The following is a 52092-nucleotide window of genomic DNA, read 5'->3' on the forward strand; positions in this document are numbered from 1 at the left end:
CCATGTAAGCTCGGTCGCCGCTTGCTCGTGTGCGCTGTCCTGCGCACACGGCAAGACCGGGGTTGGGCGTCCTGCCCAACCCGCCCGAGGCATGCCTCGGGCCCATGCGGCTCACGCCCCCGCAACCGGACCCACCCCGCCTTCGACAGATTTCCACGATCTGTCGGGCCCTGTTTTCTGTAGAGCCGAGCCATGCTCGGCTCAGATCTCCCGGATATCGAGATGTTCGATTTAGATGGAGATTCATCCACGCATGGCGTGGATCTACGTGTCGACCAAGGTCGACACCTACCAACAGCAGCAGGAATCTATCAGAGGTGGGGCGGTGTCGGAGGGCGGGGTGTCAGCCGCATGGATGCGGCTGCCAAGCTTACAGGGACGTACTTGCAGCGTCCCCGCACTCCGACACCGCCCCGCCATCCTACGGAAAGCCCGCTGTTGCTGTTGAGGTTGCCGGCCAGCGGCCGGCACTACCACGGGTGCAGGGCGCAGCCCTGCCGCCCCCTCCTCAGTGGCGGCGGCGCTTGCGATCCACGTACAGGGTCCTGGCAATGCTCAGCACAATGCCGACACCGATACCCACCACGCAGCCCAGCAGCAGGTTGTCGGCCCCAAGGCCCACACCCACGCCGACCACGGTGGCGATGACCATTTCAGCGGTGTGGGAAATAGGTTCGGGCTTCGGGGCGGACATGCGGGCTCCAGCGTCAGATCGGATCTTCGGGATGGGCCAGTGGCCCGGAAACGACGAGGCCGGGTTGCCCCGGCCTCGTCTGGTGCACCTGCAGGGGACCGTCAGTGCGATTCGGCCGGGCCCGCGATCGGCGGCAGCGGACGGGCGTCGCCGCCCTTGTCGTTGCCACCGTCCTTGTTCGACTTGCTCCAGCCCGCCGGCGGCGGCGGATCACGACCTTCCATGATCGCGTCGATCTGCGGCGCATCGATGGTCTCGTACTGCAGCAGCAGCTGGGACATCGCGTGCAGCTTGTCGATGTTCTCGGTCAGCAGCTGGGTAGTACGGGCGTAGGCCTTGTCGAGGATATTGCGCACTTCCTCGTCGATACGGCGCGCCGTGTCGTTGGACACGCTCTTGTGCTGGGTAACCGACCGGCCCAGGAACACCTCATCGTCCTCTTCGCCATAGGCGATCGGACCGAGCTGCTCGGACAGGCCCCACTTGGTGACCATGTTGCGGGCCATCTTGGTGGCACGCTCGATGTCGTTGGAGGCACCGGTGGTGACCTTGTCCTCGCCGAAAATCAGCTCTTCGGCGACGCGGCCGCCGTACAGCGAGCACAGCTGCGACTGGATCGCGACGCGGTTCATCGAGTACTTGTCGCCTTCCGGCAGGTACATGGTCACACCCAGCGCACGGCCACGCGGAATGATCGTGACCTTGTAGACCGGATCATGCTCGGGTACCAGACGGCCGACAATGGCGTGACCGGCTTCGTGGTAGGCGGTGAGGGTCTTCTCCTCTTCGCTCATGGCCATCGAGCGGCGCTCGGCGCCCATCAGGATCTTGTCGCGGGCACGGTCGAAGTGGTCCATGCGGACTTCCTTCTCGTTGCCACGCGCAGCGAACAAGGCGGCCTCGTTGCAGAGGTTGGCCAGGTCGGCGCCGGAGAAGCCCGGGGTACCGCGCGCGATCACCATCGGCTCGACGTCGTCGGCCAGCGGCAGCTTGCGCATGTGGACCTTCAGGATGTGCTCGCGGCCCTTCACGTCCGGCAGGCCGACCACGACCTGGCGGTCGAAACGGCCCGGGCGCAGCAGCGCCGGGTCCAGCACGTCCGGACGGTTGGTCGCGGCGATCACGATCACGCCTTCGCCGCCTTCAAAACCGTCCATCTCGACCAGCAGCTGGTTCAGGGTCTGCTCGCGCTCGTCGTGGCCGCCGCCCAGGCCGGCGCCACGGTGGCGGCCGACAGCGTCGATTTCATCGATGAAGATGATGCACGGGGCATGCTTCTTGGCCTGCTCGAACATGTCGCGCACGCGGCTGGCGCCGACGCCGACGAACATTTCCACGAAGTCCGAACCGGAGATCGAGAAGAACGGCACCTTGGCTTCGCCGGCAATGGCCTTGGCCAGCAGCGTCTTGCCGGTACCCGGCGGGCCCACCATCAGCACGCCGCGCGGAATCTTGCCGCCCAGCTTGGTGAACTTGGACGGGTCGCGCAGGAAGTCGACCAGCTCGCCCACTTCTTCCTTGGCCTCGTCGCAGCCGGCGACGTCGGCGAAGGTGACCTTGATCTGGTCCTCGCCCTGCAGCTTGGCGCGCGACTTGCCGAAGGACATCGCGCCCTTGGCACCGCCACCGCCGCCCTGCATCTGGCGCATGATGAACAACCAGAAGCCGATGATCAGGATGACCGGCAGGAAATTCATCAGGATCGCGCCGAGGGAAATGCCGCTGGACGGCTCCTCCTGCACGATCTCCACGTTCTTGGTGCGCAGCACGTTGATCAGGTCGCGATCGAACGGTGCGGTGATGGTGGATGTCTGCCCGCCGCGGGTGGTGTAGGTCAGCTGGCTGGTGCCGCCGCGCATGTCGCCGCCGAAGGCGACCTTCTGCACGTTGCCGCTGTCCACCTGGTCCAGGAACTGCGAGTACGACGCGCCCTGCGCGCCGGCTCCGGAGGACTTCGGCGAGAAGCTCTGGAAGACCACCATCAGCACGACGGCGACGACCACCCATAGCAGGAGGTTCTTGGTCAAGTCGTTCATCCTCATTGGCTCCGGTGTTCCTCTCAGTGCTGGCGTTGCGTGGGGGTCGAACTTGCGTACATTGCGAGCTTACTTCATGTGGGCGCGTTTTCCCTGACCCAAGGCATACACCTCGGGAGAGCGCTTGCGCGAGGCTTCCGGCTTGCGGATGGAGACCTTGTCGTACCGGCGGCGCATGTCGCGCACGTAGTCGTCAAAGCCTTCACCCTGGAACAGCTTGATCAGGAACGCCCCACCGGTCTTGAGGTGGTTGTCGGCAAAATCCAGGGCCAGCTCCGCCAGGTGCATCATCCGCGGCTGGTCGACCGCACCCACACCACTCTTATTGGGGGCCATGTCCGACAGCACAAGGTCTACCGGCTGATCCCCGAGCATGGCTTCAAACTGCGATAGGACGGCTTCTTCCCTGAAGTCACCATGAAGGAACTCCACGCCGGCCAGCGGCGGCATGTCCAGGATATCCAGGGCCAGCACCCGGCCGGTATCGCCGATCTGTCTCCGCACCTGTTGAGACCAGCCGCCCGGGGCCGCGCCGAGGTCGACCACCACCATGTGCGGCTTCAGCAACCGGTCACGTTCCAGCAGCTCTTCGAGCTTGTAGGCGGCACGCGAGCGCATGCCTTCGGCCTGGGCCTTCTTCACGAAGGGGTCGGAGAAGTGTTCCTTGAGCCAGCGCTGGCTGCTTTTGCTGCGGGTAGCCATTGAAAATAGGGGCTGATGGGGTCCTCATGATACCCTGATCGCCCCATTCAACCGTCTTTTCCTGCATGTCCATCGCCCTGACCGCCTCCCAGACCCGTTTCCTGCGCGGCCAAGCCCACGACCTGAAGGCCCTGCTGCAGACCGGCGGCAAGGGTGTGACCCCGGCCTTCATTGCGGAGCTGAACGAAGTGCTGGAGCGCCACGAGCTGGTCAAGGTGAAGGTCGCTGCCGAAGACCGCGAGGCCCGTGACGTGATGATCGGCGAGATCGTCGAAGCCACCGAAAGCGCGCTGGTGCAGCGCATCGGCCACGTCGCCGTGCTGTACCGCCCGAGCAGGGAACAGCGCCAGATCGTGCTGCCGCGCGGCTGATCGGCCTACTGCCATGCAGCTGAACCACGAACCGCCGGACTACGCCTACAGCCTGCGCGCCGCCGACGGCCGCTCGGCCAAGGTCAATGACCAGGTGCTGGGCAGCAGTTTCTTCCTGACCCCGGACCAGCTGGTCACGCAATGGCCGGCGGTGAGCGCCACTGCGCTGCAGCTGGCTGACCTGGAGCCGATCCTGGCGCTGAACCCGGCGCTGATCGTGCTCGGCACGGGTGACCGTCAGGTGTTCCCGCCGGCGGCGGTGATGGCCGCCTGCCTGTCACGCGGCATCGGCCTGGAAGTGATGAACAATCCAGCCGCCGCGCGTACGTTCAACATCCTGGCCGGCGAAGGCCGCAAGGTCGCGGCTGCTTTCATTCTGGAAGGCTGAGTTCTCGAGTCACCGGTGCCTCCGGCCCCTAGCGGCCTGAAGGCGCGCAGCGGAATGCCGAGAACTCCTGGAGCCGGCCGATCAGGTGGCCGCCCTGCCCCCAGCGGATATCCATGACCTTCCAGTCCCGGTCCTGCCGCTGCAGCAGGACCCGGTCGGTCCATCGATAGTCGCCCACTGCCATGTCGACGCGGATCCAGGTCGCGTCACCCCTCGATTCGGGCATTCCCACCGCGACCGTGTCCGGTCGGTCCGGCGCCAGCAGATACAGGCTCTGGTCGAGCATGTGTGGCTTCTCGTCGTGCGCGGCCAGCGCGGTGCAGGCCCGCTCGTAAGCATGCTGCGCATCGACCGCCGAGCGCAGGGCATCGCCCAGCGACGGCGGGATGGCCGCTTCATCTGAAGCCGGCGCCTGGACTACGGCGTAAAGACGGGTGACCACGTCGCGCGGATCGCTGGCCGCGGTGACCAGCGGCGCGGCGATCAGCAAGGCGAGAACGGAAGCAGGACGCAGCATGGGGTACCGGGTCGACTGGGACCGCTCAAGAATGCCGGGTATCCGGTCCGCCGTGAAGGTGAGCCAGCGGCACACAGGATCGCAAACGACCGCTCCGCAGTCGCTGAGTCGAGCACGGCTCTACAGGTCAGGAACGCCAGGCATGGCCCGGCACTCCCTGTTCCAACCGCGTCAACGTGCCGGCAGGTACTGCTGCGGATCGACCGGCTTGCCGTTGTAGCGAATCTCGAAGTGGACCATGTCGCGGTTCGCACCGGTGCGGCCCATTTCGGCGATCTGCTCGCCAGCCTTCACGCTCTGCCCTTCATTGACCAGGCGCTTGCGGTTGTGGCCATAGGCCGACAGCCACTGGTCGCTGTGCTTGATGATGATCAGCTCGCCGTAGCCGACCAGGCCGGCACCGGAATACACCACCACGCCATTGGCGGCGGCCTTTACCGGCTGGCCGCTGGTACCGGCGATGTCGACGCCCTGCTTGGTCGCGTCACCGGCCACGTAGCGGCCGACGATCGCGCCATCGGCTGGCCAGCGCCAGGCGATGTTGCTCTTCACCGGCCCGACCGGCGCCGGGGCCGGCGCGGTGCTGCCGCCACTGCTGCCAGCCGAACGCGGCGGGGTGACCACCGTGGTCGGCGCACGGCCGCTGGTGGCCCCCTGCGGATACAGGCGGATCACCTGGCCGGGGTAGATGGTCGACGGGTTGTCCAGACGATTCCAGGCAATCAGGTCGGCCGGGGTGATGTCATGGATGCGGGCCAGCGCATAGATGGTGTCGCCCTTGCGCACCACCACGGTCTGCCCGGGCTTGGGTACCGAGGTCTTCGGCGTGGTCACGCCGCCAGCGTTGCCGCCGCCCGGGCGGACCACGGTGGCGGTACCGCAGGCGGCCAGTGTGGAAACCAGCAACGCCAGCGCGCCGATGCGCACTCCCTTGCTCAGACGATCAGGATTCATGCGAACTTCGACCTCCATACAAGCCAGGCGATCAGCACCACCACCAGCACGGTGGCGATCCAGCCCAGCGGTTCAATCCAGCGACGCAGTGCGGCTTCGGCACGCGCACCACCGATACGGATGACCGCGGCCAGCACGAACACGCGCTTGCCGCGACCGATCAGCATGCTCAGCAGGTACTGCGGCATGGGTACGCCGACGATACCCGATGCCCACGTGAAGACCTTCATCGGGATGGGCATGAATCCGCCCAGCACCAGGAAGGTGAACACCGCCCAGGGCGACTCGGCCATCTTCGCCTGCACGGTGGTGATGCCCTGCTCGATCGCCGGCAGCATGCCCAGCGCTTCGAACAGCGGCTTGATCGCCTCGAAGGCGTAGTGACCCAGTGCATAGCCAACCAGCGCGCCGAGCATCGAGCCGGCCAGGCTGAGGGTGGCGAACCACCAGCCGCGCTTGGGCTGGGCCACGCACATCGGCGCCAGCATCACCTCCGGCATCACCGGGAAAATGATCGCTTCGAAGAAACTCAACACCGTCAGGTAGGTCGGCGCGCGTTCGTGCGCCGCCCACTTCATCGCCCGCTCGTACAGCGGCCCGAAAATCTTCATGCAACCCTGCTCCGTGGATTAGTCGAGCATGCCAGACAGCAGCGGCACGAAGGTGACCGGCGCCAGCACGTGTTGTTCGATGCTGCCGTCGGCCTTGCGGTCCAGCTGCACCAGCGACTGCGCCCCGGGACCACCGACCGGCGCCACCAGCCGGCCGCCCTCGGCCAGCTGCTCGATCAGCGCGTCGACCAGTGCCGGCGCCGCCGCAGTGACCACGATGGCATCGAAGGGACCGTGCTCGGCCCAGCCGACGCGACCGTCGTCATGCTTGGTGCGGATGTTCATGCCCAGCGCACGGAAGCGCTTGCGCGCCTGGCGCAGCAGGTCGCCGATGCGCTCCACGGTGTAGACCTCCAGGCCCAGCGCACCGAGGATGGCGGCCTGGTACCCGGAACCGGTGCCGACTTCCAGCACGCGCTTGGGCGCGACCTGGAGGACCGCTTCGGTCATCCGCGCTACCACCCAGGGTTGAGAGATGGTCTGGCCGTGGCCGATGGGCAGCGCGGTATCCTCGTAGGCACGCGAGGCCAGCGCTTCGTCGATGAACAGATGGCGCGGCACCACCCGGATCGCGTTCAAGGTCGGCTCGTCGACGATGCCGGCTTCGCGCAGGCGGTCGACCAGACGGTCACGCACGCGCTGCGAGGTCATGCCGATACCCACAGCTTCCGGTTGCAGGCGCAGGCGTGGGCTCATGCCGGCTGGTCCAGGGCTGCGCTGAGGCCGCCGACCCAGCTGGCCACCTTCTCCAGCGCCTGGTAGCGGGTGAGGTCGACCTGGATCGGCGTGATCGAGATGTGGCCGGTGCGCACGGCGTGGAAATCGGTACCCGGGCCGGAGTCCTGCTCGCGGCCGGCCGGGCCGATCCAGTACACCTCGTTGCCGCGTGGATCCTTCTGCGCGATGCAGCCTTCGGCACGATGGCGGTTGCCGAGGCGCGTGACCTCGAAGCCCTTGACCTCGCTCCACGGCAGGTCCGGCACGTTGACGTTGAGGATGGTGTCGGCCGGCAGCGGGTCGGCCTTGAGCCGTGCAACGATCTCGACCGCGGCGCGCGCAGCGGTTTCGTAGTGCTTCGGATCGTGGTTGCGGCTGACCAGCGACACCGCCACGGCGGGCAGGCCCAGGAAGCGACCTTCCATCGCCGCCGAAACAGTGCCGGAATAGATCACGTCATCACCGAGGTTGGCGACGTTGTTGATGCCGGACACGACAATGTCGGGCTCGAATTCAAGCAGGCCGGTCAGCGCCAGGTGCACGCAGTCGGTCGGGGTGCCGGCCACCGAGACGGTGTAATGGTCGATGCGCTTGAGCCGTATCGGCAGATCCAGCGTCAGCGAGTTGCTGGCGCCGGAGCGATCGCGGTCGGGTGCGACCACCGTAACCTCGTGCCCAGCCTCGCGCAGGACCGAGGCAAGCATCCGGATGCCTGCAGCGTCGACACCATCGTCATTGCTGACCAGGATTCGCATCTTCGATTTAACCGCTTGATTTTCCAAGAATTCGATTCCGTCACCGTGCAGTGTAAGCGGGACCGCCGCGCTCCCCTGCGGAAGCCGTCGACCCTGCAAGCGCATCGTCTATTGTGCCGCATGCGAGCCGCCGGTCCTACCCTGCCGGCGGTCACGGCCGACATCGAACCGTCATAGGCAGACCTGCGCCGGCGGTTTACCCTGTGCGCATGTCGCACCCTGAAGACGAAGATCCCGCCGCGCTGTTCCGTGCGGCCATCGGCGAAGTGACGCCGCTGCGCAAGGATGCCGAGCCGGCACCTGCCGCGCCGCGACCGAAGCCGCGTGCGCGGATGGCCGAACGTGACGAGGCCGACGCCGCCGGCGAGTTCGCCCGGCTGCTGCGCGACAGCACCCCGCTGGAAGCCGGCGATGTGGCCAGCTATCGACGCGACAACCTGCCACCACGCCTGTTCCAGCGCCTCAAGCGTGGCCAGTACTCGGTGCAGGACGAGCTGGACCTGCACGGCGCCACCGCCGCGCAGGCGGAGACGCTGCTGCGCCAGTTCCTGCTGGAAGCGCATGCACACGAATATGGCTGCGTGCGCATCATCCACGGCAAGGGCCTGCAAGCCGATGGCGGTGCGCCGGTGCTGAAGAACCTGGTTGACCGCCTGCTGCGGCTGCGCAACGACGTGCTGGCGTTCCATTCAGCGCCGACCGGGCAAGGCGGGACCGGCGCGGTACTGGTGCTGCTGGCGCGGCGCTGAAAAAAGGGGGCGCCATGAGTCCAGGTAGAGTCGACTGTCAGTCGACTGCTCTTCCAGCGGCAAGCGAACCCCGCGCTGCGCGCGCAAGTCGACTGACAGTCGACTCTACCGTGCGCCCTGCTCAGGCCTGCGAGGCGTCTTCGACCGGGCCCAGCTCGTGCAGTACAGCGGTGGCGTAGCAGCCCGGCGGCAGCGCGAACGAGAGTTCCAGCACGTCATCGGCCAGCCACTGATGCTGCAGCAGCGCCGGGCGCAGGCGCAACGCGCGGCGCTCCTGTTTCAACCGTGCGTCTTCGAGGCCAGCGCGCAGCGCCTTCGATTCCTCGTCGTCCAGCGCGGCCAGCTCCAGCTCACGTGCAGCGTCGGCGCTGCGCAGTTCGCCTTCGCCCCACAACGGTGCGCTGGGATGGATGTCGAACCGCGCGAGGCGCTCGGCCAGCACGTCGGTGTACGGCTCGGGGCCGAACACGCTGCGACTGCCGTCCAGCATCCACACTTCGCCCTCCAGTGGCTGATCCCAGCTGCCCTGCTCCACGCGCGCGGCCAGCACGCGGTTGAACAGCGCCGAACGGGCGGCAGACAACAGCAGCGAACGCTGGTCCTTGCGCATGCGGCGGCCCCCGAACATCGCCAATGCGGCCGGCACGTTGCCGCCGTCGCGGCCGAAGCGCTGCTCACCGAACCAGTTCGGCAGGCCCCGGCTGGCAATCTGCTGCAAACGCTCACTGATCGCTGCAGCATCGCCCCGCACCTGGCGCAGCACCAGCTTGAAGCGGTTGCCGGCCAAGGCGCCGCGCTGCAGCTTGCGGTTGTGCCAGGTGGCTTCGAGCACTTCGATCTCATTACTGGCCAGCTCGGCCAGATCCGGTGCAATGCGCTTGGGCAGGTGCACGCTGAAGCGCTGGGTGGTGACCGCATGGCGGTCCTTCATGCCGGCGTAGCTCACCGCCATTTCCGGCAGGCCGGCCCACTTGGCCAGCAGCTTGGCCACATGCACGGTGTTGGCACCGCGCTTGCGGATGTGCAGCAGCAGGTGCTCGCCCTCGCCAGTGGCCTCGAACGCCGGCAACTCGTCGACCTGGAAATCTTCCGGCGTGGTGCGGATGCGCGCCGACAGCAACGGCGCACCAAACGCAAGCGGCAGCGGGATCATGCCGCCACCAGCAGCACCACCGCCTGTGCGGCGATGCCTTCTCCACGGCCGGTAAAGCCCAGCTTCTCCGAGGTGGTGGCCTTGACGCTGACCGCATCCAGCGGCAGCTGCAGCAGCGCACCGATGCGCTCACGCATGGCCAGCGCATGCGGACCGACCTTCGGACGCTCGCAGATCACGGTGATGTCGGTGTTGCCGACGCGCCAGCCACGCTCGCGCAGCAGGCTGTCGCAATGGCGGACGAAATCGCTGCTGTCAGCGCCCTTCCAGCGGTCATCACTCGGCGGGAAGTGCTGGCCGATGTCACCCAGCGCCAGCGCACCGAGCATCGCGTCGCACAGGGCATGCAGGATCACGTCGCCGTCGCTGTGCGCGAGCACGCCGCAGCTGTGCGGCACGTTCACCCCACCGAGCATGATGTGATCGCCCTCACCGAAGGCATGGACGTCGTAGCCCTGGCCGATGCGGACGGGCGGGAACGGTGCGGTGCTCATGGATGCAACCCTTGCAGCAGGGCCGCGCGGGCAATCAGCCGGCGCGGCGGGAAAGTACGAATTCGAACCGGTCGAGATCGGCCGGAGTGGTTACCTTGAAGTTGTCCTCGCTGCCTTCCACCAGCAGCGGGCGCTGGCCCTGGCGCTCCATGGCCATGGCCTCGTCGGTGACTTCGACACCGGCGGCAGCGGCTTCGGACAGCGCGCGGCTGAGCTGGTGGCGGCGGAACAGCTGCGGCGTCAATGCACGCCACAGGCGCTCGCGCGGCTCGGTGCCATCGATGCCACCGTCATCGCCCGCGCGCTTGAGGGTGTCGCGCACCGGTGCGGCCAGGATCGCCCCGACCGGGTCGGCACGACCGACTTCAAGCAGGCGGCCAAGGTCGGCCAGCGACAGGTTGGGCCGGGCCGCATCATGGACCAGCACGAACTCATCGGCACGCACCGAGTCCGGCAGGGCCTGCAGCCCGGCCAGCACCGAGGCGGCACGGGTCGCGCCGCCGATGCAGGTCAGCACCGGCTTGCCGGCCCATTCACTCCAGCCAGGCCAGTCACCGTCGTCCTGTCCGATCACCACCATTGCGCCGGCCACGGCCGGGTGCGCCAGCAGCGCGTCCAGGGTATGGGCGAGCAGGATCTGCCCGCCGGCCTGCAGGTACTGTTTGGGCAGCGGTGCGCCGAAGCGGGCGCCACGGCCGGCGGCCGGAACCACCACCCAGATCGCCCCACTCATGGCACGTCCGCCGGATGATCGCCGACCTGGGCGCTGACACCTGGCGCAGGTTGCGCCGGTTGGACCGGCGCATCCTCGACCACACGGTAGAACTTCTCGCCAGGCTTGATCATGCCCAGCTCGCTGCGCGCGCGCTCCTCGATGGCGGACTGGCCTTCCTTGAGGTCCTTTACTTCGGCGGCCAGCGCGTCGTTGCGCTGCTGCAGGCCCTCGTTGTCCCGCTCCTGGTTGGCGACCTGGGCTTCGAGCATCATCACTTCACCCGAATTGCCCGGACCGAACCAGAAGCGGTACTGCAGCCAGCCCAGCAACAGGGCCAGCACCAGCAGCATCCAGCGCCAGTCGCGCATCGGCTCAGCGCTTCAGCGAAACGAACGCGTCACGACCGGCGTAACGCGCGCCGGCGCCGAGGGCTTCCTCGATGCGCAGCAGCTGGTTGTACTTGGCCACGCGATCGCTGCGGCACAGCGAGCCGGTCTTGATCTGGGTGGCGGTGGTAGCCACGGCGATGTCAGCGATGGTGGTGTCTTCGGTTTCACCCGAGCGGTGCGAAACCACGGCGGCGTAGCCGGCGCGATCAGCCATGGCGATCGCTTCCAGGGTTTCGCTGAGCGTGCCGATCTGGTTGACCTTGATCAGGATCGCGTTGGCGGTGCCCGAGTCGATGCCTTCCTGGAAGATCTTCGGGTTGGTCACGAACAGGTCGTCGCCGACCAGCTGCACCTTCTTGCCCATGCGGTCGGTCAGCAGCTTCCAGCCAGCCCAATCGTTCTCGGCCAGGCCATCCTCAATCGTGATGATCGGGTACTGCGCGGCCCAGTCAGCGAGGAAGTCGACGAACTGCTCGGAAGTCAGGCGCTTGTTCTCGCCGACCAGGTTGTACTTGCCGTTCTCGAAGAATTCGCTTGACGCCACGTCCAGGCCCAGCAGCACGTCTTCACCGGCGGTGTAGCCGGCCTTGCCGATCGCTTCGAGGATGGTGTCCAGCGCTTCGACGTTGCTGCGGAAGTCCGGCGCGAAACCGCCTTCGTCGCCCACCGCCGTGCTCAGGCCGTGGCCCTTCAGCACCGACTTCAGCGAATGGAAGATTTCGGTGCCGGCGCGCAGCGCTTCGGAGAACGAGGTGAAGCCGACCGGCAGCACCATGAACTCCTGGAAGTCCACGTTGTTGTCGGCATGCGCACCGCCGTTGATGATGTTCATCATCGGCACCGGCAGCGACGGGGTAACGCCGGTCTTGGCGGCCAGGTACTGCCACAGTGCCTGCTTGTTCGATGCAGCGGCGGCGTGCGCGGCGGCCATCGAAACACCCAGCAGCGCGTTGGCGCCCAGGCGGCCCTTGTTCTCGGTGCCATCAAGATCGATCAGGCGACGGTCGAGGCCGGCCTGGTCGGTGGCTTCAAAACCCTTCAGCGCGTTGGCGATGGTGGTGTTGACGTTGTCGACGGCCTTGCGCACGCCCTTGCCCAGGTAACGGGTCTTGTCGCCATCACGCAGCTCGACCGCTTCCTTGGTGCCGGTCGAGGCGCCGGAGGGAACCGCGGCACGACCGAACGAACCGTCCTCCAGGATGACTTCGGCTTCCAGCGTGGGGTTGCCACGGCTGTCGAGGATTTCACGGGCGTGGATGCTGCGGATCGTACTCATGGTCGGGCCGGTTACCTGTATGGAGAGGGGGCGACAAAACGAATGCCGCGTGATTATCCCCGGCTGCCCGCCACTTGCCAAATGGCGTGGGCGCCGTCAGGCCAGAGTGGCCCCGATCACCATCAGGATCAACGACACCATCACCACCAGCAGGCCACCAGCAATGGCCGCCACTACGCCGCCGCGGCGGCAACGCCAGGCCATCACCATCGCCACCAGGCTGCCAACGAAGGACAGCACGAGCATGGCCAGTGCAGCCCAGATCCAGTACTGCATGGCCTGCATGCCATGGCTGCCATCCCCGGGCGAACCGAAACTGGCGGCGAAGGCGAATACAGCTGCCACCAGGCCGGCCCAGGCAAGAACAGCCAGCGCCAGCGCGATCAGGCCCCAGGGCCGATCACGGGTTGCCAGGGTCGCATTCATCAGAACAGTCCGTAGAACAGGGCGCCAAGCCACAGCGACAGCAGGATGATCGCCAACCCGGCGGCCACCTTGCCACGGTTCAGGCGCCAGGCCAGTACGGCGGCAGCGACGCATCCCACGGCGCCGACCAGCTCTGCAACCAGCAGCGCAATGAAGTACACGCGCAGATTGAGCGCGCTGCCGCCATCACCTGGTGGGCGCACTGACGCGGCGCCGATCAGCGCCAGACCGAACATGCCCACGGTGAACAGCACGGCCAGGCCCAGTGCGATCAGGCCCCAGGGCCACTGTTTCCAGTGCCGGCGGCGGCGCTGGTTTTCCAGCGCCAGCCACGGGTCACGACTCACGCGAAGCGCGAGAAGCCGTGCTTCTTGGTCACCGCGTCCAGTTCCATCAGGGTCTCGAGCAGGGCTTCCATCTGGTCCAGCGGCCATGCATTGGGGCCATCGGACAGCGCCTTGGACGGGTCCGGATGGGTCTCGGCGAACAGGCCGGAGATGCCTACCGCCACGGCGGCACGGGCCAGCACCGGCACGTGCTCACGCTGGCCACCGGAACTGGTGCCCTGCCCGCCCGGCAGCTGCACCGAATGGGTAGCGTCGAACACCACCGGGCAACCGGTCTCGCGCATCACCGCCAGCGAACGCATGTCGCTGATCAGATTGTTGTAGCCGAAGCTGGCACCACGCTCGCAGACCATGATCTGCTCGTTGCCGGTGGCCTTGGCCTTCTCCACGACCGGCTTCATGTCCCAAGGCGCCAGGAACTGGCCCTTCTTGATGTTGACCGGCTTGCCGGCCGAGCACACCTTGCGGATGAAGTCGGTCTGGCGGACCAGGAACGCCGGGGTCTGCAGCACATCCACCACCGAGGCCACCTCATCCATCGGGGTGTACTCGTGGACGTCGGTCAGCACCGGCACGCCGATCTGCTTCTTCACTTCGGCCAGCACCTTCAGACCCTCTTCCATGCCCGGGCCGCGGAATGCGGTACCCGAAGTGCGGTTGGCCTTGTCGAAGCTGGACTTGAAGATGAAGTTGACGCCGAGCTTGTCGGTGATCTCCTTCAGCTTGCCGGCGGTATCGAGCTGCAGCTGCATCGACTCGATCACGCAGGGGCCGGCGATCAGGAACAGGGGCTGGTCCAGCCCGACCTCGAATCCACACAGTTTCATGGCGTTTCCTTGTTGTCCGCAGCACCGGCCGGGCCGGTGCGCTGGGGGTTGAAGCATGCAGGATGGGGGCCCACGCCCCCATTCACAAGTCAGGCGCGCGCTTCGGAAAGCAGCTTGCCGCCGGCCTTGCGCTCGCGCGCGGCACGGATGAAACCGATGAACAGCGGGTGGCCGTCGCGCGGCGTGGACAGGAATTCCGGGTGCGCCTGGCAGGCCAGGAACCACGGGTGGGCATCGCGCGGCAGTTCGACCACTTCCACCAGGGTGTCGTCCATCGACTTGCCCGCGATCACCAGGCCCGCATCTTCCAGCTGGGTGCGGTAGCGGTTGTTGAACTCGTAGCGGTGGCGGTGGCGCTCGGCGACCACGTCCTTGCCGTACAGCTCGCGGGCCAGTGTGCCCGGCTTCAGGCGTTGTTCCTGCAGGCCCAGGCGCATGGTGCCGCCGAGGTCGCTCTTGTCGTCACGCTTCTCGACATCGCCGCTGGCGGTGCGCCATTCGGTGATCAGGCCGATCACCGGGTTCGGCGACTGGCGATCGTTCTCGGTGCTGTTGGCACCTTCCAGGCCGACCACGTTGCGCGCGTAATCGACCACCGCCGCCTGCATGCCGTAGCAGATGCCGAAGTACGGCACCTGCTGCTCGCGGGCGAACTTCGAGGTCAGCACCTTGCCTTCAAAGCCGCGGTCACCGAAGCCACCCGGTACCAGGATGCCGTCGACATCGGCCAGTGCAGCCATGTCGGTGCCTTCCAGGTCCTGTGCTTCCAGCCACTTCAGGTTGACCTTGGTGCGCTGGCGCAGGCCACCGTGCTTCAGTGCCTCGCCGACCGACTTGTAGGCATCCTGGTGATCGACGTACTTGCCGACCACGGCGATGGTCACTTCGTCCAGCGGGTGCAGGGTCGCGTCGACCGCGTCTTCCCACATCGAAAGATCGACCGGACCGGCCTTGTCGGCCAGCTTCAGCTGGTTCACCACGATTTCGTCCAGGCCCTGTGCATGCAGGCCGGACGGGATGCGGTACAGCACGTCCACGTCCGGCACGCTGATCACTGCACGCTCGGAGACGTTGGTGAACTGGGCGATCTTGCGACGCTCCGAATCCGGCACCGCCTGTTCTGAACGGCACAACAGCACGTCCGGCTGGATGCCGATCGAGCGCAGTTCCTTCACCGAGTGCTGGGTCGGCTTGGTCTTCAGCTCACCGGCGGCACCGATGTACGGCACCAGGGTGAGGTGCATGAACAGCGCCTTCTCCGGGCCACGTTCGGTGCGCACCTGGCGGATCGCCTCCAGGAACGGCAGCGACTCGATGTCGCCCACGGTGCCGCCGATCTCGACCAGTGCCACGTCGTAGCCTTCGGTGGCTTCGTCGATGCAGCGACGGATCTCGTCGGTGATGTGCGGAATGACCTGCACGGTCGCGCCCAGGTAGTCGCCGCGGCGCTCCTTGCGGATCACGTTCTCGTAGATGCGCCCGGTGGTGACCGAGTTCTTGCGGCTGAGGCGGGTGCGCACGAAGCGCTCGTAGTGGCCCAGGTCGAGGTCGGTCTCCGCGCCGTCGTCGGTGACGTAGACCTCACCGTGCTGGAACGGGCTCATGGTGCCCGGGTCGACGTTGATGTACGGGTCGAGCTTCATCATCGTGACCTTCAGGCCACGGGCTTCAAGAATGGCGGCCAGCGACGCGGCGGCAATGCCTTTGCCGAGCGAGGACACCACGCCGCCGGTTACGAAAATCAAGGGAGTCATGGCTGCAAGCATCCTGTCTGGAAATGGAAAACGGCAGCACCACGCGCACCCGGTGGGCGGGCATGGTGCTCAGAGGGGGTTTTCCGGTTCGCTGAGGCAGCGAGGGAGGTGCGGATCCGTGCGGCGGCAGGCGCCGGACCGGAACCATCGTGCGAGGTCGGGGCGGCCGTGCCGGCCAAATCGACCGTCACCTGCGACCCGCCATGCTGGAAGCCACGCTTGGCCGCTCCAGCCCATTCGCAAATGGTGGACACGCACTTACTCCCGGAAAGCCATAGTTTACAGATTGATGGCCGCCAACCCAAGGGGCAGACGCCACGTTCCCAAAAAGAAACGCCCCGCTGAGCGGGGCGTTCCGGTGCGCAACCCTTGTCGCAAGGGCGCCTGGCAGGCTGCAGGATCAGCGCTTCTTGCGCGCTTCCTCTTCCTCTTCCTGCTGCGGGGCCGGCTGGCCCTGCGCCTTCATCTGGGCATTGGCCTGGGCCCGGCGCTTGGCCTTTGCATCGGCCTCGGCCTGGGCCTTGTCGGCCTGATCACCCTGTTGCGGGGCCGACTGGCCGGCGTTCTGCGCCACCACCAGCGGCACTGCAACGGCGGCAGCGGCCAGGATCGCAATGGTCAGCAACTTCTTCATGGAGTCCTCCTCGCGGTATGGCTTGGACGTTCTGATCCAACGGAGCGCCGGCGTTCAGATTCCAGCGGCTGCCATTTTACCCCCTCTGCGTCGCCGAGACTGAACCGCAGGCGTGCAAAATCCCGTGCCAGACCCCACACTTGCCCGTCGCTCCAAGCTTTTGAAGACAGATGAACGCCCGTTATAACGCCGCCGATATTGAAGTCCTGTCCGGCCTTGACCCGGTCAAGCGCCGTCCCGGCATGTATACCGACACCGCGCGCCCGAACCACCTGGCGCAGGAAGTGATCGACAACTCGGTGGACGAGGCCCTCGCCGGCCACGCCCGCTCGATCGAGATCACCCTGTACAAGGACGGCAGCGTGGAGGTCAGCGATGACGGCCGCGGCATGCCGGTGGACATCCATCCCGAAGAAAAGATCCCGGGCGTCGAGCTGATCCTCACCCGCCTGCATGCCGGCGGCAAGTTCAGCAACAACAACTACACCTTCTCCGGTGGTCTGCACGGCGTCGGCGTCAGCGTGGTCAACGCGCTGTCGACCCTGGTGGAAGTGCACATCAAGCGCGACGGTGCCGAACACCGCATCACCTTCCGCAATGGCGACCGCGCCACACCGCTGGAAGTAGTTGGCAGCGTCGGCAAGAAGAACACCGGTACCCGCGTGCGCTTCTGGCCGGACCCGAAGTACTTCGATACGCCGAAGTTCGCGGTGCGCGCGCTCAAGCACCTGCTGCGCGCCAAGGCCGTGCTGTGCCCGGGCCTGACCGTGAAGCTGACCGATGAAGCCACCGGTGAAGTCGATACCTGGTACTACGAAGACGGCCTGCGCGATTACCTGAAGCTGGAGCTGGGTGATCGCGAGATGCTGCCGGCCGAGCTGTTCGTCGGCAGCCTGAAGAAGGACACCGAGGTCGTGGACTGGGCAGTGGCCTGGCTGCCGGAAGGCGAGCTGGTGCAGGAAAGCTACGTCAACCTGATCCCCACCGCCCAGCACGGCACCCATGTCAACGGCCTGCGTACCGGCCTGACCGAGGCGCTGCGCGAGTTCTGCGACTTCCGCAACCTGCTGCCGCGTGGCGTCAAGCTGGCCCCGGAAGACGTGTGGGACCGCGTGTCGTTCGTGCTGTCGCTGAAGATGACCGACCCGCAGTTCAGCGGCCAGACCAAGGAACGCCTGTCCTCACGCCAGGCGGCCGGCTTCATCGAAGGTGCCGCCCATGATGCCTTCAGCCTGCTGCTCAACCAGAACGTGGAGCTGGGCGAGAAGATCGCGCAGATCGCCATCGAGCGCGCCAGCGCCCGTCTGAAGACCGAAAAGCTGGTCGTCCGCAAGAAGGTCACCCAGGGCCCGGCCCTGCCCGGCAAGCTGGCCGACTGCATCAGCCAGGACCTGTCGCGCACCGAGCTGTTCCTGGTGGAAGGTGATTCGGCAGGCGGCAGCGCCAAGCAGGCCCGCGACAAGGATTTCCAGGCCATCATGCCGTTGCGCGGCAAGATCCTGAACACCTGGGAGGTTTCCTCCAACAGCGTGCTGGCCTCGGAAGAAGTGCACAACCTGGCGATCGCGATCGGCTGCGACCCGGGCAAGGACGACATCAGCGGCCTGCGCTACGGCAAGGTCATCATCCTGGCCGACGCGGACTCCGACGGCCTGCACATCGCAACACTGCTGACCGCGCTGTTCCTCAGGCACTTCCCTGCGCTGGTCGATGCCGGCCACGTGTTCGTGGCCATGCCGCCACTGTTCCGCATCGACGTGGGCAAGCAGGTGTTCTATGCCCTGGACGAGGAAGAAAAGCGCTCGATGCTGGACAAGATCGAACGCGAGAAGATCAAGGGCGCCATCAACGTGACCCGCTTCAAGGGCCTGGGCGAGATGAACCCGCCTCAGCTGCGTGAATCGACCATCCACCCCGATACGCGCCGGCTGGTGCAGCTGACCGTGGACGATCGCGAGCAGACAAGTTCGCTGATGGACATGCTGCTGGCCAAGAAGCGCGCCTCCGACCGCAAGGGCTGGCTGGAGTCGAAGGGCGACCTGGCTTCGCTGGAAGTCTGACTCCCGCAGCCCTCCTGTAGAGCCGAGCCCACGCTCGGCTGCATTCCACGCCGTGCCGGGCAGCCGAGCATCGGCTCGGCTCTACAGAGATCCCACCCCCATCGGCAAACCCGGCGGAGCCATAATGCGCGTCCATCCGTGTGGACCAACGTATTGGCCAGCCACTCCCTGCTGTTTCCCGGCCTGCCGCTGCACAGCGCGCGCCTCGTCCTGAGCCCGATCCGCCGCGACGATGCGGCCGCCCTGTTCGCAATCCAGTCCGATCCGGACGTGATGCGGTTCTGGAACCATCCTGCATGGACACGACCGTCCGAGGCACGCGCGCAGATCGACGATGACCTGGCGGCACAGGCCACCGGCACCCAGCTCAAGCTGGCCGTGCGCGAAACGCTGGACGGCCCGTTGCTGGGCATCTGCGTGGTGTTTGCGTTGGACCGCGATGCGGCACGCGCCGAGATCGGCTACCTGCTGGCACCGGATCGCCAGGGCCTGGGCTACATGCACGAGGCCCTGCAGCAGGTACTGGCCTACCTGTTCGGCACCCTCCACCTGCATCGCGTGGAAGCCGAGATCGACCCGCGCAACGCACCCTCCGCGCACGTGCTCGAACGCCTGGGCTTCCGCCGCGAGGGAGTGCTGCGCCAGCGCTGGCGGATCCAGGGGGAACTGGCCGACTCGGCCGTCTATGGCCTGCTGGCCGATGACGAAGCGGCCGCCACCCTGCCCGCTTGACCCAATCTGGCCAGTAGCGGGCTCAACGCACGGCCATGCCTTTGGACACATACGACATGGGCCGCCACCGGCCTAGCATCGGAATCCCCTTCCGCTGCCCACCCGGTGCCATGAAGTCCCTGCTGCACACTGCCGCGCTCTGCGTCGGCCTGCTCATCGCCCCAGCCAGCGTGCTGGCCGCGCCTGATGCCGACGCCAAGCCCGATCCGAAAGACGACAAGACCGAGGCACCTGCGTTGCCCGCAGACGCCTCAGCCCGCCAGAGCATGCGCCTGGCCGGCCGCACCCTGGACTACACCGCCACCGTCGGCACCCTGCCGGTACGCGATGCCAAGGGCAAGGTGATCGCCGATGTGGTGTTCACCGCCTATACGATGCCGGGCAAGGACCGGCCGGTGACCTTCGCGCTCAATGGCGGCCCCGGTGCGTCGTCGGTGTACCTCAACATGGGCGCGATCGGGCCCAAGGTGGTGACCTTCGGCTCCGAGGGTGACAGCGCGTCGGCGCCGGCGACCCTGCACGACAACCCCGGCACCTGGCTGGACTTCACCGACCTGGTGTTCATCGATCCGGTCGGCACCGGCTTCAGCCGCGCGCGGATCGGCGACGATGAAGCGAAGAAGGCACTGTACAACCCCAGCGCCGACATCGAATACCTGTCACGCTCGATCTACGACTGGCTGCTGCGCAACCAGCGCATGGCGTCGCGCAAGTACCTGACTGGCGAGAGCTACGGCGGCTATCGCGGCCCGCGCATCACCCACTACCTGCAGACCCGGCTGGGCGTGGCGATGAACGGCCTGGTACTGGTCTCGCCGTACCTGAGCCCGACCCTGGAAGACAACGCCGATGTCTCGCCGATGGCGTGGATGCAGACCCTGCCGTCGATCGCCGCCGCGCACCTGGAGCGCCAGGGCAAACTGACCGATGCAGCGATGCGCGAAGTAGTGGAATACACCCGTGGCGACTACGCCACCGCCTTGATGAAAGGCCGTAGCGATCCGCAGGCAACCGAGGCGATGCTGCGCCGGGTGACCGAACTGACCGGCCTGGACCCGCAGTTCGTGCGCCGTGCCGGTGGTCGGCTGGAAACCCAGGCCTACCTGCGCGAAGTATTCCGCGACAAGGGCACGCTGGGCAGCCGTTACGATTCCAACGTGACCGCGTTCGATCCGTTCCCGAACGATCCGGAGCAGCGCGCCAACGATCCGCTGCTGGACAGCATCATCGCGCCGACCACCACGGCGATGGTCGACTTCGTGACGCGCGTGGTCGGCTGGAAGGTGGACGCGCGGTACCAGGCGCTGAACTACGACGTGAACCGGCTGTGGGATCGCAATGGCGAGCTGCGCGATGGCGCGGTGACCCAGCTGCGCCAGGCCGTGGCGATCGACCCGCACCTGCAGGTGCTGATCGTGCATGGCTGGAACGACCTGTCGTGCCCGTTCATGGGTTCGATCCTGACCGTGGACCAGATGCCGACGATGGGCAGCAATCCGGACCGGGTGCAGGTGCGCAGTTATCCGGGCGGGCACATGTTCTACAGCCGGGCCGACAGCCAGGCGGCGTTCCGGAATGATGTGAAGGCGCTGTTCCAGCGCAATTGATGGGTGGTGGCGGCCGGGCCTGCGGCCCGGCACCCGCTGGATCAACTGCAACTGCAGCTGCGACTGCAAAGGCCTGGATTCCGTGGGATGGCGGGGTGGGATGGGCAGGCGGGGGACGGCAAAAACTGCTCCTGCGTGCCTCGTAGAGCGCCATCCATGGCGCTCTGCGCCCCCGCCTGCCCACCCCACCCCGCCTTCGACAGTTTCCGGGCGCTGTTGGTAGGTGCCGACCGTTGGTCGGCACGGGGGTGGATCCCGTTGTTTGGCAACGGGCTCTGACCCTGGTTCTGCTCTGGTAGGTGTCGACCTTGGTCGACACGTTGTATGCGGAAAAATTCTTTGCCCATGAAAAAGCCCGCCTGATATGGCGGGCTTTTTCGTTTGCAACCCTGGCGTGGCGATCAGGTCCAGCCGAACAGTTCGAACAGCTTCAGGATCAGGTACGCACAGCCGCCGGCCGCCGGGATGGTCAGGATCCAGGCCCAGACGATGCGCTCGATCACGCCGAACTTCAGCGAACGCGGGTTCTTGGCGAAGCCGACACCCATGATCGCGGTGGAGATGCTGTGCGTGGTCGAGACCGGCATGCCGAAGTGGGCCGCCAGGGTCAGGATGGTGGCCGAGCTGGTCTCCGCGGCGAAGCCGTGGATCGGGTGCAGCTTGACCATCTTGTGGCCCAGGGTCTTGATGATTTTCCAGCCACCCGAAGCGGTACCGGCCGCCATCACCACCGCGCAGGTCAGCACGATCCACATGGCGATGCCGTCACCGGCGTGCGCGTCCGGGTGCATGAAGGCCAGCCAGGACGGCAGATCGTTCAGTGCGCCGGTGGCTTCGGCACCAATCAGGGTCATCGCGATGATGCCCATGGTCTTCTGCGCGTCGTTGTGGCCGTGGGCGAAGCCCATGTAGGCCGCCGAGGCGATCTGCGCCTTGCCGAAGAAGACATTGACGATGCGCGGGCGGGCCAGGCGGCCGATGGCGCCACCGACCTTGGCCAGGCCGGCGATCAGCGCCCACAGCAGCACCATCACCACAATGCCGAGCAGGAAGCCGGCGATCGGCGAGGTGATCATCGGCACGAACACCTTCCACAGCAGGCCCTTGTTCTGCGCCCAGCTGCCCAGGCGCTCGGACCAGATCAGGGCATCCCAGTTGTTGTGGGCCGCAGCCAGGCCGGCGCCGCAGAGGCCGCCGATCAGCGCGTGCGAGGACGAGGACGGCAGTCCCTTCCACCAGGTGATCAGGTTCCAGATGATGCCGCCCAGCAGCGCGCACAGGATCACCTGCGGGGTGACTTCCACCACGTTGGTGTTGAGCAGGCCCGAGGCGATGGTCAGCGCCACCGCCGTACCGGTCAGCGCACCGATGAGGTTCATGAAGGCGGCCAGCATCACCGCCCAGCCGGGCGAGAGCACCTTGGTCGCCACTACGGTGGCAATGGAATTGGCAGTGTCGTGGAAGCCGTTGATGAACTCGAAGACGAGCGCGGCCAGGATCACTACCAGGACAAGGGTCAACATGCGGCGGCGTCCGTCAGCTGTTCTTCAACACGATCTGGTACGCCACCACGCCAGCCTCGCGGCAACGGTCGATGGCCTTCTCCAGGATCTCGAAGAATTCCTTCAGCAGGAACATCTGCAGGTTGTCCAGGCGACCGGAGTAGATGTCGCGGTACAGCTCGAGCATCAGGCGGTCGGCCTCGTTCTCCAGCGAGCGCAGCTTCTCGTTCAGCGCGGTCATCCGGTCCAGGTTCATGTGGCGCAGGTCGGCCACCATCTCCACCACCACGCCGGCGGCCTGCTCCAGCATCGCCGCGCGCGGCGCGAAGTCGATGTGCTCCAGGTGGGTCGTGGCCAGCGAATAGCGATCGGCGAACTTCTCGATCTGCTTCGGAATCTTGTACAGGGCCGAACCCAGCGCTTCGATGTCTTCGCGCTCGATGGGGGTCATGAAGCTGTCCACCAGCGCCTGGCTGATCTTGTCAGAGGCCGCGCGTTCGCGCAGGCGGGCCAGCTTGAAGGCGTCCAGCGCGGGCTGGCGGTCGGCCTCGCGCAGCATGGAATGCAGCGCCTTGGCGGCATCGGAAGCCGCGACAGCAGCCTCATCGAGCAGGGTGTAGAACTGTTTGCCGGAACCGAAAATGGTCTGCAGAGAGAACATTGAGAAACCTGTCAGCCGTCGCGGGAAGGACGGCACCAGAGCGAATTATGACGGCTAGATGACCATCACGGGTATCCCCGCGCCCTTTCCGGGCTCTGGGAGCCCCAACCTGAACAGGCGGTTGCCACCCTGCCACGCCCCTTTGCTAAGATGCCAGCGCGCCTTCAGGCGCACCTTATGGACGACGACCCTTATCCCCCTGCGCCGCGCCGGACCCCGTTCCTGAGCGCCTGCCGCCATCGCAAGCACCCGCCCTCCCTGCCACCAACCGGGGACGACGCCCGTGTTTGAAATGATCCTGATTGTCTTCGCGCTGGTTCTGCTGAACGGCTTCTTCGCCATGTCCGAGATGTCGGTCATGACCTCGCGCAAGAGCCGCCTGAAGCAGATGGCCGCCACCTCCAAGCGCGCCGCCAAGGCGCTGGAGCTGTCGGAGAAGCCGGAGAGCTTCCTGTCCACCGTGCAGATCGGCATCACCGTGATCGGCGTACTCACCGGCTACCTCGGTGGTGATGCGATCGGCGACGCGATCGCCGGCTGGCTGCAGGGCCTGATGCCCGGCTTTGCGTACGCGCGCGAAGTAGGCACCGCCCTGGCGGTCTCGCTGATCACCTTCATCACGCTGATCTTCGGCGAACTGGTGCCCAAGCGCCTGGCCCTGACACGTTCCGAGGCCATTGCCGGCCTGGTCGCGATGCCGATGAGCTGGCTGGCCAGGCTCGCCCTGCCCTTCGTCTGGCTCCTGTCCAAGACTACCCAGCTGGTGCTGAAGGTGCTGGGCCTGGGCAAGGACGAGGCCGCGCAGGTGACTGAAGAAGAGATCCGGATGCTGGTGGCCGAGAGCCACGAGGCCGGCGTGATCGACGCCCACGAACGCGACATGATGAACCGCGTCATGCGCCTGGGCGACCGCACCGCCGACAGCCTGATGACGCCGCGCAACCGCATCGCCTGGCTCGACACCCAGGCCGGGCTGGAGCGCAATCTGGACATCATGGCCGAGCACGAGTTCTCCCGTTACCCGGTGTACCGCGACAACGACATGGACGTGGTCGGCGTGCTGGAGCTGAAATCGCTGGCCACGCGCATGGCGCGCGGCGACAACGCGCTGTTCCAGACCCTGCGCGAACCGCTGTACGTCTCCGAATCGACCCACGCGATGAAGCTGCTGGAGATCTTCCGCGAGGAACAGCAGTCGATGGCGCTGGTGGTGGACGAGTACGGCGAGATCCAGGGCCTGGTGACCATCAGCGACCTGATGGGCGCCGTGGTCGGCCGCCTGCAGGCGGTCGAGAATGCCGACGAGGATGCCCTGGTGGTGACCCGCGAGGACGGCTCGCTGCTGGTGGACGGCTCGCTGCCGATCGAAGACCTGCGCGAGCTGATCGGAAGCAACGACCTGCCCGATGCCGAGGACGGCGATTACTACACGCTGGCCGGCATGTGCATCCACTACTTCGGCCGCATCCCGCACGCAGGCGAGTACTTCGACTGGGCCGGCTGGCGCTTCGAGGTGGTCGACCTGGACGGTGCGCGGGTGGACAAGCTGCTGCTGCGCACGTTGTCCGACGAGCAGGCCGATGAGCTCACCGCCTGAGACCGGCCAGGGCCAAGGCGCTCAGCGCGCGGCCTACCGCAACGAGGGCATCCGCACCCTGCTGGAGATGTTCGCCTCCGGCGATCCCGCCGAGCACATGCCGCTCGGCCAGATCCTCAGCAACCTGCAGCAGAGCGCGTTCGGCGTGTTCCTGTTCGTGGCGATCCTGCCCTCGTTCATCCCGATCCCGGGCATGGGGGGTGCGGTCAGCGGCCCACTGGTGGTCCTGATCGGCCTGCAGATGCTGTGTTGCCTGCGCCGCCCCTGGCTGCCCGGTTTCATTGCCCGACGCGGGCCGAAGCGCGGCACCATGCACCGCTTCCTGGACCGTATCGATCGCCCGTTGCGGCGGCTGGACAGGATGCTGAAGCCACGCCTGCCGCAGCTGCTGACACCGCTGCCCGCACACGCGTTCACTGGCCTGCTGCTGGTGTTGCTGGGCCTGCTGCTGTCGTTGCCGATTCCGTTCACCAACTTCCTGTTCGGCTTCCAGCTGCTGCTGTTCTCGCTGGCGCTGCTGGAACGCGATGGTGCGCTGATGCTGTTCAACTGGATCGCCGCACTGGTGGCGATCGCGTTCTTCGGCTTCAGTTCGGGGCAGCTGGTGGGCTATACAGTGGAGCTGTTCCAGCGCTGGTTCTGAAGCGGCATCCGGTAGAGCCGGCCGCTGGCCGGCTGCCACGTTTCCAGGGTTGCCGGCCAGCGGCCGGCACTACCAATACCGGACATCGGTCATCACCGAAGATCGATGAAGCCGTTGTCGGCCAGCGCCGCCGGTTCGTCCTGCACCGCCGACAGCACGAAGCTCAATGCCTTGCCCAGCAGCGTGCCCGGGCCATCCCAGTATTCGGCGCTCTCGGCGCGCACGTGGATCAGGCGCAGGTTCGGATCGTCCTTGCCACCCGGGAAGAACAGTTTCATCGCCGGCGACCACAGCTCCTCGATCTTCGCGCGGTCATCGACGACGCGGGCACGCCCGGCCACCGAGACATAGGTGTTGTTCGAGGGCGAGGCATACGCCACGTTGACCCGCGGGTCGAGCGCGATCTCGGCCACCTTCGGGCTGTCGCCGGTGATCACGAACCACAGGTCGCCGTCAAAGGCGACCTGCTGGGTGGCCAGCGGCCGACTGTAGAGCCGTCCGTCGACGCCGGTGGTGGTGAACATGGCCACCTCCACATCCTTGATCAGTTCGGCCAGCTGGTTGACGTGTTCGGCACGGGTGTCGGCCATGTGGGGGACTCCATCGGAATGAGCCCCCATCAGACCGGGCACGGCCGCAACAGCCCGTGACGCAATTGTTCAGCCCGCGTGGCGGGCGTGCCAGGCCTGCATGGTCAGTTCGAACGAGCGCAAGCGCGCGCGGTGGTCGTACAGGTTGGCGGTGAGCATCAGCTCGTCGGGCCTGTGCCGTTCGACAAACGCGGCGATGCCCTCCCCGACCTGCTGCGGATCGCCCAGCACGGTGCAGGCCAGCGCCCGCTCCACCCCCAGTTTTTCGTGCGGCTCCCAGAAGGACTCGATGTCGTCGATCGGTGCCGGAATCTTGCCCGGCCGGCCACGACGCAGGTTGACGAAACTCTGCTGCTGGCTGGTGAAAAGGCGGCGCGACTCCGCCTCGCTGTCGCTGGCAACGACGTTCAGGGCCAGCATCGCGTGCGGCTGCTTCAGCGCCGCCGAGGGGCGGAACTCGCGGCGGTAGACAGCAAGGGCTTCGTCCATCGCGTCGGGTGCGAAGTGCGAGGCGAACGCATACGGCAGGCCCATCGACGCGGCCATGCGCGCGCCGAACAGGCTGGAACCGAGGATCCAGGTCGGTACCCGCAGGCCGCCACCTGGAACGGCCTGCACCGCCTGCCCCGGCTGAACCGGCTCGAAGTAGTGCAGCAGCTCGCGCACGTCCTGTGGGAACTGGTCCGCGCTGTCGAAGTAGCGGCGCAATGCACGCGCGGTCGGCTGGTCAGTACCCGGTGCGCGGCCCAGGCCCAGGTCGATCCGGTCCGGATACAGCGAGGCCAGCGTGCCGAACTGCTCGGCCACCTGCAGCGGGGCATGGTTGGGCAGCATGATGCCGCCGGCACCGACCCGGATGCGAAGGGTACCGCCGGCGACATGGCCGATCAGCACGGCGGTGGCCGCACTGGCGATGCCGGGCATGTTGTGGTGTTCGGCCAGCCAGTAGCGGCGGTAGCCCAGCGCATCGGCGTGCTGGGCCAGTTCCAGCATGTTGGCAAAGGCGGTGGTGGTGTCACTGCCCTCGCAGACCGGGGCTAGGTCAAGGATCGACAACGGGATCATCAGGCGTTTTTCCGTCACAGGATCCCCCATGCATGGGGACGACCCGGCGCAGCGGCCAGTGCCGGTGGCAGGATGCTGATTCCCGCAGCGCGGGTCCACGACTGGCTGCGCTTGATCCGGTAGAGCCGGCCGCTGGCCGGCAGGCAACGTGCCCTGGCAGCCGGCCAGCGGCCGGCTCTACCGGGGAATCGACATCCCGGCTTAGAACGCGCTGGGGCGCGGATCAGGCAACGGCTGGTCGACCATCGGCTTCAGTTCCGCATCCAGCGCAATGCGCTCATCGAACACGAAGCAGCGGCCTTCGTAGCCTTCGCCGCCCACTTCCTCGAAGTAGCCGAGGATGCCACCGTCCAGCTGCAGCACGTTGTCCATGCCGTCGTTGACCATCCACAGCGCCGCCTTCTCGCAGCGGATGCCGCCGGTGCAGAAACTGACCACGGTGCTGTCCTTCAGTGCTTCGCGGTGCGGCGCCAGCGCCTCCGGCAGGTCGGTGAACTTGTGGATGGGCAACACCAACGCATCCTTGAAGGTGCCGTACTCCACTTCCTGCAGATTGCGCGTATCGAGCATCACCACCGGCTTGCCGGCATCGTCATGCCCCTGCCGCAGCCAGCGCTGCACGGTGGCCGGATCCACCGCCGGCGCACGCGGATAGTCCAGCGGCTGGCCGTCATCACGGCGGAAGCTGATGATCTCGTCCTTCACCTTGGCCTTCAGCCGGGCGAACGGCTGGTGCTCGCTGAAGCTGGTCTTGACCCGCAAATCGGCAAAGCGCGCGTCAGAGCGCAGCGCTGCGTAGAAACCCTCGACCGCCTCTGGCGCACCCGCCAGGAACAGGTTCAGCCCCTCGCCCGCCACCAGGATCGTGCCGCGCAGCTGTGCCGCCTCGGCACACGCCAGCAGCTGGTCACACAGGGCCTGAGGGGCGTCGATGACGGCGAAATGGTAGGCAGCGGTATTGGCGATCATCCCGCCATTTTAGCGCCTCCCGCCCGCACAGACAGATTCAGGGGTCAGTGGCCTCTGCGCAGCAGAGGGATCCGACCCCAAGCCCGGCAGACACCCGGAATCTGTCAGGGGTGGGGCGGTGTGGGCAGGCGGGGGCGCAGAGCGCCATGGATGGCGCTCTACGAGGCACGCAGGAGCAGTGTTTTCCGTCCCCCGCCTCCCCACGCCGCCCCACCCTCCCACTGAAGCCCGGCTTTTGACGTCGCCGTTGCGTCTGCGGGTGCCGGGTGCAACCCGGCCGAAACCCCTTACCCCCGCAACAGCACGAACGGCAGCAGCACCAGCGCAGCGGCAGCGGCCATCCCCAGCAGCACCAGCATTACGAACAGCGGCCGCCGCCGGAACAGGCTGCCGAAGGTCTCCGCCGTGCCATCACGCAATGCCTGCTCACGCTCGGCACGGATGCGCGGCCCGCGTTCGGCCTGGTACTCCGCCATCAGCGCCTTCGCACGTGGATGATCGGCGTCCTCGCGCAGCCACAGGCCTCCGTTGGAAATGCCCCAGGGGCTGGGTTCGGTGCGGTACCAGGCGATGCCGTGCTGGTCGAGCAGCGTGCAGACATCGGCGTATTCGTCGTGACCGACATTGCGCAGATTGAGCAGGAGTTTTGCCATGTCCCCATGATACCCGGCGCCGATGCGCTACCCTTGCCGCCCTCGACCTGCGCCCTACCGGAGACGCCCGATGCGCCGCCTGCTGCTTCCCCTGCTGCTGTCCCTCGCCGCCGCTGGCTGCTCGACCGAACCGTCCGGCCCGCCGCCCGGCGGCACCCTGACCGCCTTCGAGCGGATCGATACCGTGCCAGGTACCGGTGCTGAAGCCGTTCCCGGCAGCAAGGTCACCGTGCACTACACCGGTTGGATCTACGACAACCGTACCGAGACCAAGCACGGCAAGACCTTCGACAGCTCCTTCAAGCACGGCCAACCGTTCACCTTCGCGCTTGGCGCCGGCCAGGTCATCCGCGGCTGGGATGAGGGCGTGGCCGGCATGAAAGTTGGCGGCAAGCGCACGCTGATGATCCCGCCGGACTACGGTTACGGCGACCGCAAGGTCGGCCCGATTCCGGCCGGATCGTCGCTGGTGTTCGACGTCGAGCTGCTCGATGTCAAACCGTGATGCCGCCATGCCCCACCGCGTCGCCGTCATCGGCGGTGGCCCGGCCGGCCTGTTCGCCGCCGAGCGCCTGCGCGCCGCCGGGCTGGACGTCGACCTGTACGAGGCCAAGGGGTCGCCCGGCCGCAAATTCCTGATCGCCGGCAAGGGCGGGCTCAACCTCACCCATTCCGATCCGCGTCCGCTGTTCGACAGCCGCTACCGCGAGCAGTCCACGGCCGTAGGCCGCTGGCTGGACGACTTCGATGCGCAGGCGCTGCGCGACTGGGCCGCCGGCCTGGGCGTGGAGACCTATGTGGGCAGCTCCGGCCGCGTGTTCCCGGTCGACCGGAAGGCTGCGCCGCTGCTGCGTGGCTGGGTGCGCCGGCTGAAGGAACAGGGTGTGCGCCTGCATGCCAACCACCGCTGGATCGGCTGGGGTGAGGATGGCGCGCTGCGATTTGAAACCGAAGATGGCGCCGTTGAAGTACATGCCGATGCCACCCTGCTGGCCATGGGCGGCGGCAGCTGGCCGCAGCTGGGCAGTGACGGCGCCTGGGTCGCGCCACTGCAGGCCCGTGGCGTGGACATCGCACCACTGCAGTCGGCCAACTGCGGTTTCGACGTGGGTTGGACCCCATTCTTCGCCCAACGCAATGCCGGCGCGCCGTTGAAGCCGGTGGTCGCGCACTGGATCGACCTGGCCGGACAGCCACGGTCGCTGCAGGGCGAATGCGTGGCCAGCGAGTACGGCATCGAAGGCAGCCTGATCTATGCGATGGCGGCGGACCTGCGCGAGACCATCAACCGCGAGGGCCACGCGATGCTGTGGCTGGATCTGGTACCGGGCCGCGACGAGGCGCGCCTGCTTGCCGATCTGTCACGCCCACGCAAGGGCCGCAGCTTCGGCGAGCACCTGCGCCGCCAAGCCGGCCTGGATGCAGTGAAAGCCGCACTGGTGTTCGAGATCCTGGGTAAAGAAGCGGGCAGCGACCTGCCTGCCGTGGCGGCTACGCTCAAGCGCCTGCCGCTGCGCCTGCTGCGTCCCCGGCCGATGGCCGAGGTGATCAGCACCGCCGGCGGCGTGCGCCTGGATGCGCTGGATGATGGCCTGATGCTGCGGGCAGTGCCCGGCGTGTTCTGCGCCGGCGAGATGCTGGACTGGGAAGCGCCGACAGGTGGCTACCTGTTGACCGCGTGCTACGCCAGTGGCCTGCGTGCTGCGGAAGGCGTAATCGGGTGGCTGGCCGGGCGGTGACGCCTGCCTTGTAGCGTCGAGCCATGCTCGACGGCGTTACCTGTAGAGCCGAGCCCATGCTCGGCTTGAGTCAAAAGCAGCCGAGCGTGGGCTCGGCTCTACAGAACGCAGAAAACGAGCACTCACCACGGCCGGCGCATGCTCACTGAAGCCAGCGCCACGCCGCTGGGATGCGGGTAGGCCTCTTCGCGCACGCTGACGAACCCCTGGCGTTGATAGAACGGCACGGCGTTGAGCGAGGCCGACAGCACCACCTCACGTTCACGATCGGCCATCGCCAGCAGGCGCTGCATCAACGCCTGGCCAATGCCCTGGCCGCCATGATCCGGATTGACGAACAACGCATCGACTTCATTGGCATCGGCATCAAAGACGCCGAAGCCGAGCAGGCCACCCTGCCCGTCCTCGGCCACTACGCATCCGCCCTGCGACAACAGCCGCGCATACTGCGACGGTGGCGGCGAGGCAGACCAGGGCGCAATGACTTCGGGCGGGTAATGGCTGCTGCAGGTCTCGCGCACGCAACGCGTGCGCAGCGCCCACAACATGGCCACGTCATCCATGGTGCCGGTCCTGAACTGCATTACATCTCCTTGTAGAGCCGAGCCTATGCTCGGCTGCTTCTCGATCACGCATCGCGATGTTGGAACGAAGATCAGCCGAGCATGGGCTCGGCTCTACAACATCACGTTATCGCGACTTGCTGGCGCGCAGCGCCTGGATCTTCGGCGGTGGCTGGAACGAGTCGCTGCGCGCATCGGCCCAGAACGCATGGAACACCGCATGGTCGGGCACCTTGTGCAGCAGTTCGCCTGGCTCCAGGTAGCGGTACAACGAGGCCAGCGAACGGATCTCCACCGGCGAGACACGGCGCAGGATGTGTTCCGGCCCCAGCTCGGCCGGATCATTGAGGCCAGCGGCACACAGCAGTTCCTTCAAGGCATGCAGCGTGTGCTCGTGGTAGCTGTAGACACGAGCAGCCTTGTCCGGTGCATCCAGATGCTTCCAGCGCGCGGGATCCTGGGTAGCGATCCCGGTCGGACACTTGTCGGTATGGCAGCTCAGCGACTGGATGCAGCCCAGCGCGAACATGAAGCCTCGGCCGGCATTGCACCAGTCGGCCCCCAACGCGATGGTCCGTGCGATGTCGAACGCACTGGTGATCTTGCCGGCCGCGCCGATGCGGATGCGCTCACGCAGGTCGAGGCCGACCAGGGTGTTGTGCACCAGCAGCAGTGCCTCATGCATCGGCACGCCGACATGATCGACGAACTCGGCCGGTGCCGCGCCGGTGCCGCCTTCGGCGCCATCCACCACGATGAAGTCCGGCAACAGGCCGGTTTCCTGCATCGCCTTGGCGATGCCGAACCATTCCCACGGGTGGCCGATGGCCAACTTGAAACCGACCGGCTTGCCACCGGACAGTTCGCGCAGGCGGGCCACGAACTGCAACAGTTCAACCGGCGTGGAGAACGCCGAATGGCGCGACGGCGACACGCAGTCAACGCCCATCGGCACGCCACGGGTCACCGAGATCTCGGCGGTCACTTTCGGTGCCGGCAGCACACCACCGTGGCCCGGCTTGGCCCCCTGCGACAGCTTGATCTCGATCATCTTGACCTGATCGTGGGTAGCGTTGGCAACGAAGCGCTCCTCGCTGAAACCACCTTTCTCGTCACGGCAACCGAAGTACCCCGAGCCGATCTCCCACACCAGGTCGCCGCCCATTTCGCGGTGGTAGGGCGAAATCGATCCTTCGCCGGTGTCGTGGTAGAAGCCACCGCGGCGCGCGCCTTCGTTCAGTGCGCGGATCGCATTGGCTGACAGCGAGCCAAAGCTCATCGCCGAGATGTTGAACACGCTGGCCGAATAAGGCTTGGCGCAGTTCGGGCCGATCAGGACGCGGAAGTCATGCTTGGCAATCGTCGTCGGTGCCAGCGAATGGTTGATCCACTCGTAGTCCACCGCATAAGTGCTGCGCAGGGTGCCGAACGGCACCGTGTCCATCTCGTTCTTTGCGCGCTGGTAGATCAGCGCGCGCTGCTGGCGCGAGAACGGCACGTCTTCCAGGTCGCTCTGCACGAAGTACTGGCGGATCTCCGGACCGATCGACTCCAGCCCGTAACGGAAGTGCGCCATCACCGGATAATTGCGGCGCAACGTGCTGCGTTTCTGCAGCAGGTCCCAGGTCCCCAGCGCCACCATCGCGGCAGTCAGGCCGACGCCCCAGTACCACGCTGGCCAGATCGTGGCCAGCCACAGGCATATCGGGAACATCAGGATGGCGAGCAGGTAGACGATATACCGGTGCATGGCGTTCCTCGGTTGCAACTGCCCCCGAGTCTACCGCGCCGTTCGCAGCCGGGGCTTACAAACGATCGTCAACCACGTTGCGCGGCCAGGCCGATTTCACGTCGTAGACCAGGCCACCGGGCGCCAGCAGCGCCCGGATTGCGGATTCATCCATCGCCTTGAACCGGGCGTGGGCCACCGCCAGCACCACCGCGTCATAGCGCCCTGCCCCGGGCTCGGCCAGCCAGTCCAGGCCCTCGCCGGTCAATGCCGCCGGGCCGACCCACGGGTCGCTTACCTCGACCCTCGCACCGGCATCGCGCAAGCGCTGTGCCAGTTCCAACGCGCGACTGTTGCGCAGGTCCGGGCAATCCTCCTTGAAGGTCACGCCCAGGACCAGGATGCGTGCATCCGCCGGCGCACGGCCACGCTCGGCCAGCATCGCCAGCACCCGAGCCGCTACGTGCTCGCCGACGCGGTTATTGACCTGTCGCGCGGTGTGGATCAGGTCCGGGTGGTAACCCACGCTCTCGGACTTGTGCAGCAGGTAGTACGGATCGACGCCGATGCAGTGACCACCGACCAGGCCCGGGCGGAACGGCAGGAAGTTCCACTTGCTGCCGGCGGCATCCAGCACGTCCTGGGTGTCGATGCCGAGCCGGTCGAAGATCAGGGCCAGCTCGTTGACCAGCGCGATGTTGACGTCACGCTGGATGTTCTCGACCACCTTGGCCGCTTCAGCCACGCGCATCGAAGGGGCCGGGAACGTACCGGCGGCAATGATGCGCTGGTACAGACCATCAATCACCGCAGCGACCTCCGGGGTCGATCCGGAGGTGATCTTGCGGATGTCGGCAAGGCGCCGCTGGCGGTCACCGGGGCTGACCCGTTCGGGGCTGTAGCCGCAGTAGAAGTCTTCGTTGAAGCGCAGGCCGGACCCTTGTTCCAGCAGCGGCACGCACACTTCCTCGGTGGTTCCGGGGTAGACCGTGGACTCGTAGATCACCAGATCTCCGGCGCGGAGATGGCTGGCAATCAGGCGCGTGGCCGAACGCAACGGCTCCAGATCGGGCTGTTCGTAGGCATCGATCGGGGTCGGCACGGTGACGATGTAGACATTGCAGGCATCAAGCAGTGCCGGATCGCTGCCGTACTGCAACAGGTGCGCACTGGCCAGCTCGTCGGCTTCCATTTCCAGTGTGTGGTCCTGGCCGCTGCGCAGCTCGGCGATGCGACCGGCGTCGATATCGAAGCCCAACGTCGGCCACTGCCGGCCAAACGCCACCGCCAACGGCAGGCCGACATAGCCCAGGCCGACCACCGCAAACCGAGGGTCACTGGCCGCCGCAACCGGCACACTCATCGGCACATCCCATGCAATCGATGCAATCGCACATACGCTGCCATGGCTTCGGCCAACACACTCATCTGCTGCACCACTCCGGAAAACCTGCGCCAGAAAGGCTACAGCCTACCGGCCCCGGCGCCCTGCCGCCAAGGCGGGCTCAGGACCCCAACGCCACCGCCGCCGGTTCCAGCTCACCGTCGGCACCGGTCCAGGCCTGCAGCAGGCGTTCAAATCCACCGCTGCCAAGCAGGAAGCCGGGCCAAGCGGCGTCGACGATCTGCGCCAGTGGTTCTGGCTCGATGCGCCGCGTACCCATCGACCAGCGCGGAAATGCCCGCTGCACCACCGGAGCGCGGCACAGTACGTGCAGCTGCCCATGGCTGCGCGCGTTGAGGATGCGCTGGAACACCGAATCGATACCGTCCTGCGGGCCTTCGAGATACTGCAGGAAACGGCTGCCATCGAACATCAGGACGCCGGTGACTCCAGCTACACGATTGAATGCCGTGGCATCGGCCAGCAGGCGGTCAAGATCGGTTGTCTGCAGATCGGCGCGGGCCTCGCTGGCATAGGCAATCGCGTGCAGCGACATCAGATGGCTCCCCCCCTGGGAACGATGGCAGGGACTATGACATGAATACGATCGGCAGTTAAGCACGCGACCGCCGTGATGCAAACAGGCCGAGGCACCGCAGGTGGGCTACAATCGGCGCCGCGCTGCTGGCCCGGATGGCGAAACTGGTAGACGCATCGGACTTAAAATCCGCCGGGGGCAACCCCATGCCGGTTCGATTCCGGCTCCGGGCACCATCGCATGTTTCAGGTAGCCAACGTGTTCGCCACGATTCACCCCGATTCGGCACGAAATCAGCCACTTAGCGCAATCCGGATTTCCGAGATCACCACGATTTGCCCGGACTTGCCCGGCTACTCTCCCCAAAAATTCCCCATATGATGCGGCCATGGCCAGCATCCAAAGATCCGGGAACAAGTGGCGCGTGCAGGTGTACGTGGCGGGCGTTCGCGACTCGACTACCAAACACACGAAGCAGGAAGCCGCGAAGTGGGCTCTTGAGCGAGAGGCTGAGCTGCGCGGCGGGAAGCTGCCAGATAAGTCGCTGCGCGACGCCATGCGCCGCTACGTCAAGGAAGAGGCGCCCAAGCGAGCTGGCGAACAGTGGGAGTCGGTCCGAATAGCTGCCTGGGAGCGATCTCTGCCACTTCTCGATCGCCGCATCGCGGCAATCGACAGCTCGGACATCATCGCTTGGCGAGATGGAAGACTTAAGCAGGTCAAGCCTGGGACGGTTGCTCGCGAAATGAACCTGATGCGGTCAGTATTCGAGACGGCGCGCCGGGAATGGAAGTGGATCAAGCAGAACCCCATGTCAGACGTTCGCTGGCCGCAACAGCCTAAAGGTCGCGCGCGACGCGTATCTCCCACTGAGGAAGCCGACCTGATCGCCGCGTTCGGGCTCGACAAGGATCTGTCCGCGGAAACGGCCACCCAGCGGACGGGCTTGGCCTTCCTGCTCGCCTTAGAGACAGCCATGCGGTCTGGAGAGATACTCTCGCTGACTTGGCCGAATGTGCATCTGTCCGAGCAGTACGTTCACCTACCAAAAACCAAGAACGGCGACGCGAGAGATGTGCCGCTTAGCCTGCGGGCTTGCGAGATCCTGAAGACACTTCCTCTTGGCTTCGGGCCGGTCTTCCAGCTCAAGTCTGCCGTGTGCGATGCGCTCTGGCGAAAAGTCCGCGATTCGACCGGACATAGGGAAGTGCACTTCCACGACAGCCGAGCCGAGGCCATCTGGCGGCTCTCGAAGAAGTTGGACATCCTGCAGTTGGCTCGAATCATCGGGCATCGAGATCTCAAGTCTTTGATGATCTACTACCATGAGCCTGCCTCAGAGATCGCCCGCCAGCTTGGATGACGCGCAGCTTGCGGCCTCCCCTGGGGACTAAAGATGCGCAACGCAGTGAAGGACGGAATTCTCGGGCAAGACGAGCGCTTCCGGCTCCACAGCTTGAAGCACCCCTGCGTGACCGACACCAAGGGCGACAAGAAGGAGGCAAGCGGCCACAAAACCGATTCAATGACACACTTCTATGGCCACACCGTTCCATTGGTTCCGGAACCGGGTGAATCTGGAGACTAAAGTTCAGGCGCCATCGACAGCTAATCTATTTCACCCGACTACCGACTAGCGCCATGAATCGACCAGTGATGCGACCGAAGTTGAAGCTAAGCAATCCAGAGCTTCCGCCGATGTTCTCTGAGTATGAGAAAATTGCGAGCAAAATGCCCGCATGGGCAGTTCGCAAAGCGCTGATGGGTGACTATCCGCGTCATTTGTACAACTATCTGCGATTTGACCCCGACTCCAAAGAAAGTCGGCGGAACCTGAGTACTATGCTCTTGGATTCAAATCTGTACCTGGCAGATCCTGCAGACTTCAACGACCCGTTTGAATTCAAAAACAAGCTTGTTTTAGATGATGATGATGTGCTCCAACGCTACTTCGGCGCCATTTTCAGAGAAACCTATCCGGACTTGGATAAGCCAACCTCGGCCTTTAACGCCTTGCTCGAGACACTGATTGATGAAGTGAAGAGCACATCGGGGCAGATGTTTAGCGCCCTCTTTGAAACGCATAGCCACGGGGTGCACTGCTTCACGCCTGAGCCCAAGAGTCAGCTTATGTGGTCGCACTACGCCGACTCGCATCGCGGAATTTGTTTGCAATTCCGGACTTCCTACGACGTGCGCACGTTCCTAGCCGCCGGACCCGTGGACTACTGCGACGACTTCCCGGAGTTCCATTTCCCGACAGCTCCGAAGGAAGACACCATCGCGATGATGATGCGCAAGGGCACCGCATGGGCGTATGAAAAGGAACGCAGGATTGTAATGCTGGCGATCAACAGCCGCCTTCTGCCTTTCCGTCCACAGGCTCTGACCGGGCTGATCCTTGGCGGCCGCTTCCCCGAAAAGCATCTTCCTGCGATTAAACAGATGCTCAACGAGCGGATTGAGAATGGCCTTCCGCCGATCCGCCTGTATCAAGCGGAGACTGAAAAATCAGCTTATAGGCTCACCGTTCGCTCGGAAGGAAATCCCAAAGCCGTTTCCGGACCTGTTTTCGGAGCGATTCCATGGGATGCGGCATTTGAAAGATAAGCCATTGATTCCAATGGCGCGCCCGCCAGGAAGCAAACCCGTAACCGTCGGCTTAGAAGTCTGCCTGACTCTAGATGCGAATCAAAGACTTGCTTTGACTTCATTTCTGGAGCAGACATCCCGTAGCCCTTGTGACGCAAGGAGCTGTTCAAAAGTTTTCTGGAGGGTAGGTGGTCACACGCCGCGGCGCATCTGCTCCAGTCCTGCCCTCACTCGCGCCTTGCTGCTGACGTCCCTCGCGCGGGGTCTCGCCTCCGCCGGCGGCTTGCGGGGCTCAAGCGCCGCCTTGATCCGCTCGACCTCCTTCGTTCCAGCCTCGGCCAGGCGCCGTGCCTGTTGCTGCTGCTCGCGGGTCGGAGGCAGGCCAGGCATTGGTGGGGGCAACTGGATCGGCGTGCTATCGGTCAGTCGGGCGACGGCCTCGCGCAGCGGCAGCTCGGGATACAGCCTGGCGGCGCACCAGCGCTCGGCGTAGCGTTTCGCCTGCCGGACGTTGGCGGCGCGCACTTCCTTCACCTGCCACATCTTCTGGCCTTCCATCCATAGCCGGACCCCAGGATCGCCATCTGGCGTGACGCTGGCCGTCTCGCGGCCGTTGTGCCAGAGCGCCCAGCGCTCACCGGTCTGGACCCAGCCAGAGGGTATTGGGGCAGTGCGAAAGCCGTGGGAGGAATGCATGGCCGGAAGGATACGACCGGCGGTCGCAGATCCTGCGAACACGGCAGCGACCTGGCTGAATCGTTCGGACTCGGTGCCGGCGCGGCGCTGCTCACGCGCCCCCGGGTTGAGCTGCCATAGGCCCCGGGTCCGGCAGGGCCAGCATGCTCGTCCCGCCCCGCCACTGCCATCGGGCAACCGCGCGACGCAGGATCGGGGGCTCCCTACGCTGCCAGCCGGTTTTCGTAGAGCGGTGCCGCTCGTCGTCAAACGCACAGCGCGGGCAACTCGGCGGATCCGAGTCGAGCGTCAGAACTTCCCTACACAGAGCCGAGCGCTCCCCCTATTGACGCCCATCCCAGCCGCTGCGACATTCAGGAAGATTAAGCATTAGTTCATAATTTGATATGGGTAGCGTGCCTGGATGAACATGAGAAAACTCTTATTCGCAAGTCTCGTCGTGCTTTTTGCCTTGGCATCCTTCATCGCGCTTTACATGCACAGCTCCGATCGCGCCCCCAAGGCTAACAATGTTCAGAGCGGTGGCAATTCTTCCGCAGCGAAGGAGAGCCATGAGCTGAGCTCCTACCCAGCTCTCATCTCCCAGAAAAAGCTTGACCCCAAGTTTGTCCAGCCACTGGGAGCGAGGGCGTTTGCCATCTCACGGAATGGGGAATTCCGCCCAAGAGGTGACGCGAAAGAGTTCATCCGCTCTCGGTTACGTGCTTCCGACTCCGGCGACAGCACCGCTTCGTACGAGATCTATCTAGCCGCCCTGGACTGCAGGAACGCAGGATCCCCCGGCGAGCTCCAGTCTGCAAGATTGCTCGCGAATCAATCAGACCAGCAAGTCGCGCTCAGATCATCTGAGCGACGACTGCAGGAGTGCTCCTCGCTACTGAACGACTCGGACCTGTCCCCTCCTGGGAAGTGGCTGCTGAAAGCAGCAAACCAGGGCTCCGTAGAGGCCATGCTGCTGTATGTCGTTGATACCGAATCCGCATTCGGCGGCTCGGCCTCAGCCATCCAGAACCCCGAAGCGGTGATTGAATGGAAGCAAAATTCTATGTCATTTCTCAACACTGCAGCGAGTCAGGGCAGCGTTGACGCCCTAGTCGCGCTTGGCCGTGCAAACACCAACGGAATAATTACCGAGAAGAATACAACCGAGGCCTACGCCTACTACCTTGCCGCAAAAAGGGCGATGCCATCGGCGTTCTCGGACAAATTGCTCGGCATGTACAAGAACGAACTGAGCCCCGCTCAGCAGCAGGCGGCCATCAGTCGTGCCGATGCAATTTATATGGCCTGCTGCCAATAACAAGGAGAGTTTCTAGATGTATCGCAGCTTCACTACTACAGCGTTATCGATCGCACTCGTTGTGATTTGCGGCTGGGTTCTCTACGCAAAAGCAACTGAAGGAGGACAGACATATGGTCCGCTGTCATGCACCGGCTGTCGTCTGGAAAGTCCAATGCCGGGCCCAGGAACACAGACGTTCCTTGACGCGTGGGCTTGGGACGTCCGGCACACAATCTTTGTTTGGACGCAGATCGTTGTCGTACCGGGCGATAAAATCGTTGTCTGCAACGGAACATCATGTGTCACCTACACAATGACCGACAGCAAGGGTTATCTGGGTGGACCGCCGACGCCACAGACGTCCTCCCCGGGCGGCGGTGCTGGCGGTGGCGTAGGTGGGGGTGGCGGGTCTGAAGACGGCGGCGGCTTCGGTGGAGATAGCTGCTCGGTAGTTCCGGGCACTCAGACCGGCTGCTCAACGGTGCAAGGTGTAAACCTCTGCCAGACGATCGATACGGGTTATGTTGATTGCGGATTCGGTCACTGATCCTCAGGCCGAATCCGAGACGCCCGGAGCTTCTTAGTTACCGGGCGTCCTTTCCTTTGCGACATCTAGCGATTCCGTGCCAATCACTCTTAGACCGTCCTCAACCAAATGGAAGAGGGAACAGCCCATGGCCGCAACCTGGCCGAAGGAGCCGCTTATCCGCGCTTTGGCCCGTGTCGGCGTCACCCGCGCGGTGAACACGTCGCGGAGCAACCGCGAGGATCTACTACAACCCGTGGCATAGCGCTCAACCGAAGCACGACGGAACCTGCGGCTGGACGCTGCCTGTACGAAGTTCAATGCCCGGTCACGTCAATCAGCACGAAGTGGCCGGATGCACTGAACTGCGTGGCGTTGTCGGACTGCGGAATCAGGGCAGTCGCCCCGGCATAGTAAAAGCGTCCCGACCCCGCTGCGCCCGTTCCATCCCCCTGCGGCCCGGTCAACCGGAACCCCACACCACGCTCGATCCGCTGGCACGAACGAGACAAGATCACCGCGTAGCGCCGACCGGCCGGGACTTGCATGTAGGCGCCCTCCGCCGCCCCGAACGGGGCAGTTGTCACGCCTACGATCCGAAGGGGCTTTGCCCAAGAAGCGAAAGCCAGCTCGCCGGTGTGCTCTCGGTAGACCTCGATGCCGGTCTTGCCCGGCGTTCCAGTCACAACCGAGTCGTATACCCACACCGTGCCGAACACAATCGATGAGCCCGTGTAGGCTGACACTCGCCAGTTGTTGCCGCCGAGATTGGTCAGAATCACGCTGAGCCCGAAGTTGTTGTTCGGACCGGTGACCGCGATCACCGGGCTCTTGGCCTGGAAGTCACGCGTGACGTACCGGGTTACCACGATCCCCGACACCTGGTAGGCAACGGCGCCAGCTTCGTTGATATCGAACTTGTGGCGCAGGTGGAAGTTGAGCAGGTCGCTGCGGACCTGCACTGTCCCGGTCGGGGTGTATGCCTCAAAACCTCCCACTGACATTTTAATGCACCCCGTAGAGCACAGTTGCCGGGACCAAGGCAAAGACGGGCTGCCCATTGGCATCCACATCCGTGCCCCAATAGATCCGGCCATCTGAGTACCAAATGGTTGGCGTGCGGCCAGGCTGCGCAGGCGGAGGCACCACGTAGAAGAGGAAATCCCCAGGTGGCAGCGGCCCTACCCACGTCGAATTGCCGTGCACGGAGTCGGTCTGAATCGTGCCGATGAAAAGCCCCAAGCGGGTCGTGTAGTCGATCTCCAGCGACCCGTCGAGATTGAAGGTCTGGATGCCTGCCGGCATGCGATGCTCCCTAATGATTGGCGGGAGGGCCTTGGCGCCTCTCCACGACCGCAGCCATCGCGGTGATATCGCGAACCTGCGACAGGTCGAGGCCTAGGTAGACCTTGCGCCCCTCATGCATGCGCGGGTCGAAGTCGGCCAGCGCCGGTTCCAGCGTTGGGCGCGTCATCCAGGCGGTCTCCGCATCGGTCCACACGCAGAAGTGCAGACGAAGAATGCCGTTCAGTGACCCGGGGATTGCTTTGGCTTGCGCCACCACGTCCGCCAGGTACTGCTCGGTGATAGTTACCCCCAGCAGGGGATTGGCCTTTGCCCAGCAGCTGGGGTCCTCAAGCGGGTCATCGCCGTCGTCCAGGCTGCACACGTAGCTGAAGGTGCGGTCATCGATAACGCCACCGACGAAGTTCGGATCGTTCACCGCCTCGGTATGGCCGGCGGCGACCTTGACGGCATGCTCGTGCTCCTCCCAACACACCGAGGTCCGGTCGCTGCCGGAGTTGGTGATCATGAAGAGCAGCGGCTCGCGGCGGAACTTGAAGCCGCGCTCCAGCATTTCGATGATTCGCCGGTCGGGAAGCTCGTGCACCTCATCGACCAGCACGAAGAACGGTCGAGGACCGGAGCCGGTACGGCCCGTATCGCGCGACACCGGCCGGAAGAAGCTCGCGCTGGCGTGGTGCGCCATGCTGAACTCCCGACCCTCACCGCCAGCGAACTCGATGCGCTTGGCCAGGAGCGGCGACTTCTTAACCATCTTCACCGCGTCGGCGAACAGGATGCCAGTCCTTCTTCGCCGCCGCCGAGTAGATCTGTGCGCCAGCCTCGCCTGCTGCCGTCATCCCCAGCAGGCCCAGCCCACCGGCCAGCGGGCTCTTTCCGTTGCCCTTTCCCTGCTCGATGTACGCGCGGCGGAACCTGCGAAGCCCGTCGGCGCCCTTCCAGCCGAAGAGCGAGCCGATGATGAACGCCTGCGAGGGGTGCAGCTCGAACTTCCGCCCCTCGAACTGCCCCTCGGAGAGCATCAGGACGTTCTCGAAGTAGCGGAACGCGTACTCGGCAGCCTCGTGGTCAAAGTAAAGGCCCCGTTCGGGGCCTTCGATCAAGTCCTGCAGGTGGCGCCGGCAGGCGTTTCGGACATGGGGGCCGGCTACGATCCGGCCAGCCACCACATCCAGCGCATACGCCTTAGTGCGGTCGGCCGGAGCTGGGGCCACCGAAGAATTCTTCGCCCTGGTCGTCTTCGTCACCGCCATGCGAGACCTTCGATTCATCCACAGGTGTGGCGCCCAGCTTTGAAAGGATCGAGCTGAGCGCCTGGGTTGCTGACACGCCGAATTCGGCTTTCGGGTCATCCATCCGAGCCATCCAGAGGCAGGCAAGGCGGAGCAGTACTCGGTGGCTCGCGTTGAGCCAGGGCATTTCCGTCGCGAATTCCTTCCATGCCCGCTTCTCCGCCGCAGTCATGGCCTTGTACGGCTCGCCCAAGCTTCGTGTGCCCGCCGGCTTCTTCCGGCCAGCGTGCCGGCCGGGATTCTTGATGGCGGCGCCGCTTGTCGCAGCCTTTGCGACGGGCAATCGGGGCCTTGGCATGAATTCCTCGGGAAAATGCGGGATTTCTTGACTGGGAGTGCCCGTTCGAGGGTCGTCCCGTGAATTGTGGATACGCGTGTTTGGGGGGCGCTCGGTCTAGGCCGCGATCGACACAGACTTTTCACTCCCCCTACCCTCTGGCGTGGAACGTCCAGCCGTGGAACGTGTCAGCCGCCGATGGGCCACCCATCCTCATCGCACCCTCGGACCTGCACCGCACCCCGCTCCAGACGCGCCTGGTCGACGTTGTGGCAGTCGGCGCACTGGCTGTCGAAGGGTCCTGCCCAGAACATCTCTTCCGTCTCTCCAGCAGGGTGGCCGTTGGTGTGGTTGCACACGGTGGCGACCGTGACGTGGCCTCTGGTCTTGCACCTGCTGCACAGCGGCTCACGGTCCAACTGCGCCTTGCGCGTGCGTTGCCAGCGCGCGGTGCCATACAAGTGTGCAAAGGCGCTGCCGCCTGTCTGCCGGGTCCTGCCGCGGCGCGGGGTCGGCCCTACCGCCATCAGTAGGGCTTCCCGTCCAAGTCGACTCGCTCCGGCTCGGCACCTTCGTCATGCACCTGCGTACCGGCCTCCTCGCCCAGCAGCTGCGCCACGGCCTGCACCAGCAGTCCGACGTGCATCGCGAGTTCGGCGATATGCCGTCCCTGCTCCACGATGGCGGCGTGCTGCTGTTCGGCCAGAGCAAGCAAGCGATCAATTCGTCCGTCCATTGCATTACCTCTTAAGATCTGCGCGCCTTATCGGCCAGGGATATCCCTACGGTCGATTCAGACTTTCCCTATTGCCGGCAACGTTCTTGACTGACAGTTTCTTCATGCTCAGCGTCGCTGAGCAGCCATTTGCCATTACCAATAGGAGTGATCATGAAGATCCACAGTGTCCTGTTTGGTTGTATCGCTGCCGCTACCGGGCTTGGCGCGACGATCGGCGTAGTTCCTCAGGCGCAAGCAGCGTCATACAGCACGAGCTGCTATCCGATGGGAGGCGGCTGGTACTCCTGCACGCAGAAGTTCTGCCATGAGGATCAATGCGTGGTCACCGATAGCTGGAGCGAGTTCAGGAAGGAAGCAATCGTCTTCGACTGACTGTCTGGCGCAGGGGCTTCGGCCCCTGCTCTTTACTGCGCTGCGACTAGAACTCCTCCACTGCCCAGCCGCCGCCATCCCGCTTGGGCTTGGCCTTCACCGCGATGAAGCGGAACGGGTACATGGCCGCGGCGATCTTGATCTTGGCCCGTGCATCGTCCTGCCAGTGCCCCTTCACTTCGTGGCAGGCCATGACACCGTCGGCCTCCAGCACTGCAAAGTCCGGCGTGTAGAACGTGTTGTCGGCCAGGCGCAGCTTCAGCCCCTCGAACCGGTGCCACTGCACCTCGCCTGCCGCTTGCAGCGCGCGCAGCCGCTCGGCATACGCTGCCTCGGTCCTGTTCATCTCGCCGGTCTTCAGCCGGCCAAGGGCCAGAACCCGACGGTTCATCGCTCCACCTGGTCAACGCCCAACTCCCCGATTTCTCTCAGCTGTTTGTTGCACTGCTGCAGGCTCAGGACGTTAGCGTTGTAGGCCGACACTACCTGCTCGACAGTCCGATCCTGCGCCCTGGTGATTGGGCAGGGCTGAGTCAGCGCGACCGGCGGCCCGATCGGCTTTTCCACGGTCACGTACACCACATTGGGCAGCTCCGGCTTCGAGGCATTGCTGCAGCCACCAAACCCGCACAGCGGGAGCACCGCGACCAACATCAAAGCAGCGGTATGTCGGCGCACAGGGCCATCTCCAGTTGGGACTGGCATGCAGGCTTGCTCTTGGCAGCCTGCAGCGCGCGGCTGGCTTGGTCAGCCCGGCGCTGGCTCTCGGCCGCTGCCGCCTCGGCCCGGCGCGCAGCCTCGTTGGCTGACAGCTTCTGGCGGGCTGCCTCATCGATTGCCGCCTGGGTCTGCCGGTTCACGTCCTTGAGCAGCAGGCCACAGGCGTTGGCCGCGCGCAGGTTCTCGGCAGAATCAGCTTCTGCGGCAGCGCGCGCCTTGTCGGCCTTGGCAATCACACCCTGATCCTTGGCAGCCTGGCGGTCGCTGCCGTGCTGGCAGCCCGTAACGAACAGGCCACCGACCAGCGCCAGGGCCGCCAACAGTTTGAGCAAGTCGGCGTATGGGCGTAGTGGGTCCAGCATTCGGCACCTACATGAATGAGCTGCCCTCCTTGAGGTACGCTGTGCGTGCTATCGACACAGCCCGCAAGGAGGGCACATGGCTAATCAGGCATTGGAGAATCAGATCACCGCGCTTCAGCTGGTCGTATCGGCCCTTGTAGTCGGAAGGTTTGGGAATCCCGACTTTGCCGATGTCTTGGCAGCACACTTGACTTCTAAGGAGTTGGCTGCGCTGACCACCGAGGAGCGTGATGGAATCAGGTCATCGGTTGAGAAGTTAATTGGTCGCGAGCTGACCTACTAACTCGATCGCCCAAGATCGCTGCGACTGCTGTTGCTGAGTTCTCTTGCAACATCTGTTGCTCTGCAGCGCTTGGCCTCAAAAGCCAAGCGCGCAGCCAGACACGGGGGTTCCATTTGGTTCTCATCTCTAACCTCCTAATTTGACGGTTTCACTGTCCGGATCGAACGGCGGCGGCTCCAACCCGGCCGCACGCATCAACCCTTCGAGCCTGTAGATATGGCGGATCAAGCGAAGCTCTCTGGCTTCCATCCGACCAACCCGTTCGCCCAGCCGGGTCACTTCCTCGCGCATCAGCTGGATCACGTTGACCTCGGCCCCTTCTCTGGCTGTCTCTACGAACTGCTTTCGTCACCACAGCGCTACACCGCCGGCGCCTACCATCAGGCCGCCAACTGCCGTGCCAATGGCCTACCAGTCCACGTCGACCCCGATCATGGCGCCACCGTCCCGCCGGCCTTGCGGTACACCGCCAGCAGGTCGGCCAGCTTGTGTTCGTGCTGGCCGTAGCCCGCGCCGGGCAGGCTCGCCCAGGTCTTGCGGACGGCCTTGATGGCTTCCTCCATCTTCCCCGCCTGGATCAGCGGCAGCGCGCGGCGCTCCCTGATCTGCTGCAGCGCAATCAGGTCCTGGCTCAAAGGCGAGAAGTCCTTCAGGCCGAGCGTCTTCTTGTAGGCATCGTAGTAGCGGCGCAGCAGCTGGTAGCGGCCGGCTGCGGTCGACTGGATCTTGAGCTTCGGCAGGTCCACCAGCACGCGCGGATGGTCGGCGTAGCTCTTGAACAACTGTCCGCCAACGATCACGTCGTAGCCACGGTCTTTGGTTGGCTGCTTGCCGTTGTCCGTACCTTCGGACCAGGCAAGCATGTCGAGAAAGGCCACGACGTTCACGCCGCCAGCCTGTTGGGGAGTGATCTGCGCCATCGATGCCTCTGCTTGAGCGATCGCCCCCTTTTTAGGAGGCAAGGGGTTTACCTGACCTTTGGGGCAAGCCAAAGGAAAAGCCTCGGCTTCTACACCGAGGCTCGATAAATAATCTGATTTGTATGTACTCACGCCTACTGAGGAGCGTCGTTACCGCAACTAGTTGACGGCCCCCACAACCTGGGCTGAGTACACGCCGTCTCGGAAAGAGATACGAATTTCAGCTTCGTGGATCTCTCCCAGTCGACTTCGAACCTTGAGGACAACGCTCGTGTTTGAGGTTTGCCGTAGAGGGATAGCTGCAATGTTCACCCGCAGCGTTTGGAGGGCTTTGAGATTGCCTTGAGTTACTACCTGCCTCGCAAGGCCTGTGCCTTCGTACTCAAGCAGTTCAAGGTCATCACCTACGTTCTTGATATCTATGCAAAGATCATAGAGATCCCTACCCCGATAGCTAGGGGGCTGTTTGATGTTTGAGATGCGAAGTTTTGGAGCGGCGCTGTCACGCAACGCTTGATCGCGCATCTTTTCTTCTTGGAATCGCTCGATCTCCAGCTGAAGTTGCCGCTGCGATGCTTCAGCCATTTCGCCTTGGTGGAGCACTGAGTTCTTGAGCTCTTCGACTTGAAGCTTCAGCGCTTCGGTGTTCTGCCTCAGCTCCAGACCTTGCTGGAAGTAGCCGCAAACCAACCAGAACAACGCCAAAGGGCCAAAGGCACCCGCGACGAAGTCCCCTAAGGAATTAGGCTCCATGGCCAAGAAACACGGCCACTTAGCCCAGACATAGGCCGCGATGAGCACCAACCAGATTGCCGTAGCAACCGACCCCACTGAAGTAATGGTCTTACTGTTCACCGAGATCCGTCCAGTCCATTAGGCAGATGACGAAACGGCCCCACCCAATTGGGGGGGGCCGCTTGAAGTGAAGAATCCCCCACTATGCCGAGAACTTTACCAGTTCGTTGGCAACGGTCAAGAGTTTAGCAAGCAAGCCGCAGGAAGCAGGGGGCTGAGCCCAAGCACTTCGACGGGGAAGCGCTGCTCGACTTCGTGAATGGCATAGTTTAAGTCCGGACCTTTTCCCCGGATCTTGGGTCAACCGTCCCCCATAAGGAGGACAGTTGGTTTCGGTCAGTGGGCCGGCACCAGGTACTTGCCGTTCTTGACGCCATCGAGGATCGCGTCCTTCACCTTGCGGAACTCGTCCTCGGCCGTGCGGTACAGGTTGTCCGGCAGGCTGGCCTCAACGAGCCGCCCTTGCAGTTGGGTGCGGCCCATCTCGAAGTTCATCTTCAGGATATCCACCATCGCCGCCGGCTCGTTCCCGCGTGGGCTGCCGATGAATGCCAGGAGCGCTTTCTCCTGGGCAACGTCTCGGCCAATGGAGCGTGCAAGTTTCGTCTGATCGTCCGTGTTCAAGCGCGGTTCTCCGCTGTTGGATGAGGCCCAATCGTACTGCTTCTCTTCCAATTTGAGGGCGCCGCTGTGGCGCCAAAATAATGGCGCATTGATTTCGCGATCAGCGCTGCTAGGATGCGCCAGGCCCTGGATTGGCCCGGGCTACCAAAGGAGATGGTGATGGATATTTACTCTGAACTTTCGAGCGCAGTGAAAGAGGCGCCAGTACGCCCGAAGGGAATCAGACTCAGCTTGCAAGCCTTCAAGCAGTTGGAGGCAGAGGGCCACATCACGCGTGCAAGTGGCGGCCCGCTGGGACTTGATTGGTTCCCAAACATGCCTTGGTTCGATAAGGACATCTATGCATGGTGTGATGTTGAGTTCGACGGGGTTTTCCAGTTGCCCCGCGCGCCCTAATTCTTCCATCAAAAAGCGATGACATAAGAGGGCTGGGTGCCGCGCCTTGGCACGGCACCCAGTGCTGGAGCCAGCTATGCCCGGCCCGCCCTCAAGCCGGTGATCAACGTTGAGGACTCAGGCGCCACGCCCGGCCCGGTGACTTCGCCGAGCCATTTGCCATCGCCCCCTGAGGGTCGCCAGGGCGCTCGGCCCCAACTTCTCCCATGCCGCCGAGCCGCCCACAACCGCCTCAAAGGCCCGGTCGAGCTCGTCCCGGAAGGGTCCGCCTTCAGAACCATAGTCGAACCGGTAGCCCTCGCCGACGATGTAGCGTGCCGCCCACTTGCCACGGAGTCGGCGCACGAGCAGCTTTGCCCTCGACTCGCTACCGACCCACGCCCACTGTGCGGCAACCACGTTCGGCCGCCGGCGGATGCTGCCCTCGGGATCTCGGGTAACGCTGATTCGGACTATCCCGTCGGCCCCGCAGGCGGCGCACAGGTACACCGCATCGCGAGCGGCGTGAGCCAGTGTCAGGTTCCTCATGTGCGCCGCGCCTCCATGAACGCCATCCCCTTGTCGAGCTCCTTCCGGTACTGCCACTTGGTGAACGTGCCGCCCAGCCTCATGGCCACTACCTCTGCCCTCTTGGCCTGACTGCCCCGGCCGGTGAACTCCTCAAGCACCACCAGAGCGCGGACCATGTTCTGCCGGTAGAGGTTGGACAGCGCACGATCAATCCACCGGTACTCCTCCGGCGAACCGACCATCACTGCGGCGGTGGGTGACCGCGAGACCATAGAGCGGGTTTCAGAACACGGGATCGGGTCGACGGCCCACTTGGCGACTGGCAGCCCCGCGCCATGCCGGCTCACACGGCCGGCAGCTGCCCCCATAAGCATCCGCCGATCATGGCCATCACGCAGCGGCAGCGCCCGCCCCCTCTTCGCCCCCGGCGCATACTGCTGCGCGCGGGCCAGCGGGTGCTCTGCCTTGCTCGGCACGTCCTCGGGATCCAAAGGCGCACAGAACCGGTGTTCCTGGTAATGGCCCCAGTGTTTCAGCTGCTCCTTCAGCGACAAGGTCATTTCCCGCCTCCAGTGCACGTAGCTGCCTGTCCTTCCAGCAGTTCCAGCTTCGAAGCCTGCTGGCGGGCGAGCGACGCCGACAGACGGTAGGCCTCGGCAGTGGTTGAACGCTGGCCGCGGTCACGCCACAGCAGGCGGTCGAGCCTTTGAGCCTGCTGGTCGAGGGTGTCGGCGAAATGCCTTAGCGCTTGGGACCCCGTTGGGATGAAGGTCATCGACCGATCCCCCCGTAGGACCTACGGCCAGGGCCATAGCTGGTCCGGCGCGGCTGTTGATCGTCGTTCGCGGCCTCCGGTTTGCGCGGCATCGGCCCGTCCCAATTGTCGATCCGCATCTGATCGAAGCGGTTCTGCAAGCTGATCCGCTCGCCGGCACGGATGTTTCGACCCTTCGCAAAGTGCATCTCCACGACGCCCTGCAGATGGGTCTTCTGCTCTGGAGTGTCGTAGTAGTCCTCCCGGTGCAGCAACACCACAACATCGGCCTTCTGCTCCAGCTCGCCCGATTCGCGCAGGTCTGACAGGGTCGGTCGCTTCTCATTCCGCCCCGTGACGCTGCGATTCAGCTGAGCCAGGGCAACAAGTGGGATCTTCCACTCTTTAGCGAGGTCCTTGCCCTTCTGGAGGATCCGGCCGTACTCGAAGCGTGCCATGCGAGGATCCACATCGAAGTCGTGGATGTGGTCGAGCACCAGAAGCTGCAACGGCGTGCGCTGATGCATACGCCGGGCGCGTGCCTCGAACTGGCGCACGTTGATCGAAGCTGTGTCATCGATGTAAAGCGGCGCTGCCTTGAGATCACGAATAGTCGGCGTCATGCGGTCCAGGTAGAGCTCGCTGTCCTGGCACACGGCGGTCGGCTTGATCACCCAGTCATGAGGAATGTGGCCCACGCTTGCGACGTTTCGGTTATGGCAATCGTCGATGCTCATTTCCAGGCTGAACATGCCAACGGTAACGCCGCGCAGGGCGTTGAAGACGGCAAGGTTCAGGGCCGCGATGCTCTTGCCCATGCTGGGCCGACCGGCAACCAGATACGCCGTCGACGGTTGCAGCCCATGGGTCACCCTGTTGAACTCCGCCCAGGGCGACTCAAGCCCGGTCAAAGCAGTGCCAGAGTGGTAGCGATCCTGCCACCGCTTCCACCATCCAATCATCGTCTCACCGGCAAGCCGAAGTCCGCCGCGCTGGGCCGGCTGCAGCCCTGCAATGTCCTGCGTCAGCTCCGCCAGGAGCTCAGGAAACTCGCGGCCATCCTGCTGCCGGGCAGATTCCACTGCCTTGCGGCCAACGTCAGCCAACCGACGACGGCCGGCGTATTGCACAACGATCTCAGCGTACGCGGCCACGTTGGCAGCCGACGGCGTCGTGCTGGCCAGCTCCGTGATGTACGTGCCATCGCCGACCAGATCCAGCTTACCCCGCGATTCAAACCACTCGCCAATGGTCACGGCGTCGAACGGGCTCTGCTTCTCCGCCAGCGTCCGGATCGATTCGAAGATCAGCTGGTGATCGTGGCGGTAGAAGTCATCGGCGGAAAGTGTGTCCGACACGAGCGGCCAGGCTTCCGGAGCCAGCATCAAGCCACCCAGGACAGCCTGCTCTGCCTCAACGCTATGCGGCGGGAGATTGGGATCAAAGCGCATCAGCCCTGCTCCCCTTCCCGCCGACCTCAAGGAGTGGGTGTCAGCCGAGGCGCAGCAAAACGCTAGCAGCCAGAACAGCGAAATCATCCGGGCGCTCCGGGAGCGTCAGGAACGGCTGGCTGCGGCCCGACGACAGGAATCCACCCCGTGACAAGCCTCGTAACACTCAGTGGCGGCAGCGCCGTTACCAGCACTCTGATCATCGCCCAGAACACCGGCAACGACCATGCCAGCGTTATCAAGCTGGTGAGGACCCACCTTACCGATCTTCAAGAATTTGGAGGGGTCGGATTTGAAATCCAGACCTTCGCCACGGCAGGTGGCAATCAGCAGAGAGAGTTTGCCGAATTGAACGAGCAACAAGCGACTTTGCTCCTGACGTACATGCGTAACAGCCAGATCGTGCGCACTTTCAAGAAGTCCCTGATGAGGGCCTTCTTTGATATGGCCCAAAGGATCAAGATGCGAGCCTTCGATCCGATGGCCGTCTTGAACGATCCCACTGCGATGCGTGGCCTGCTTCTGACCTACACCGAGAAAGTGATCAGCCTGGAACAGACGGTCGCCGAGCAGGCACCGCAGGTGGCCACGCTGAATCGGATAGCCGCAGCCGATGGCTCACTGTGCGTGCGAGACGCAGCCAAGGTTCTGCAGGTCCGCCCGGTAGATCTGCGGCACTGGCTGGTGGCTCATGGCTGGGTCTACCAACGTCCGAGCCACAGCGGTTGGCTGGCCTATCAGGAGAGGATCCAGCAGGGTGTCATGTGCCACAAAGTCACGACTGTCCAGCGCGAAGACGGAACCGACAAGGTCGTTGAGCAAGTCAGGATCACGCCAAAGGGCATCGCTCGCATTGGCGCCGAACTGGCAAAGGCAGCGGCATGAATCCTAACTCCCCCTGTCAGAGCGGCGGTTACGGCACGCCGCCGAGTCGATCGTCCTCTAGGCTTCTTCGTGTGGCCTGGATGACTATCGGAAGTGCAGCAGCAGTATTGGTTCCACTACGAATGATTGAGATCGCAGTCGCCCACAATCCGAATGTCGTTCTTTGCGTCGTTGCAGCGAGTGACGCACATCCCCCGACTTTTGCATTTTCACACGCAGACATGAACAAAGGAAACCTGAAACATGAGTAGGGAAAGGCCTACCCCACACGATAGACCAATCGTCATGACGGTGAAGGCAGGAACGACCGTCTACATTGGCGACGGTATCCAAGTACAACTCCGCGGAGCCCACAAGAACAAGGCGGAACTACACGTCTACGCACCGTCGGCCCTTTCTGTGGATCGGGCGGTCACTTTCCAGCCTGACTGGAACCTCAAAAACAGTGACGGCCCGAGCGCGGGAACGCTCGAGCCGTCTGCCAAGCCGCACCCGTAATCGACCAGATCAAGGAAGCTAACATGGCGAAGAACAGTGTACCCCCGGCAGAGCCGCCCGCAGCCCCCCGCCTCGCGATCAGCGAGCACTACCTGAGCTCAATGTGGAGGGACAACCCTCTTTCCGACTGTCTGACCAATCGCCTGGTCCGGGTCGACCAGAACACGAAGGCAGCGATCGCCATCTTGGACGTCATCCGACGCGACTTCACGTCTAAGCAGGATCTGCGGGATACCTGCGAGGAAGACGAACGCGTGCTGTATGCCCCCCTC

At 64.6% G+C, this 52092-nt stretch carries 63 protein-coding genes, 1 tRNA gene and 1 pseudogene (1 of these 65 only partly in view); 20 read left to right on the plus strand and 45 right to left on the minus strand.

Annotation, left to right across the window (positions count from 1 at the left end):
- Positions 1 to 508: 508 nt before the first annotated feature.
- The 3 genes from AC5P7R_RS15020 to rlmE form a co-directional block, all read right to left on the minus strand.
- Positions 509 to 694 (minus strand): hypothetical protein, encoded by a 186-nt coding sequence (locus tag AC5P7R_RS15020; RefSeq protein WP_019658870.1) that lies wholly within the window; start codon positions 692 to 694, stop codon positions 509 to 511.
- 101 nt (positions 695 to 795) lie between these two features.
- On the minus strand, positions 796 to 2730 hold the full coding sequence (ftsH, locus tag AC5P7R_RS15025) for an ATP-dependent zinc metalloprotease FtsH (protein WP_058980127.1): 1935 nt from the start codon (positions 2728 to 2730) through the stop codon (positions 796 to 798).
- Positions 2731 to 2799: 69 nt separating this feature from the next.
- The gene (gene rlmE / locus AC5P7R_RS15030; protein WP_005409014.1) at positions 2800 to 3432 is read right to left on the minus strand and encodes a 23S rRNA (uridine(2552)-2'-O)-methyltransferase RlmE; all 633 of its coding nucleotides are present in this window, start codon (positions 3430 to 3432) and stop codon (positions 2800 to 2802) included.
- 65 nt (positions 3433 to 3497) lie between these two features.
- Between rlmE and yhbY the strand changes: the two genes are divergently transcribed.
- Together yhbY and AC5P7R_RS15040 are read left to right on the plus strand one after the other, a co-directional pair.
- Positions 3498 to 3803, plus strand: a complete 306-nt coding sequence (yhbY, locus tag AC5P7R_RS15035; protein ID WP_019658872.1) for a ribosome assembly RNA-binding protein YhbY — start codon at positions 3498 to 3500, stop codon at positions 3801 to 3803.
- A gap of 13 nt (positions 3804 to 3816) precedes the next feature.
- Positions 3817 to 4191: an Mth938-like domain-containing protein gene (locus AC5P7R_RS15040; protein WP_058980129.1), complete on the plus strand. Its 375-nt coding sequence runs from the start codon at positions 3817 to 3819 to the stop codon at positions 4189 to 4191.
- Positions 4192 to 4219: 28 nt separating this feature from the next.
- On the opposite strand, the gene AC5P7R_RS15045 is transcribed toward AC5P7R_RS15040, so the two are convergent.
- The 5 genes from AC5P7R_RS15045 to surE form a co-directional block, all read right to left on the minus strand.
- Positions 4220 to 4708 carry a hypothetical protein gene (locus AC5P7R_RS15045; RefSeq protein ID WP_019658874.1) on the minus strand — a complete coding sequence of 163 codons (489 nt, stop codon included), beginning with the start codon at positions 4706 to 4708 and terminating at the stop codon, positions 4220 to 4222.
- A gap of 171 nt (positions 4709 to 4879) precedes the next feature.
- Complete coding sequence (locus AC5P7R_RS15050) at positions 4880 to 5662, minus strand: peptidoglycan DD-metalloendopeptidase family protein (protein WP_058980131.1); 783 nt, start codon at positions 5660 to 5662, stop codon at positions 4880 to 4882.
- The gene (locus AC5P7R_RS15055; protein WP_019658876.1) at positions 5659 to 6273 is read right to left on the minus strand and encodes a YqaA family protein; all 615 of its coding nucleotides are present in this window, start codon (positions 6271 to 6273) and stop codon (positions 5659 to 5661) included. The genes AC5P7R_RS15050 and AC5P7R_RS15055 overlap by 4 nt, the downstream gene beginning before the upstream one ends.
- A gap of 18 nt (positions 6274 to 6291) precedes the next feature.
- The gene (locus AC5P7R_RS15060) at positions 6292 to 6969 is read right to left on the minus strand and encodes a protein-L-isoaspartate(D-aspartate) O-methyltransferase (protein ID WP_010485977.1); all 678 of its coding nucleotides are present in this window, start codon (positions 6967 to 6969) and stop codon (positions 6292 to 6294) included.
- The gene (gene surE, locus AC5P7R_RS15065) at positions 6966 to 7745 is read right to left on the minus strand and encodes a 5'/3'-nucleotidase SurE (RefSeq protein WP_019658877.1); all 780 of its coding nucleotides are present in this window, start codon (positions 7743 to 7745) and stop codon (positions 6966 to 6968) included. The genes AC5P7R_RS15060 and surE overlap by 4 nt, the downstream gene beginning before the upstream one ends.
- A gap of 209 nt (positions 7746 to 7954) precedes the next feature.
- On the opposite strand from surE, the gene AC5P7R_RS15070 reads away from it, so the two are divergent.
- Positions 7955 to 8494: a Smr/MutS family protein gene (locus AC5P7R_RS15070; RefSeq protein WP_111103041.1), complete on the plus strand. Its 540-nt coding sequence runs from the start codon at positions 7955 to 7957 to the stop codon at positions 8492 to 8494.
- Between the two features lie 121 nt (positions 8495 to 8615).
- On the opposite strand, the gene truD is transcribed toward AC5P7R_RS15070, so the two are convergent.
- From truD to AC5P7R_RS15120, 10 genes are all read right to left on the minus strand, one after another.
- Complete coding sequence (gene truD, locus AC5P7R_RS15075) at positions 8616 to 9647, minus strand: tRNA pseudouridine(13) synthase TruD (protein WP_478436374.1); 1032 nt, start codon at positions 9645 to 9647, stop codon at positions 8616 to 8618.
- A complete protein-coding gene (gene ispF / locus AC5P7R_RS15080) occupies positions 9644 to 10141 on the minus strand; it encodes a 2-C-methyl-D-erythritol 2,4-cyclodiphosphate synthase (RefSeq protein WP_021204089.1) in 498 nt (165 codons plus the stop codon). Before ispF ends, truD begins: the two co-directional genes overlap by 4 nt.
- A gap of 34 nt (positions 10142 to 10175) precedes the next feature.
- On the minus strand, positions 10176 to 10874 hold the full coding sequence (gene ispD / locus AC5P7R_RS15085; protein ID WP_019658880.1) for a 2-C-methyl-D-erythritol 4-phosphate cytidylyltransferase: 699 nt from the start codon (positions 10872 to 10874) through the stop codon (positions 10176 to 10178).
- Positions 10871 to 11224: a cell division protein FtsB gene (gene ftsB, locus AC5P7R_RS15090; RefSeq protein WP_021204090.1), complete on the minus strand. Its 354-nt coding sequence runs from the start codon at positions 11222 to 11224 to the stop codon at positions 10871 to 10873. Before ftsB ends, ispD begins: the two co-directional genes overlap by 4 nt.
- Positions 11225 to 11228: 4 nt before the next feature.
- The gene (eno, locus tag AC5P7R_RS15095; RefSeq protein ID WP_308305872.1) at positions 11229 to 12521 is read right to left on the minus strand and encodes a phosphopyruvate hydratase; all 1293 of its coding nucleotides are present in this window, start codon (positions 12519 to 12521) and stop codon (positions 11229 to 11231) included.
- A gap of 96 nt (positions 12522 to 12617) precedes the next feature.
- On the minus strand, positions 12618 to 12947 hold the full coding sequence (locus AC5P7R_RS15100) for a hypothetical protein (RefSeq protein ID WP_019658882.1): 330 nt from the start codon (positions 12945 to 12947) through the stop codon (positions 12618 to 12620).
- Positions 12947 to 13294, minus strand: coding sequence for a hypothetical protein (locus tag AC5P7R_RS15105; protein WP_164145309.1), 348 nt, complete (start codon positions 13292 to 13294; stop codon positions 12947 to 12949). Before AC5P7R_RS15105 ends, AC5P7R_RS15100 begins: the two co-directional genes overlap by 1 nt.
- The gene (gene kdsA, locus AC5P7R_RS15110) at positions 13291 to 14121 is read right to left on the minus strand and encodes a 3-deoxy-8-phosphooctulonate synthase (protein ID WP_478436370.1); all 831 of its coding nucleotides are present in this window, start codon (positions 14119 to 14121) and stop codon (positions 13291 to 13293) included. Before kdsA ends, AC5P7R_RS15105 begins: the two co-directional genes overlap by 4 nt.
- An 89-nt stretch (positions 14122 to 14210) precedes the next feature.
- Positions 14211 to 15875 carry a CTP synthase gene (pyrG, locus tag AC5P7R_RS15115; RefSeq protein ID WP_005416023.1) on the minus strand — a complete coding sequence of 555 codons (1665 nt, stop codon included), beginning with the start codon at positions 15873 to 15875 and terminating at the stop codon, positions 14211 to 14213.
- Between the two features lie 400 nt (positions 15876 to 16275).
- Positions 16276 to 16509, minus strand: coding sequence for a hypothetical protein (locus tag AC5P7R_RS15120; protein ID WP_019658885.1), 234 nt, complete (start codon positions 16507 to 16509; stop codon positions 16276 to 16278).
- Between the two features lie 170 nt (positions 16510 to 16679).
- Between AC5P7R_RS15120 and parE the strand changes: the two genes are divergently transcribed.
- The 3 genes from parE (at position 16680) to AC5P7R_RS15135 (ending at position 20908) form a co-directional block, all read left to right on the plus strand.
- The gene (parE, locus tag AC5P7R_RS15125; protein WP_019658886.1) at positions 16680 to 18569 is read left to right on the plus strand and encodes a DNA topoisomerase IV subunit B; all 1890 of its coding nucleotides are present in this window, start codon (positions 16680 to 16682) and stop codon (positions 18567 to 18569) included.
- A 153-nt stretch (positions 18570 to 18722) separates the two neighbouring features.
- Positions 18723 to 19301 (plus strand): GNAT family N-acetyltransferase, encoded by a 579-nt coding sequence (locus tag AC5P7R_RS15130; protein ID WP_021204093.1) that lies wholly within the window; start codon positions 18723 to 18725, stop codon positions 19299 to 19301.
- A gap of 110 nt (positions 19302 to 19411) precedes the next feature.
- On the plus strand, positions 19412 to 20908 hold the full coding sequence (locus tag AC5P7R_RS15135) for a S10 family peptidase (protein ID WP_111103056.1): 1497 nt from the start codon (positions 19412 to 19414) through the stop codon (positions 20906 to 20908).
- Between the two features lie 401 nt (positions 20909 to 21309).
- Here AC5P7R_RS15135 and AC5P7R_RS15140 read toward each other — a convergent pair whose 3' ends face one another.
- Together AC5P7R_RS15140 and AC5P7R_RS15145 are read right to left on the minus strand one after the other, a co-directional pair.
- Complete coding sequence (locus AC5P7R_RS15140) at positions 21310 to 22431, minus strand: inorganic phosphate transporter (RefSeq protein WP_495214013.1); 1122 nt, start codon at positions 22429 to 22431, stop codon at positions 21310 to 21312.
- Positions 22432 to 22444: 13 nt separating this feature from the next.
- A complete protein-coding gene (locus AC5P7R_RS15145; RefSeq protein ID WP_004152833.1) occupies positions 22445 to 23071 on the minus strand; it encodes a DUF47 domain-containing protein in 627 nt (208 codons plus the stop codon).
- 292 nt (positions 23072 to 23363) lie between these two features.
- On the opposite strand from AC5P7R_RS15145, the gene AC5P7R_RS15150 reads away from it, so the two are divergent.
- Both AC5P7R_RS15150 and AC5P7R_RS15155 read left to right on the plus strand, forming a co-directional pair.
- Positions 23364 to 24668 (plus strand): hemolysin family protein, encoded by a 1305-nt coding sequence (locus AC5P7R_RS15150; RefSeq protein WP_005416017.1) that lies wholly within the window; start codon positions 23364 to 23366, stop codon positions 24666 to 24668.
- Positions 24652 to 25311 (plus strand): exopolysaccharide biosynthesis protein, encoded by a 660-nt coding sequence (locus AC5P7R_RS15155; RefSeq protein WP_021204405.1) that lies wholly within the window; start codon positions 24652 to 24654, stop codon positions 25309 to 25311. Before AC5P7R_RS15150 ends, AC5P7R_RS15155 begins: the two co-directional genes overlap by 17 nt.
- Positions 25312 to 25403: 92 nt before the next feature.
- Here the strand turns inward: AC5P7R_RS15155 and AC5P7R_RS15160 are convergent, their stop codons facing one another.
- From AC5P7R_RS15160 to AC5P7R_RS15175, 4 genes are all read right to left on the minus strand, one after another.
- Complete coding sequence (locus AC5P7R_RS15160; RefSeq protein ID WP_021204404.1) at positions 25404 to 25901, minus strand: pyridoxamine 5'-phosphate oxidase family protein; 498 nt, start codon at positions 25899 to 25901, stop codon at positions 25404 to 25406.
- Between the two features lie 69 nt (positions 25902 to 25970).
- Positions 25971 to 26966, minus strand: a complete 996-nt coding sequence (locus AC5P7R_RS15165; RefSeq protein WP_227852142.1) for an LLM class flavin-dependent oxidoreductase — start codon at positions 26964 to 26966, stop codon at positions 25971 to 25973.
- A 201-nt stretch (positions 26967 to 27167) separates the two neighbouring features.
- Positions 27168 to 27935 carry a sulfurtransferase gene (locus AC5P7R_RS15170; RefSeq protein ID WP_227853869.1) on the minus strand — a complete coding sequence of 256 codons (768 nt, stop codon included), beginning with the start codon at positions 27933 to 27935 and terminating at the stop codon, positions 27168 to 27170.
- A 287-nt stretch (positions 27936 to 28222) separates the two neighbouring features.
- A complete protein-coding gene (locus AC5P7R_RS15175) occupies positions 28223 to 28588 on the minus strand; it encodes a DUF6164 family protein (protein WP_478436368.1) in 366 nt (121 codons plus the stop codon).
- Positions 28589 to 28658: 70 nt separating this feature from the next.
- On the opposite strand from AC5P7R_RS15175, the gene AC5P7R_RS15180 reads away from it, so the two are divergent.
- Together AC5P7R_RS15180 and AC5P7R_RS15185 are read left to right on the plus strand one after the other, a co-directional pair.
- Positions 28659 to 29093: an FKBP-type peptidyl-prolyl cis-trans isomerase gene (locus AC5P7R_RS15180; protein ID WP_134729552.1), complete on the plus strand. Its 435-nt coding sequence runs from the start codon at positions 28659 to 28661 to the stop codon at positions 29091 to 29093.
- Entirely contained in the window at positions 29080 to 30327 is a 1248-nt protein-coding gene (locus AC5P7R_RS15185) for a TIGR03862 family flavoprotein (protein WP_134729550.1), read from the plus strand. Before AC5P7R_RS15180 ends, AC5P7R_RS15185 begins: the two co-directional genes overlap by 14 nt.
- A 122-nt stretch (positions 30328 to 30449) precedes the next feature.
- On the opposite strand, the gene AC5P7R_RS15190 is transcribed toward AC5P7R_RS15185, so the two are convergent.
- The 4 genes from AC5P7R_RS15190 to AC5P7R_RS15205 form a co-directional block, all read right to left on the minus strand.
- Complete coding sequence (locus tag AC5P7R_RS15190; protein ID WP_111102018.1) at positions 30450 to 30911, minus strand: GNAT family N-acetyltransferase; 462 nt, start codon at positions 30909 to 30911, stop codon at positions 30450 to 30452.
- A 106-nt stretch (positions 30912 to 31017) separates the two neighbouring features.
- Positions 31018 to 32640 carry an FMN-binding glutamate synthase family protein gene (locus AC5P7R_RS15195; RefSeq protein ID WP_021204397.1) on the minus strand — a complete coding sequence of 541 codons (1623 nt, stop codon included), beginning with the start codon at positions 32638 to 32640 and terminating at the stop codon, positions 31018 to 31020.
- A 55-nt stretch (positions 32641 to 32695) separates the two neighbouring features.
- The gene (locus AC5P7R_RS15200; RefSeq protein ID WP_019658900.1) at positions 32696 to 33982 is read right to left on the minus strand and encodes a nucleotide sugar dehydrogenase; all 1287 of its coding nucleotides are present in this window, start codon (positions 33980 to 33982) and stop codon (positions 32696 to 32698) included.
- A gap of 142 nt (positions 33983 to 34124) precedes the next feature.
- Positions 34125 to 34559, minus strand: a complete 435-nt coding sequence (locus AC5P7R_RS15205; protein ID WP_019658901.1) for a BLUF domain-containing protein — start codon at positions 34557 to 34559, stop codon at positions 34125 to 34127.
- Between the two features lie 131 nt (positions 34560 to 34690).
- Between AC5P7R_RS15205 and AC5P7R_RS15210 the strand changes: the two genes are divergently transcribed.
- The 4 genes from AC5P7R_RS15210 to AC5P7R_RS15225 all read left to right on the plus strand — a co-directional run bounded on the left by AC5P7R_RS15210 (position 34691) and on the right by AC5P7R_RS15225 (position 37151).
- A tRNA-Leu gene (locus tag AC5P7R_RS15210) sits at positions 34691 to 34777 on the plus strand.
- Between the two features lie 152 nt (positions 34778 to 34929).
- A complete protein-coding gene (locus AC5P7R_RS15215; RefSeq protein WP_478436366.1) occupies positions 34930 to 35904 on the plus strand; it encodes a tyrosine-type recombinase/integrase in 975 nt (324 codons plus the stop codon).
- A gap of 33 nt (positions 35905 to 35937) precedes the next feature.
- A complete protein-coding gene (locus tag AC5P7R_RS15220) occupies positions 35938 to 36129 on the plus strand; it encodes a hypothetical protein (RefSeq protein ID WP_495214014.1) in 192 nt (63 codons plus the stop codon).
- Between the two features lie 53 nt (positions 36130 to 36182).
- Positions 36183 to 37151, plus strand: a complete 969-nt coding sequence (locus AC5P7R_RS15225) for a DUF2971 domain-containing protein (protein WP_478436364.1) — start codon at positions 36183 to 36185, stop codon at positions 37149 to 37151.
- Between the two features lie 174 nt (positions 37152 to 37325).
- Here AC5P7R_RS15225 and AC5P7R_RS15230 read toward each other — a convergent pair whose 3' ends face one another.
- Positions 37326 to 37829, minus strand: coding sequence for a hypothetical protein (locus AC5P7R_RS15230; protein ID WP_478436362.1), 504 nt, complete (start codon positions 37827 to 37829; stop codon positions 37326 to 37328).
- A 409-nt stretch (positions 37830 to 38238) separates the two neighbouring features.
- Between AC5P7R_RS15230 and AC5P7R_RS15235 the strand changes: the two genes are divergently transcribed.
- Entirely contained in the window at positions 38239 to 39129 is an 891-nt protein-coding gene (locus AC5P7R_RS15235) for an SEL1-like repeat protein (RefSeq protein WP_495214016.1), read from the plus strand.
- Positions 39130 to 39954: 825 nt separating this feature from the next.
- Here the strand turns inward: AC5P7R_RS15235 and AC5P7R_RS15240 are convergent.
- The 6 genes and pseudogenes from AC5P7R_RS15240 to AC5P7R_RS15265 form a co-directional block, all read right to left on the minus strand.
- On the minus strand, positions 39955 to 40599 hold the full coding sequence (locus AC5P7R_RS15240) for a hypothetical protein (protein WP_478436359.1): 645 nt from the start codon (positions 40597 to 40599) through the stop codon (positions 39955 to 39957).
- A gap of 43 nt (positions 40600 to 40642) precedes the next feature.
- Complete coding sequence (locus tag AC5P7R_RS15245; protein ID WP_227853615.1) at positions 40643 to 40942, minus strand: hypothetical protein; 300 nt, start codon at positions 40940 to 40942, stop codon at positions 40643 to 40645.
- Positions 40943 to 40952: 10 nt separating this feature from the next.
- Positions 40953 to 41450: a terminase TerL endonuclease subunit gene (locus AC5P7R_RS15250; protein WP_478436555.1), complete on the minus strand. Its 498-nt coding sequence runs from the start codon at positions 41448 to 41450 to the stop codon at positions 40953 to 40955.
- Positions 41451 to 41453: 3 nt separating this feature from the next.
- Positions 41454 to 42213: pseudogene (locus AC5P7R_RS15255) on the minus strand (terminase large subunit domain-containing protein); the annotation flags it as partial.
- Positions 42128 to 42427 carry a hypothetical protein gene (locus tag AC5P7R_RS15260; RefSeq protein WP_495214018.1) on the minus strand — a complete coding sequence of 100 codons (300 nt, stop codon included), beginning with the start codon at positions 42425 to 42427 and terminating at the stop codon, positions 42128 to 42130. The pseudogene AC5P7R_RS15255 and the gene AC5P7R_RS15260, both read right to left, overlap by 86 nt.
- Positions 42428 to 43037: 610 nt before the next feature.
- On the minus strand, positions 43038 to 43247 hold the full coding sequence (locus AC5P7R_RS15265) for a hypothetical protein (RefSeq protein ID WP_478436357.1): 210 nt from the start codon (positions 43245 to 43247) through the stop codon (positions 43038 to 43040).
- Between the two features lie 153 nt (positions 43248 to 43400).
- On the opposite strand from AC5P7R_RS15265, the gene AC5P7R_RS15270 reads away from it, so the two are divergent.
- Positions 43401 to 43622 carry a hypothetical protein gene (locus tag AC5P7R_RS15270; protein ID WP_478436356.1) on the plus strand — a complete coding sequence of 74 codons (222 nt, stop codon included), beginning with the start codon at positions 43401 to 43403 and terminating at the stop codon, positions 43620 to 43622.
- 46 nt (positions 43623 to 43668) lie between these two features.
- Here AC5P7R_RS15270 and AC5P7R_RS15275 read toward each other — a convergent pair whose 3' ends face one another.
- The 3 genes from AC5P7R_RS15275 to AC5P7R_RS15285 are packed head-to-tail and all read right to left on the minus strand — an operon-like array spanning position 43669 to position 44674.
- Entirely contained in the window at positions 43669 to 44013 is a 345-nt protein-coding gene (locus tag AC5P7R_RS15275; protein WP_478436355.1) for a DUF1064 domain-containing protein, read from the minus strand.
- Entirely contained in the window at positions 44010 to 44300 is a 291-nt protein-coding gene (lysC, locus tag AC5P7R_RS15280; RefSeq protein ID WP_478436353.1) for an Rz1-like lysis system protein LysC, read from the minus strand. Before lysC ends, AC5P7R_RS15275 begins: the two co-directional genes overlap by 4 nt.
- Entirely contained in the window at positions 44276 to 44674 is a 399-nt protein-coding gene (locus AC5P7R_RS15285) for a hypothetical protein (RefSeq protein WP_478436352.1), read from the minus strand. Before AC5P7R_RS15285 ends, lysC begins: the two co-directional genes overlap by 25 nt.
- Positions 44675 to 44780: 106 nt before the next feature.
- Here AC5P7R_RS15285 and AC5P7R_RS15290 point away from each other — a divergent pair, with 106 nt between their 5' ends.
- Positions 44781 to 44987 carry a hypothetical protein gene (locus AC5P7R_RS15290; RefSeq protein ID WP_478436350.1) on the plus strand — a complete coding sequence of 69 codons (207 nt, stop codon included), beginning with the start codon at positions 44781 to 44783 and terminating at the stop codon, positions 44985 to 44987.
- A 126-nt stretch (positions 44988 to 45113) separates the two neighbouring features.
- Here AC5P7R_RS15290 and AC5P7R_RS15295 read toward each other — a convergent pair whose 3' ends face one another.
- The 4 genes from AC5P7R_RS15295 to AC5P7R_RS15310 all read right to left on the minus strand — a co-directional run bounded on the left by AC5P7R_RS15295 (position 45114) and on the right by AC5P7R_RS15310 (position 47215).
- Complete coding sequence (locus tag AC5P7R_RS15295) at positions 45114 to 45290, minus strand: hypothetical protein (protein WP_478436348.1); 177 nt, start codon at positions 45288 to 45290, stop codon at positions 45114 to 45116.
- A gap of 128 nt (positions 45291 to 45418) precedes the next feature.
- Positions 45419 to 45907, minus strand: coding sequence for a glycoside hydrolase family 24 protein (locus tag AC5P7R_RS15300; RefSeq protein WP_478436347.1), 489 nt, complete (start codon positions 45905 to 45907; stop codon positions 45419 to 45421).
- Positions 45908 to 46066: 159 nt separating this feature from the next.
- On the minus strand, positions 46067 to 46762 hold the full coding sequence (locus AC5P7R_RS15305; protein ID WP_478436345.1) for a hypothetical protein: 696 nt from the start codon (positions 46760 to 46762) through the stop codon (positions 46067 to 46069).
- 276 nt (positions 46763 to 47038) lie between these two features.
- Positions 47039 to 47215 carry a hypothetical protein gene (locus tag AC5P7R_RS15310; protein ID WP_495214019.1) on the minus strand — a complete coding sequence of 59 codons (177 nt, stop codon included), beginning with the start codon at positions 47213 to 47215 and terminating at the stop codon, positions 47039 to 47041.
- Positions 47216 to 47485: 270 nt separating this feature from the next.
- On the opposite strand from AC5P7R_RS15310, the gene AC5P7R_RS15315 reads away from it, so the two are divergent.
- Positions 47486 to 47722: a hypothetical protein gene (locus AC5P7R_RS15315; protein ID WP_478436342.1), complete on the plus strand. Its 237-nt coding sequence runs from the start codon at positions 47486 to 47488 to the stop codon at positions 47720 to 47722.
- A 524-nt stretch (positions 47723 to 48246) separates the two neighbouring features.
- On the opposite strand, the gene AC5P7R_RS15320 is transcribed toward AC5P7R_RS15315, so the two are convergent.
- Genes AC5P7R_RS15320 through AC5P7R_RS15330 form a run of 3 tightly spaced genes read right to left on the minus strand, consistent with a single transcriptional unit; the run spans position 48247 to position 50524 of the window.
- Positions 48247 to 48792, minus strand: a complete 546-nt coding sequence (locus tag AC5P7R_RS15320; protein WP_495214020.1) for a hypothetical protein — start codon at positions 48790 to 48792, stop codon at positions 48247 to 48249.
- Positions 48789 to 49007 (minus strand): hypothetical protein, encoded by a 219-nt coding sequence (locus AC5P7R_RS15325; RefSeq protein ID WP_478436339.1) that lies wholly within the window; start codon positions 49005 to 49007, stop codon positions 48789 to 48791. Before AC5P7R_RS15325 ends, AC5P7R_RS15320 begins: the two co-directional genes overlap by 4 nt.
- Positions 49004 to 50524, minus strand: a complete 1521-nt coding sequence (locus tag AC5P7R_RS15330; protein WP_478436337.1) for a replicative DNA helicase — start codon at positions 50522 to 50524, stop codon at positions 49004 to 49006. Before AC5P7R_RS15330 ends, AC5P7R_RS15325 begins: the two co-directional genes overlap by 4 nt.
- Positions 50525 to 50584: 60 nt before the next feature.
- Between AC5P7R_RS15330 and AC5P7R_RS15335 the strand changes: the two genes are divergently transcribed.
- Positions 50585 to 51322, plus strand: coding sequence for a phage antirepressor KilAC domain-containing protein (locus AC5P7R_RS15335; RefSeq protein WP_478436336.1), 738 nt, complete (start codon positions 50585 to 50587; stop codon positions 51320 to 51322).
- A gap of 521 nt (positions 51323 to 51843) precedes the next feature.
- On the plus strand, positions 51844 to 52092 hold the 5' portion of the coding sequence (locus tag AC5P7R_RS15340; protein WP_478436334.1) for a hypothetical protein. The gene runs 135 nt beyond the window's last position; only the first 249 of its 384 coding nucleotides appear in the window; the start codon lies at positions 51844 to 51846; its stop codon lies beyond the right edge, outside the window.

The sequence above is a fragment of the Stenotrophomonas sp. YJH_SMC_27 genome (genome assembly GCF_059369815.1).

What these genes read in the sequence shown, in the direction of transcription:
- AC5P7R_RS15020 (WP_019658870.1), bottom strand. Translation starts at nt 694, where the DNA reads ATGTCCGCCCCGAAGCCCGAACCTATTTCCCACACCGCTGAAATGGTC.
- ftsH (WP_058980127.1), bottom strand. Translation starts at nt 2,730, where the DNA reads ATGAACGACTTGACCAAGAACCTCCTGCTATGGGTGGTCGTCGCCGTC.
- rlmE (WP_005409014.1), bottom strand. Translation starts at nt 3,432, where the DNA reads ATGGCTACCCGCAGCAAAAGCAGCCAGCGCTGGCTCAAGGAACACTTC.
- yhbY (WP_019658872.1), top strand. Translation starts at nt 3,498, where the DNA reads ATGTCCATCGCCCTGACCGCCTCCCAGACCCGTTTCCTGCGCGGCCAA.
- AC5P7R_RS15040 (WP_058980129.1), top strand. Translation starts at nt 3,817, where the DNA reads ATGCAGCTGAACCACGAACCGCCGGACTACGCCTACAGCCTGCGCGCC.
- AC5P7R_RS15045 (WP_019658874.1), bottom strand. Translation starts at nt 4,708, where the DNA reads ATGCTGCGTCCTGCTTCCGTTCTCGCCTTGCTGATCGCCGCGCCGCTG.
- AC5P7R_RS15050 (WP_058980131.1), bottom strand. Translation starts at nt 5,662, where the DNA reads ATGAATCCTGATCGTCTGAGCAAGGGAGTGCGCATCGGCGCGCTGGCG.
- AC5P7R_RS15055 (WP_019658876.1), bottom strand. Translation starts at nt 6,273, where the DNA reads ATGAAGATTTTCGGGCCGCTGTACGAGCGGGCGATGAAGTGGGCGGCG.
- AC5P7R_RS15060 (WP_010485977.1), bottom strand. Translation starts at nt 6,969, where the DNA reads ATGAGCCCACGCCTGCGCCTGCAACCGGAAGCTGTGGGTATCGGCATG.
- surE (WP_019658877.1), bottom strand. Translation starts at nt 7,745, where the DNA reads ATGCGAATCCTGGTCAGCAATGACGATGGTGTCGACGCTGCAGGCATC.
- AC5P7R_RS15070 (WP_111103041.1), top strand. Translation starts at nt 7,955, where the DNA reads ATGTCGCACCCTGAAGACGAAGATCCCGCCGCGCTGTTCCGTGCGGCC.
- truD (WP_478436374.1), bottom strand. Translation starts at nt 9,647, where the DNA reads ATGATCCCGCTGCCGCTTGCGTTTGGTGCGCCGTTGCTGTCGGCGCGC.
- ispF (WP_021204089.1), bottom strand. Translation starts at nt 10,141, where the DNA reads ATGAGCACCGCACCGTTCCCGCCCGTCCGCATCGGCCAGGGCTACGAC.
- ispD (WP_019658880.1), bottom strand. Translation starts at nt 10,874, where the DNA reads ATGAGTGGGGCGATCTGGGTGGTGGTTCCGGCCGCCGGCCGTGGCGCC.
- ftsB (WP_021204090.1), bottom strand. Translation starts at nt 11,224, where the DNA reads ATGCGCGACTGGCGCTGGATGCTGCTGGTGCTGGCCCTGTTGCTGGGC.
- eno (WP_308305872.1), bottom strand. Translation starts at nt 12,521, where the DNA reads ATGAGTACGATCCGCAGCATCCACGCCCGTGAAATCCTCGACAGCCGT.
- AC5P7R_RS15100 (WP_019658882.1), bottom strand. Translation starts at nt 12,947, where the DNA reads ATGAATGCGACCCTGGCAACCCGTGATCGGCCCTGGGGCCTGATCGCG.
- kdsA (WP_478436370.1), bottom strand. Translation starts at nt 14,121, where the DNA reads ATGAAACTGTGTGGATTCGAGGTCGGGCTGGACCAGCCCCTGTTCCTG.
- pyrG (WP_005416023.1), bottom strand. Translation starts at nt 15,875, where the DNA reads ATGACTCCCTTGATTTTCGTAACCGGCGGCGTGGTGTCCTCGCTCGGC.
- AC5P7R_RS15120 (WP_019658885.1), bottom strand. Translation starts at nt 16,509, where the DNA reads ATGAAGAAGTTGCTGACCATTGCGATCCTGGCCGCTGCCGCCGTTGCA.
- parE (WP_019658886.1), top strand. Translation starts at nt 16,680, where the DNA reads ATGAACGCCCGTTATAACGCCGCCGATATTGAAGTCCTGTCCGGCCTT.
- AC5P7R_RS15135 (WP_111103056.1), top strand. Translation starts at nt 19,412, where the DNA reads ATGAAGTCCCTGCTGCACACTGCCGCGCTCTGCGTCGGCCTGCTCATC.
- AC5P7R_RS15140 (WP_495214013.1), bottom strand. Translation starts at nt 22,431, where the DNA reads ATGTTGACCCTTGTCCTGGTAGTGATCCTGGCCGCGCTCGTCTTCGAG.
- AC5P7R_RS15145 (WP_004152833.1), bottom strand. Translation starts at nt 23,071, where the DNA reads ATGTTCTCTCTGCAGACCATTTTCGGTTCCGGCAAACAGTTCTACACC.
- AC5P7R_RS15150 (WP_005416017.1), top strand. Translation starts at nt 23,364, where the DNA reads ATGATCCTGATTGTCTTCGCGCTGGTTCTGCTGAACGGCTTCTTCGCC.
- AC5P7R_RS15155 (WP_021204405.1), top strand. Translation starts at nt 24,652, where the DNA reads ATGAGCTCACCGCCTGAGACCGGCCAGGGCCAAGGCGCTCAGCGCGCG.
- AC5P7R_RS15160 (WP_021204404.1), bottom strand. Translation starts at nt 25,901, where the DNA reads ATGGCCGACACCCGTGCCGAACACGTCAACCAGCTGGCCGAACTGATC.
- AC5P7R_RS15165 (WP_227852142.1), bottom strand. Translation starts at nt 26,966, where the DNA reads ATGATCCCGTTGTCGATCCTTGACCTAGCCCCGGTCTGCGAGGGCAGT.
- AC5P7R_RS15170 (WP_227853869.1), bottom strand. Translation starts at nt 27,935, where the DNA reads ATGATCGCCAATACCGCTGCCTACCATTTCGCCGTCATCGACGCCCCT.
- AC5P7R_RS15175 (WP_478436368.1), bottom strand. Translation starts at nt 28,588, where the DNA reads ATGGCAAAACTCCTGCTCAATCTGCGCAATGTCGGTCACGACGAATAC.
- AC5P7R_RS15180 (WP_134729552.1), top strand. Translation starts at nt 28,659, where the DNA reads ATGCGCCGCCTGCTGCTTCCCCTGCTGCTGTCCCTCGCCGCCGCTGGC.
- AC5P7R_RS15185 (WP_134729550.1), top strand. Translation starts at nt 29,080, where the DNA reads ATGTCAAACCGTGATGCCGCCATGCCCCACCGCGTCGCCGTCATCGGC.
- AC5P7R_RS15190 (WP_111102018.1), bottom strand. Translation starts at nt 30,911, where the DNA reads ATGCAGTTCAGGACCGGCACCATGGATGACGTGGCCATGTTGTGGGCG.
- AC5P7R_RS15195 (WP_021204397.1), bottom strand. Translation starts at nt 32,640, where the DNA reads ATGCACCGGTATATCGTCTACCTGCTCGCCATCCTGATGTTCCCGATA.
- AC5P7R_RS15200 (WP_019658900.1), bottom strand. Translation starts at nt 33,982, where the DNA reads ATGAGTGTGCCGGTTGCGGCGGCCAGTGACCCTCGGTTTGCGGTGGTC.
- AC5P7R_RS15205 (WP_019658901.1), bottom strand. Translation starts at nt 34,559, where the DNA reads ATGTCGCTGCACGCGATTGCCTATGCCAGCGAGGCCCGCGCCGATCTG.
- AC5P7R_RS15215 (WP_478436366.1), top strand. Translation starts at nt 34,930, where the DNA reads ATGGCCAGCATCCAAAGATCCGGGAACAAGTGGCGCGTGCAGGTGTAC.
- AC5P7R_RS15220 (WP_495214014.1), top strand. Translation starts at nt 35,938, where the DNA reads ATGCGCAACGCAGTGAAGGACGGAATTCTCGGGCAAGACGAGCGCTTC.
- AC5P7R_RS15225 (WP_478436364.1), top strand. Translation starts at nt 36,183, where the DNA reads ATGAATCGACCAGTGATGCGACCGAAGTTGAAGCTAAGCAATCCAGAG.
- AC5P7R_RS15230 (WP_478436362.1), bottom strand. Translation starts at nt 37,829, where the DNA reads ATGCATTCCTCCCACGGCTTTCGCACTGCCCCAATACCCTCTGGCTGG.
- AC5P7R_RS15235 (WP_495214016.1), top strand. Translation starts at nt 38,239, where the DNA reads ATGAGAAAACTCTTATTCGCAAGTCTCGTCGTGCTTTTTGCCTTGGCA.
- AC5P7R_RS15245 (WP_227853615.1), bottom strand. Translation starts at nt 40,942, where the DNA reads ATGCCGGCAGGCATCCAGACCTTCAATCTCGACGGGTCGCTGGAGATC.
- AC5P7R_RS15250 (WP_478436555.1), bottom strand. Translation starts at nt 41,450, where the DNA reads ATGATCACCAACTCCGGCAGCGACCGGACCTCGGTGTGTTGGGAGGAG.
- AC5P7R_RS15265 (WP_478436357.1), bottom strand. Translation starts at nt 43,247, where the DNA reads ATGGACGGACGAATTGATCGCTTGCTTGCTCTGGCCGAACAGCAGCAC.
- AC5P7R_RS15270 (WP_478436356.1), top strand. Translation starts at nt 43,401, where the DNA reads ATGAAGATCCACAGTGTCCTGTTTGGTTGTATCGCTGCCGCTACCGGG.
- AC5P7R_RS15275 (WP_478436355.1), bottom strand. Translation starts at nt 44,013, where the DNA reads ATGAACCGTCGGGTTCTGGCCCTTGGCCGGCTGAAGACCGGCGAGATG.
- AC5P7R_RS15290 (WP_478436350.1), top strand. Translation starts at nt 44,781, where the DNA reads ATGGCTAATCAGGCATTGGAGAATCAGATCACCGCGCTTCAGCTGGTC.
- AC5P7R_RS15300 (WP_478436347.1), bottom strand. Translation starts at nt 45,907, where the DNA reads ATGGCGCAGATCACTCCCCAACAGGCTGGCGGCGTGAACGTCGTGGCC.
- AC5P7R_RS15310 (WP_495214019.1), bottom strand. Translation starts at nt 47,215, where the DNA reads ATGGTGGATATCCTGAAGATGAACTTCGAGATGGGCCGCACCCAACTG.
- AC5P7R_RS15315 (WP_478436342.1), top strand. Translation starts at nt 47,486, where the DNA reads ATGGATATTTACTCTGAACTTTCGAGCGCAGTGAAAGAGGCGCCAGTA.
- AC5P7R_RS15320 (WP_495214020.1), bottom strand. Translation starts at nt 48,792, where the DNA reads ATGACCTTGTCGCTGAAGGAGCAGCTGAAACACTGGGGCCATTACCAG.
- AC5P7R_RS15325 (WP_478436339.1), bottom strand. Translation starts at nt 49,007, where the DNA reads ATGACCTTCATCCCAACGGGGTCCCAAGCGCTAAGGCATTTCGCCGAC.
- AC5P7R_RS15330 (WP_478436337.1), bottom strand. Translation starts at nt 50,524, where the DNA reads ATGATTTCGCTGTTCTGGCTGCTAGCGTTTTGCTGCGCCTCGGCTGAC.